The sequence below is a fragment of the Chitinophaga caseinilytica genome, assembly GCF_038396765.1.
GTDB classification, from domain to species: domain Bacteria; phylum Bacteroidota; class Bacteroidia; order Chitinophagales; family Chitinophagaceae; genus Chitinophaga; species Chitinophaga caseinilytica.
On record NZ_CP150096.1, the window covers coordinates 5,297,519 to 5,355,189 of the forward strand.

The 57,671-nt window shown below is 55.8% G+C and carries 49 protein-coding genes and 1 tRNA gene (2 of these 50 running past the window's edge); 31 read left to right on the forward strand and 19 right to left on the reverse strand.

Annotated elements, in window-relative coordinates:
- Positions 1-468 carry the 5' portion of a hypothetical protein gene (locus WJU22_RS21750; RefSeq protein WP_341840279.1) on the reverse strand. The gene continues 132 nt to the left of window position 1, outside the view, so the window shows 468 of its 600 coding nt (coding positions 1-468); the start codon lies at positions 466-468; its stop codon lies off the left edge, out of view.
- 103 nt (positions 469-571) lie between these two features.
- Between WJU22_RS21750 and WJU22_RS21755 the strand changes: the two genes are divergently transcribed.
- The 13 genes from WJU22_RS21755 (at position 572) to WJU22_RS21815 (ending at position 16,990) form a co-directional block, all read left to right on the forward strand.
- Positions 572-1,270, forward strand: coding sequence for a response regulator transcription factor (locus WJU22_RS21755; protein WP_341840280.1), 699 nt, complete (start codon positions 572-574; stop codon positions 1,268-1,270).
- Entirely contained in the window at positions 1,254-2,636 is a 1,383-nt protein-coding gene (locus WJU22_RS21760; RefSeq protein WP_341840281.1) for a HAMP domain-containing sensor histidine kinase, read from the forward strand. Before WJU22_RS21755 ends, WJU22_RS21760 begins: the two co-directional genes overlap by 17 nt.
- A gap of 39 nt (positions 2,637-2,675) precedes the next feature.
- Positions 2,676-3,956 carry a TolC family protein gene (locus WJU22_RS21765; RefSeq protein WP_341840282.1) on the forward strand — a complete coding sequence of 427 codons (1,281 nt, stop codon included), beginning with the start codon at positions 2,676-2,678 and terminating at the stop codon, positions 3,954-3,956.
- Positions 3,953-5,035 carry an efflux RND transporter periplasmic adaptor subunit gene (locus WJU22_RS21770; protein ID WP_341840283.1) on the forward strand — a complete coding sequence of 361 codons (1,083 nt, stop codon included), beginning with the start codon at positions 3,953-3,955 and terminating at the stop codon, positions 5,033-5,035. Before WJU22_RS21765 ends, WJU22_RS21770 begins: the two co-directional genes overlap by 4 nt.
- Before the next feature lie 2 nt (positions 5,036-5,037).
- Positions 5,038-8,133 (forward strand): CusA/CzcA family heavy metal efflux RND transporter, encoded by a 3,096-nt coding sequence (locus WJU22_RS21775; protein WP_341840284.1) that lies wholly within the window; start codon positions 5,038-5,040, stop codon positions 8,131-8,133.
- 190 nt (positions 8,134-8,323) lie between these two features.
- Complete coding sequence (locus tag WJU22_RS21780; RefSeq protein WP_341840285.1) at positions 8,324-8,875, forward strand: dihydrofolate reductase family protein; 552 nt, start codon at positions 8,324-8,326, stop codon at positions 8,873-8,875.
- A 170-nt stretch (positions 8,876-9,045) separates the two neighbouring features.
- Positions 9,046-9,714: a response regulator transcription factor gene (locus WJU22_RS21785; protein ID WP_341840286.1), complete on the forward strand. Its 669-nt coding sequence runs from the start codon at positions 9,046-9,048 to the stop codon at positions 9,712-9,714.
- Positions 9,711-11,009 carry a HAMP domain-containing sensor histidine kinase gene (locus WJU22_RS21790; protein WP_341840287.1) on the forward strand — a complete coding sequence of 433 codons (1,299 nt, stop codon included), beginning with the start codon at positions 9,711-9,713 and terminating at the stop codon, positions 11,007-11,009. Before WJU22_RS21785 ends, WJU22_RS21790 begins: the two co-directional genes overlap by 4 nt.
- Positions 11,010-11,021: 12 nt before the next feature.
- Positions 11,022-11,729, forward strand: coding sequence for a phosphatase PAP2 family protein (locus WJU22_RS21795; RefSeq protein ID WP_341840288.1), 708 nt, complete (start codon positions 11,022-11,024; stop codon positions 11,727-11,729).
- A gap of 40 nt (positions 11,730-11,769) precedes the next feature.
- Positions 11,770-14,169: a TonB-dependent receptor domain-containing protein gene (locus tag WJU22_RS21800; protein ID WP_341840289.1), complete on the forward strand. Its 2,400-nt coding sequence runs from the start codon at positions 11,770-11,772 to the stop codon at positions 14,167-14,169.
- Positions 14,170-14,181: 12 nt separating this feature from the next.
- Positions 14,182-16,140 carry an LTA synthase family protein gene (locus tag WJU22_RS21805; RefSeq protein WP_341840290.1) on the forward strand — a complete coding sequence of 653 codons (1,959 nt, stop codon included), beginning with the start codon at positions 14,182-14,184 and terminating at the stop codon, positions 16,138-16,140.
- 34 nt (positions 16,141-16,174) lie between these two features.
- A complete protein-coding gene (locus WJU22_RS21810) occupies positions 16,175-16,567 on the forward strand; it encodes a VOC family protein (RefSeq protein WP_341840291.1) in 393 nt (130 codons plus the stop codon).
- A gap of 9 nt (positions 16,568-16,576) precedes the next feature.
- Complete coding sequence (locus tag WJU22_RS21815; RefSeq protein WP_341840292.1) at positions 16,577-16,990, forward strand: EamA family transporter; 414 nt, start codon at positions 16,577-16,579, stop codon at positions 16,988-16,990.
- A gap of 56 nt (positions 16,991-17,046) precedes the next feature.
- Here the strand turns inward: WJU22_RS21815 and WJU22_RS21820 are convergent, their stop codons facing one another.
- From WJU22_RS21820 to WJU22_RS21830, 3 genes are all read right to left on the reverse strand, one after another.
- Positions 17,047-17,484 carry a hypothetical protein gene (locus WJU22_RS21820; protein ID WP_341840293.1) on the reverse strand — a complete coding sequence of 146 codons (438 nt, stop codon included), beginning with the start codon at positions 17,482-17,484 and terminating at the stop codon, positions 17,047-17,049.
- Between the two features lie 26 nt (positions 17,485-17,510).
- A complete protein-coding gene (locus tag WJU22_RS21825) occupies positions 17,511-18,020 on the reverse strand; it encodes a hypothetical protein (RefSeq protein ID WP_341840294.1) in 510 nt (169 codons plus the stop codon).
- Positions 18,021-18,083: 63 nt separating this feature from the next.
- Positions 18,084-18,722: a class I SAM-dependent methyltransferase gene (locus WJU22_RS21830; RefSeq protein ID WP_341840295.1), complete on the reverse strand. Its 639-nt coding sequence runs from the start codon at positions 18,720-18,722 to the stop codon at positions 18,084-18,086.
- 163 nt (positions 18,723-18,885) lie between these two features.
- Between WJU22_RS21830 and WJU22_RS21835 the strand changes: the two genes are divergently transcribed.
- Positions 18,886-21,222, forward strand: a complete 2,337-nt coding sequence (locus WJU22_RS21835; protein ID WP_341840296.1) for a S41 family peptidase — start codon at positions 18,886-18,888, stop codon at positions 21,220-21,222.
- A gap of 82 nt (positions 21,223-21,304) precedes the next feature.
- Positions 21,305-21,679 (forward strand): glyoxalase, encoded by a 375-nt coding sequence (locus WJU22_RS21840; protein ID WP_341840297.1) that lies wholly within the window; start codon positions 21,305-21,307, stop codon positions 21,677-21,679.
- On the opposite strand, the gene WJU22_RS21845 is transcribed toward WJU22_RS21840, so the two are convergent.
- Together WJU22_RS21845 and WJU22_RS21850 are read right to left on the reverse strand one after the other, a co-directional pair.
- Positions 21,680-23,608, reverse strand: a complete 1,929-nt coding sequence (locus WJU22_RS21845; protein WP_341840298.1) for a hypothetical protein — start codon at positions 23,606-23,608, stop codon at positions 21,680-21,682. It lies immediately after the preceding gene.
- Positions 23,609-23,688: 80 nt separating this feature from the next.
- Positions 23,689-25,116, reverse strand: coding sequence for an MFS transporter (locus tag WJU22_RS21850; protein ID WP_341840299.1), 1,428 nt, complete (start codon positions 25,114-25,116; stop codon positions 23,689-23,691).
- 147 nt (positions 25,117-25,263) lie between these two features.
- On the opposite strand from WJU22_RS21850, the gene WJU22_RS21855 reads away from it, so the two are divergent.
- Positions 25,264-26,586, forward strand: a complete 1,323-nt coding sequence (locus WJU22_RS21855; RefSeq protein WP_341840300.1) for a DEAD/DEAH box helicase — start codon at positions 25,264-25,266, stop codon at positions 26,584-26,586.
- Between the two features lie 4 nt (positions 26,587-26,590).
- Here the strand turns inward: WJU22_RS21855 and WJU22_RS21860 are convergent, their stop codons facing one another.
- From WJU22_RS21860 to WJU22_RS21875, 4 genes are read right to left on the reverse strand one after another with little or no spacing between them, the layout of a single operon-like run.
- The gene (locus WJU22_RS21860) at positions 26,591-27,238 is read right to left on the reverse strand and encodes a response regulator transcription factor (RefSeq protein WP_341840301.1); all 648 of its coding nucleotides are present in this window, start codon (positions 27,236-27,238) and stop codon (positions 26,591-26,593) included.
- Entirely contained in the window at positions 27,235-28,029 is a 795-nt protein-coding gene (locus WJU22_RS21865; RefSeq protein WP_341840302.1) for a sensor histidine kinase, read from the reverse strand. Before WJU22_RS21865 ends, WJU22_RS21860 begins: the two co-directional genes overlap by 4 nt.
- Positions 28,011-28,670, reverse strand: coding sequence for a hypothetical protein (locus tag WJU22_RS21870; protein ID WP_341840303.1), 660 nt, complete (start codon positions 28,668-28,670; stop codon positions 28,011-28,013). The genes WJU22_RS21865 and WJU22_RS21870 overlap by 19 nt, the downstream gene beginning before the upstream one ends.
- A gap of 12 nt (positions 28,671-28,682) precedes the next feature.
- The gene (locus WJU22_RS21875) at positions 28,683-29,366 is read right to left on the reverse strand and encodes a hypothetical protein (RefSeq protein WP_341840304.1); all 684 of its coding nucleotides are present in this window, start codon (positions 29,364-29,366) and stop codon (positions 28,683-28,685) included.
- Positions 29,367-29,646: 280 nt separating this feature from the next.
- On the opposite strand from WJU22_RS21875, the gene WJU22_RS21880 reads away from it, so the two are divergent.
- From WJU22_RS21880 to WJU22_RS21910, 7 genes are all read left to right on the forward strand, one after another.
- On the forward strand, positions 29,647-30,369 hold the full coding sequence (locus tag WJU22_RS21880) for a hypothetical protein (protein WP_341840305.1): 723 nt from the start codon (positions 29,647-29,649) through the stop codon (positions 30,367-30,369).
- Positions 30,370-30,406: 37 nt separating this feature from the next.
- Positions 30,407-31,030: a hypothetical protein gene (locus WJU22_RS21885; protein WP_341840306.1), complete on the forward strand. Its 624-nt coding sequence runs from the start codon at positions 30,407-30,409 to the stop codon at positions 31,028-31,030.
- A 19-nt stretch (positions 31,031-31,049) separates the two neighbouring features.
- Positions 31,050-32,336 (forward strand): hypothetical protein, encoded by a 1,287-nt coding sequence (locus WJU22_RS21890; protein WP_341840307.1) that lies wholly within the window; start codon positions 31,050-31,052, stop codon positions 32,334-32,336.
- An 18-nt stretch (positions 32,337-32,354) separates the two neighbouring features.
- Positions 32,355-33,179 (forward strand): hypothetical protein, encoded by an 825-nt coding sequence (locus tag WJU22_RS21895; RefSeq protein WP_341840308.1) that lies wholly within the window; start codon positions 32,355-32,357, stop codon positions 33,177-33,179.
- On the forward strand, positions 33,176-33,649 hold the full coding sequence (locus WJU22_RS21900) for a hypothetical protein (RefSeq protein WP_341840309.1): 474 nt from the start codon (positions 33,176-33,178) through the stop codon (positions 33,647-33,649). The genes WJU22_RS21895 and WJU22_RS21900 overlap by 4 nt, the downstream gene beginning before the upstream one ends.
- Before the next feature lie 162 nt (positions 33,650-33,811).
- Positions 33,812-35,146, forward strand: a complete 1,335-nt coding sequence (locus tag WJU22_RS21905; protein ID WP_341840310.1) for a glycoside hydrolase family 2 TIM barrel-domain containing protein — start codon at positions 33,812-33,814, stop codon at positions 35,144-35,146.
- Positions 35,143-38,877, forward strand: coding sequence for a glycosyltransferase family 2 protein (locus WJU22_RS21910; protein ID WP_341840311.1), 3,735 nt, complete (start codon positions 35,143-35,145; stop codon positions 38,875-38,877). Before WJU22_RS21905 ends, WJU22_RS21910 begins: the two co-directional genes overlap by 4 nt.
- A 316-nt stretch (positions 38,878-39,193) precedes the next feature.
- Here WJU22_RS21910 and WJU22_RS21915 read toward each other — a convergent pair whose 3' ends face one another.
- From WJU22_RS21915 to WJU22_RS21925, 3 genes are all read right to left on the reverse strand, one after another.
- The gene (locus WJU22_RS21915) at positions 39,194-40,249 is read right to left on the reverse strand and encodes a serine hydrolase domain-containing protein (RefSeq protein ID WP_341840312.1); all 1,056 of its coding nucleotides are present in this window, start codon (positions 40,247-40,249) and stop codon (positions 39,194-39,196) included.
- 138 nt (positions 40,250-40,387) lie between these two features.
- The gene (locus WJU22_RS21920) at positions 40,388-41,542 is read right to left on the reverse strand and encodes an AraC family transcriptional regulator (protein WP_341840313.1); all 1,155 of its coding nucleotides are present in this window, start codon (positions 41,540-41,542) and stop codon (positions 40,388-40,390) included.
- A gap of 114 nt (positions 41,543-41,656) precedes the next feature.
- Positions 41,657-42,547: an AraC family transcriptional regulator gene (locus WJU22_RS21925; RefSeq protein ID WP_341840314.1), complete on the reverse strand. Its 891-nt coding sequence runs from the start codon at positions 42,545-42,547 to the stop codon at positions 41,657-41,659.
- Positions 42,548-42,649: 102 nt separating this feature from the next.
- On the opposite strand from WJU22_RS21925, the gene WJU22_RS21930 reads away from it, so the two are divergent.
- On the forward strand, positions 42,650-45,016 hold the full coding sequence (locus tag WJU22_RS21930; protein WP_341840315.1) for a GH92 family glycosyl hydrolase: 2,367 nt from the start codon (positions 42,650-42,652) through the stop codon (positions 45,014-45,016).
- A 103-nt stretch (positions 45,017-45,119) separates the two neighbouring features.
- On the opposite strand, the gene WJU22_RS21935 is transcribed toward WJU22_RS21930, so the two are convergent.
- Positions 45,120-45,192 (reverse strand) — tRNA-Lys (locus tag WJU22_RS21935).
- A gap of 163 nt (positions 45,193-45,355) precedes the next feature.
- Between WJU22_RS21935 and WJU22_RS21940 the strand changes: the two genes are divergently transcribed.
- Positions 45,356-46,159 (forward strand): pseudouridylate synthase, encoded by an 804-nt coding sequence (locus WJU22_RS21940; protein WP_341840316.1) that lies wholly within the window; start codon positions 45,356-45,358, stop codon positions 46,157-46,159.
- 87 nt (positions 46,160-46,246) lie between these two features.
- Positions 46,247-46,672, forward strand: a complete 426-nt coding sequence (locus tag WJU22_RS21945; protein ID WP_341840317.1) for a VOC family protein — start codon at positions 46,247-46,249, stop codon at positions 46,670-46,672.
- Positions 46,673-46,729: 57 nt separating this feature from the next.
- On the opposite strand, the gene WJU22_RS21950 is transcribed toward WJU22_RS21945, so the two are convergent.
- Complete coding sequence (locus WJU22_RS21950) at positions 46,730-47,488, reverse strand: DUF3667 domain-containing protein (RefSeq protein WP_341840318.1); 759 nt, start codon at positions 47,486-47,488, stop codon at positions 46,730-46,732.
- Between the two features lie 167 nt (positions 47,489-47,655).
- Between WJU22_RS21950 and WJU22_RS21955 the strand changes: the two genes are divergently transcribed.
- Positions 47,656-47,988 carry a PadR family transcriptional regulator gene (locus WJU22_RS21955; protein ID WP_341840319.1) on the forward strand — a complete coding sequence of 111 codons (333 nt, stop codon included), beginning with the start codon at positions 47,656-47,658 and terminating at the stop codon, positions 47,986-47,988.
- A gap of 1 nt (position 47,989) precedes the next feature.
- The gene (locus WJU22_RS21960) at positions 47,990-50,629 is read left to right on the forward strand and encodes an ABC transporter permease (protein ID WP_341840320.1); all 2,640 of its coding nucleotides are present in this window, start codon (positions 47,990-47,992) and stop codon (positions 50,627-50,629) included.
- Positions 50,630-50,825: 196 nt separating this feature from the next.
- Here WJU22_RS21960 and WJU22_RS21965 read toward each other — a convergent pair whose 3' ends face one another.
- Positions 50,826-51,644 (reverse strand): HAD-IIA family hydrolase, encoded by an 819-nt coding sequence (locus tag WJU22_RS21965; RefSeq protein WP_341840321.1) that lies wholly within the window; start codon positions 51,642-51,644, stop codon positions 50,826-50,828.
- Positions 51,645-52,214: 570 nt separating this feature from the next.
- On the opposite strand from WJU22_RS21965, the gene WJU22_RS21970 reads away from it, so the two are divergent.
- Genes WJU22_RS21970 through WJU22_RS21980 form a run of 3 tightly spaced genes read left to right on the forward strand, consistent with a single transcriptional unit; the run spans position 52,215 to position 54,259 of the window.
- Entirely contained in the window at positions 52,215-52,910 is a 696-nt protein-coding gene (locus WJU22_RS21970) for a twin-arginine translocation signal domain-containing protein (RefSeq protein ID WP_341840322.1), read from the forward strand.
- A 3-nt stretch (positions 52,911-52,913) separates the two neighbouring features.
- The gene (locus WJU22_RS21975) at positions 52,914-53,837 is read left to right on the forward strand and encodes a c-type cytochrome (protein WP_341840323.1); all 924 of its coding nucleotides are present in this window, start codon (positions 52,914-52,916) and stop codon (positions 53,835-53,837) included.
- Between the two features lie 11 nt (positions 53,838-53,848).
- On the forward strand, positions 53,849-54,259 hold the full coding sequence (locus WJU22_RS21980) for a DsrE family protein (protein ID WP_341840324.1): 411 nt from the start codon (positions 53,849-53,851) through the stop codon (positions 54,257-54,259).
- Positions 54,260-54,324: 65 nt separating this feature from the next.
- Here the strand turns inward: WJU22_RS21980 and WJU22_RS21985 are convergent, their stop codons facing one another.
- The 3 genes in view from WJU22_RS21985 to WJU22_RS21995 are tightly spaced (at most 42 nt apart) and all read right to left on the reverse strand, a layout consistent with a single transcriptional unit that may run on beyond the window.
- Entirely contained in the window at positions 54,325-55,215 is an 891-nt protein-coding gene (locus WJU22_RS21985; protein ID WP_341840325.1) for a metallophosphoesterase, read from the reverse strand.
- Between the two features lie 19 nt (positions 55,216-55,234).
- Complete coding sequence (locus WJU22_RS21990; RefSeq protein ID WP_341840326.1) at positions 55,235-56,995, reverse strand: RagB/SusD family nutrient uptake outer membrane protein; 1,761 nt, start codon at positions 56,993-56,995, stop codon at positions 55,235-55,237.
- A 42-nt stretch (positions 56,996-57,037) separates the two neighbouring features.
- Positions 57,038-57,671, reverse strand: the 3' portion of a protein-coding gene (locus WJU22_RS21995; RefSeq protein ID WP_341840327.1) for a SusC/RagA family TonB-linked outer membrane protein. Its footprint extends 2,576 nt past the window's final position; 634 of the gene's 3,210 nt are visible here — the last part of the coding sequence; its start codon lies beyond the right edge, outside the window; its stop codon occupies positions 57,038-57,040.

Genomic DNA, 57,671 nt, shown 5'->3' on the forward strand with positions numbered 1-57,671 from the left:
AGCCGATGCGGCAACGGGCAATAACCAGTCGAGGAACGAAAAATCTTCTTTGGCTTCGGCCAGCGCGGAATTGAGCATTTTCAGACTATCGGGGACGAAATGCCCCAGTTCCGGTTGCCACGACGGCTCGGTTGCCCATTCGGCATCCTGCGGGTCGTATGCGTCCGCACCCAGCACATGATAAGCATAGATGGTCCTGCGCTGCTCCTCGTCATAAAACTGAACGATGCCTATCCATAACGCCTGTACGGAATCGGGCAGCGGATAGGTTTCTGCCAGCTCGTGCAGCCAATCGGCCATTTCCGCCCGTTCTTCCGTAAAATCGACATTCCGCAACGCGCTCCAATATGTAGCCGGTTTGATTTGTGCATGAAAATCTATCAATGCTTCCCATGATGCGGCGATCCCTTCCCTTTTCCCGAGAATTTCTTCCAGCGCCGTCCAGGATCCTTCGTATGAAAATTCCATAGTATTCATATATGCAGAAAAGTAATAAATATTCATCAGCAGTCCATCATATTTTAATGACATTTTAACTTGCCGCCCCATCTTACTTCCGGAACTTTGCGGCATGAACAGGATTCTGCTGACGGAAGACGATAGCCGGGTAGCCGCTTTCATAAAAAAGGGGCTGGAAGAAAACCTCTACCTCGCGCATGTTGCCGGGAACGGCGCCGACGCCTTACTGGAAGCGGCTTCCAGCGACTACGACGCCATCATCCTTGACGTCATGCTCCCCGATATGGACGGCTTCGACGTCTGCACACTGCTGCGCAGGCGCGGTATCACCACACCGGTGATCATGCTCAGCGCGCTCAATTCTCCCGAAGAAAAGATCCGCGGCCTGCAATGCGGGGCAGACGATTACCTGTCCAAACCCTTCCTATTCGAAGAACTGCTGGCCCGCATCCATGCGCAACTGCGGCGCATCGAGTTCAACCGCGGCGTCACCGATATGCAGCGGTACGCGGGCATAGAGATCAATATGGCCGAACAATGCGCGTACCGCAACGGTAACGATCTCCAGCTGTCGCCGCGGGAGTTCAAACTCCTCACTTTCCTCGTCCGCAACCGCGAAAAGGCGCTGTCGCGCGCGCAGATCGCGCAATCCGTGTGGGACATCCACTTCAGCTCCAACACCAATGTGGTGGACGTTTACATCAATTACCTCCGCCGCAAGCTCGACAAGGATTATGCGCATCCGCTGATCCATACCATCAAAGGCCGCGGGTACATGCTCAAACAGAAAGAACATGAGCCTGCGTCGTAAGCTTACGAACCGGTCGGCCCTCATATTCGCCGCCACGCTGGGTTTCGTATTGCTGGGCGCCTATCTCCTCTTCCGCCATTACACCCGCGACCTGTATTACCGCAAACTGGAAGAAAGGGCCCGGACGGCCGCGCTTTTCTATCTCGAAAAAGACGAGCTGACAGGCCACAAATACCGCGAGATCGAGGAAAAATACCGGCAGATCAGTGCAGCGCCCATCCGGCTCTATTATGCGGACGATTTCAGGATTTACGTGCCCGACGGACAGGATTACTCGCTCTCCCGCCCGCAACTGGAAGCCGTCATGCCGCACGGCGTGCGGATGTTCCAGGTCGGGGAAAGGCAGTGCACCGGGATTTTTTACAAAGACAACCAGGGCGATTTCATCGTGGTGGCCTCCGGGAGCAACAGTGCCGGCTCCGCCCAGCTCGCTGCCCTCCGCTGGATGCTGCTCTGCTTCTTCGGGATCGGGATGGTCATCAATTACTCCATGACCCGGTGGCTCTCCCACCGCACGTTCCGGCCATTTTCCCGCCTTATCCGCAAAGTGAACGCCATCACGGCAGACAATCTCCACACCCGGCTGGAGGTGCCCAGCCAGAAGCCCGATGAGCTGACGGCCCTCATCACCACCTTCAACTACCTCCTGGAGCGGCTGGAGGCGGGCGTCAGGAGCCAGCGGAACTTTCTCCGGAATGCCTCGCATGAATTGAAAACCCCGCTGGCAGCCATGATCGGTGAAATGGACGTCACCCTCCGGCAACCGCGCAGCAACGACGATTACCGCGGCCAATTGCAGCTATTACAGCAGGAAGCCCGGCATTTACAGGCCATCACCGAAGGACTGCTGGCGCTTTCGGGGCTGGAATTGTCGCCCCCGCCCATGCATCCCGTGCGCATAGACGAAGTGCTGTGGAACGTGCTGGAAAAAGCCGCGGCGGATTACCCCGGCGCGGAGGTGCACCCGGACCTCGACGGCGTTGCCGACCAGGAAAGCCTGCTCACCGTTCACGGCAACCGCGAGCTGTTGTTCGTAGCCCTGTCGAACCTCGTAGACAATGCCATCAAGTTTTCCCGCCCGGCGCCGGTGCAAGTGAAGGTGACCGCCGCGAACGGGCGCCTCGCCATCACCGTGAGCGACCGCGGGCCGGGCATCACCGCGGATGAACAGGCGCGGATATTCGATCTTTTTTACCGCTCTCCCGCTACGCGGCACCTGGCCGGGCATGGCATCGGGTTGCACCTGACCCTACAGATCCTCGACCGGCATGGCATTGAGATGGCAGTGTCGGCCGCAGAAGGCGGCGGCACCGTGTTCCGGCTCCTCTTTCCTGCGCCGTTCTCATCATTTTCTAATCTGGCGTAAAAGTGCCTCTAATGCGGGCGCGATAGTTTTGCGCCCGATATGGTACGACTCGCACTTCTTCCCATCCTCCTTTTCTCCGGCATTTGCCTGGCGCAGCAGCCGGCAGACACCTTGCGCTTTTCGCCCGGGGAAGCGGAAAAAACCTTCCTCGAAAATAATCTCGGTCTCCTCGCCGCGAAGCTGGACATCGGCCGGGCGGAAGCCCGCATTCTCCAAGCGAAAGCCTGGCCCAATCCCAATTTCACGCTCGATGAAGTGAACCTCTGGGCCACGGCCCGCCAGCGCGGCGGAGAAACCGTTTCGCCGGCGTTCCCGGGCGGATGGGGCACCAATCAGCAATTCGCGCTGCGGCTGGAGCAAATGGTGCAAACGGCCCGCAAGCGCGGGAAAGCCATCCGGCTGGAAACCGACGGCAAAGTTCTGGCGGAAAAGTCGTTTTCCGACCTCTTACAGGCCATGCGCGCGGAATTGCGCCAGGCCGCGGCGGAATTGTCGTACGCACAGGCGCTCCTGCACGATGCGCGCCGCCAACAATCCCTCGTAGACCGGCTCCTGCGCGTACAGGAAGCGCAATCGGCCCTGGGGGCCGTTCCGAAAGCCGAAGTTTACCGCCTGCGGGCATTGCAGCAATCCCTGAAAGCGGAAGCCAACGAATGGGCGGAACAGGCCGGCGAAAAGGAAATGGCCCTCAAACTGCTGCTGGGCACACCGCCCGCATCCGCGCTCGTCATCACCATACCCGCCGCCATTCCCGCCGTGCACATCCCACCGCTGGATTCCCTGCTGGATGTCGCGGAGCGGAACAACGCTTCCCTGCAGGTGGCAACGGCCAACGTGCAGCTGCAAAATTCCGCCTACGCGCTGGAACGCGCACGCCGCGTGCCCGATCTGCAGTTCAACGTCGGGTACGACCGCAATGGCAGTACCATGCTCGATTTCGTAGGGGCCGGCGTGTCTATGGACCTGCCCTTCTTCAACCGCAACAAAGGCAACATCCGCGATGCCCGGCTGCAATGGCAGCAAAGCGGGATACAGCGCAGCAGAACGGCGCATGCGCTGGCGGCAGACGTGGTACGGGCGCGGCAGGAACTGGTGCGCACCCTGGAAGCCGCGCAGGGCATGGGCGGCGACTATCTCCATGAGCTAGATCTCCTGCTGGACGGCATAACGCTCAACTTCCGCGACCGGCACCTCAGCCTGGTGGCCTTCCTGGACTACTTCACCTCTTTCCGCGACAACAGGCGCCTCTATTACGAGGCAATCCGAAATATTATCGTCCATCAATCCGAATTGGAATACTTAACCGGCAACACATTATGACATCAACAAAAATTTACGCGCTCGCCGTTTTGCTGGCCGCCGCCGGATGCAGCACCCCGCAACCGGAATCCCAGCCCGCCACCCGGCGCTGCATAGCGCCGGAGCTGAGGGAACGCATCCAGCTGGAAACCATCCGCCAGGCGCACTGGCAGCCCAACCTGCCGCTTACGGGCATGGTGGGCTACGACGAAGAAAGGGTCTACCGCTTCGTGCCGCTGCTCAGCGGCGTGGTGTCGCAGATGAACGTGAAACTGGGCGACCGCGTCCGGAAGGGGCAACTGCTCATGGAAATCCAGAGCCCCGAGCTGAGCACCATGGCCACCGAACTGGCCACCGCCCGCGCACAGCTGGCCCTGGCGCAACGCAAGCTCCAGGCAGAGCAACAGCTGCGGCAAAGCGGCGTATCGGCCGATAAAGACCTCCTCGAAGCTCAGGCCGAAGCCGCCGCCGCCCAATCCGCCATCGCGCGGATCACGAAGTCGGCGGCGATTTACGGCGGCAGCCTGGAAAGCGGGACTTTGCTCGTGCGCGCAGCGCTGGACGGCTATATCGTAGAAAAGAACGTGGTGGCGGGGGCGCAGGTGGAAGCCAGCCAAAATCCCCTGTTCGTGTTGTCGGATCTGGAAGAAGTATGGGTACAGGCCAATATTTACACCGGTCAACTCGGCGAAATATCCAAAGGCCAGGTGGCCCGGATCACTACTACTGCTTACCCGGGCAAGGTGTTCGAGGGGCGCATCGACCGGCTGTCGGGCGTGTTCGACCCGGAAGAGCGCGTCCTCAAGGCCATCATCACCCTTCACAACCGCGATCTGCGGCTCAAGCCCGGGATGATGGTGGAAGTGGCCGTGCAGAAAGCCGCAGAGGCGGTTGCGGCGGTACCCGTATCCGCGGCGGTGTTCGACAACAACCGCTTCCATGTGCTGAAATACCGCAATGAATGCGAAGTAGACATCATCCCCGTTGAAACGGCCTTCGAAACGAAAGATACCCTGTACATCCGCAAAGGCGTAGCGCCCGGTGATACGATCATCACCCGTAACCCGCTGCTGATCTATGCCTGGCTCAAAGACAACTGAACATGACGAAATTTGTAGAACGCATCGTAGGCTTTGCGCTTCGCAACCATATACTGGTCTTTTTCCTGACTTTCCTCCTGGCCGCCGGTGGCGTGATCAGTTACCTGCACACGTCCGTGGAAGCGTACCCGGACGTTACCAACACCCGCGCCCGCATCATCACGCAATGGCCGGGGCGCAGCGCGGAGGAAGTGGAAAAATTCGTGACACTGCCCATCACCAAAGAAATGAGCACCATCCCGGGAAAGACGGACGTGCGGTCGATTTCCCTGTTCGGATTATCTGTCGTGACGGTGAATTTCCGGGACGATATCGATGATTTTTACGCCCAGCAATACGCAGCCAACCGCATTCACAACGTAGACCTGCCGGAAGGCGCCGATGCCGAGGTAGAACCGCCGTATGGCGCCACGGGAGAGATTTTCAGATATGTGATAAAGAGTAAGGACAGGCCCATCCGCGAATTGTTCTCCCTCCAGAAATGGATGATCGAACGGGAGCTGGTGGCCGTGCCGGGCGTGGCAGACGTCGTGAGTTTCGGGGGCGAAGAAAAGATTTATGAAATCCGCGTGAACCCCGTACAGCTGGCCAATTACAACCTCACCGCGCTCGATGTGTACGACGCCGTGAGCAACAGCAACATCAACGTAGGTGGAGACGTGATCCAGCAGGGATCGCAAGCGTATGTGGTGCGCGGGATCGGGCTGCTGGACAAAATCCCCGACATCGAAAGCATCCTCATCCGCGATGTCAAAGGTACGCCCGTACTCGTCAGGCACGTAGCCGAAGTCGTGGAATCGGGCAAGCCCCGGCTCGGGCAGGCGGGGCTGGACCGGGCAGACGATCTCGTGGAAGGCATCGTGGTCATGCTCCGTGGCGAAAACCCCAGCGAAGTGGTGGAGCGCCTCAAAGCCCGGATCGCCGATCTCAACGACCGCCTCCTGCCGCCCGACGTAAAGATCGAAGCGTTCCACGACCGCACCGGGCTGGTGGACAAAACCGTCAAAACCGTGACCCACAACCTGCTGGAAGGCATTTTCCTCGTATCGGTGGTGGTGTTCATTTTCCTGTTCAACTGGCGGACTACCGTGATCGTGGCTTCCGTCATCCCCCTGGCCTTCCTTTTCGCGCTGATGATGCTGAGGATACAGGGCCTGTCTGCCAACCTGATATCCATCGGCGCGGTGGATTTCGGTTTGCTGCTGGAAGGCACGATGGTGATCGTGGAACATGTGTTCGTGGGGCTCGATAAACGGGCGAAGGAACTGGGGATGGCGCGCTTCAACCAGGTGTCCAAACTGGGCATCATCCGCAAAAATTCGCGGGCAGTGGCCAAGTCCATCCTCTTCGCACAAGTGATCCTTATCGTGGCGCTCATGCCCATTTTCACGTTCCAGAAAGTGGAAGGAAAGATGTTCGCGCCGCTGGCGTTCACGCTGGGATACGCGCTCCTCGGTGCGCTGCTGCTCAGTCTTACCTACGTTCCCGCCATGTGCAAGGTACTGCTAACCAAAAACGTGCGCGACCGCGAAAATCCGGTCACCAACTTCTTCCGCAACAATATTTTCCGGTTGTTCCGCTTCGCCACGCGCTACAAAAAAGGGACGGTCCTGGGCTTTGTGGCGTTATTGGCCGCCTGCGTGTTCGGGTTCACACGGCTGGGAACGGAATTCATCCCGCAACTGAACGAAGGCGCCCTGTACATCCGCGCCACGCTGCCCAACAGCGTCAACCTCGACGAATCCGTGCGGCTCACGAAGGAAATGAAAGAACGGCTGCTGCATTTCGATGAGGTGAAGTTCGTGCTCACGCAAACCGGCCGGCCCAACGACGGTACCGATCCCACCGGTTTCTTCAACATCGAATTCCACGTCCAGCTCAAAGACGCGGCGGAATGGCGAAGGAAGATCAAACGGGAGGACCTGCTCGGGGAAATCGAATCCGGCCTGTCCATTTACCCTGGCGTGGTGTTCAGCTTCAGCCAGCCGATCATGGACAACGTGGCCGAATACGTGGCCGGCGTCAAAAGCTCGCTGGTGGTGAAGGTGCTCGGAGACGACCTCTACGCCCTGGAAAACACGGCAGACAGCATCGCCGCCGTGCTGCGGACGGTAGACGGCATTACCGACCTTAACATCTACCGCAACATCGGCCTGCCCGAACTGCGCATCCGCCTGAGCGAAAGCCGGATGGCCCGCTACGGCGTGAGCATGCGCGACGCGCAGGCCGTCATCGAACTGGCCATCGGCGGGAAAGCGGCGTCCACATTTTACGAAAACGACCGGATGTTCGACATCCGTGTGCGGTACGACAAGCCTTACCGCGAATCCGCGCCCGATATCCGGAACATCCTCGTGCCCGCGGCAGGCGGGGCCAAGGTGCCGCTGTACGAGATCGCCGACATCGGGTCGTTTACCGGCCCGGCGTTCATTTACCGCCAGGGAAACAGCCGGTACATCGCCGTTGGGTTTTCCATCCGCGGGCGCGACCTCGGCGGCACCATCGCCGAGGCGCAGCAGAAAGTGAAATCCCATGTAAAACTGCCGGCATCATACGGCATCGAATGGGCGGGCGAGTTCGAGAACCAGCAGCGCGCCACGAAGCGTTTAGCCGTCATCGTTCCCATTTCCCTCCTGCTGATCTTTTTCCTCCTGTACCTGAACTTCGGCAATATCAAGGATACGCTGGTTTCACTGTCGACCCTCCCGTTCGCGTTTATCGGCGGATTTCTGTCGCTGTGGGCCACGCAAACGATCTTCGGTATCTCCGCCGGTATCGGTTTCATCATTCTTTTCGGCGTGGGAACGATCGACGGGATCATCCTCATTTCCGTGATGAAGCAGTACCTGCAACAGGGCATGCCGCTTCGCCAGGCCATCGCCGACGGGGTGTACGAGCGCATCCGGCCCGTGTTCATGATCGCGGTGATGGGCTCGCTGGGCCTGCTGCCGGCGGCATTGTCGACCGGCATGGGCTCGGAGATACAAAAACCCCTGGCGATCATGATCGTTGGCGGGCTGCTGATCTGTATGGTATTGAGTTTGATGGTGCTGCCGCAACTCTTCTACTTCGCATACCGCAAAAAGAAGGGTAAATAACGTCCGCTGTTTGGGTGATCATGACGGTTGACGGGGACCCGGCTTGCTCGCAGGCCGGGTTCTTATGTCTTTGCACAGCCTTGTCGCAATTGGCCCGTTAAATGTCGGATTTGGCGCCTGTATGGTGATGAATTTATCGTCACCTTTAATCCGTCAACAGTCATCAACAACAAATAATCAAATCACTCCCATGCGCAAACTCATATTACAATCCCACATCAGCCTCGACGGTTTCATCGCCGACCCCGCGGGCAAAACGGACTGGATCCTCCTCGGTGCGGCCCCGGAATACGTCATCAACCTGGCCGACCGGTGCGATACCATTTTGATGGGCCGCATCATGTCGAAAGGGTTCCTCGATTACTGGGAAGCTACGTTCGACAATCCCCCGAACGGCGTGCCGGTGCCCATGGCCGAGCGGATGGTGAAGATGCGGAAGATTATTTTCAGCCGAACGCTGAAGGAAATAAAAGGGCGGAACGTGGAAGTGGCCAATGGCGACCTGGTGGCTACGGTCAATGCCCTGAAAAACGAGCCCGGTAAGGAGCTCATCGTTTACGGCGGCGCCAATTTCTCCAGTCAGCTCATCGCGGCCGGCCTTGTAGACGAATACCACCTGCTCATCAACCCGGTGGCCCTGGGCAAGGGGCTTCCCATTTTTACGGATAGAAGAACGTTCCAGCTCACGGAATCCCTTACTTTCAAAAACGGGGTGATCGCCAATACTTACCTCCCGAAATAGCTGCACGATACCATTCCTGAAAGCCGCGCGGGTCGAAAGGCCCACGCGGCTTTCGTACGTTAACGCCCTGATAATGAAATAAAAATATCGTTACATTCGTTAACGGAGCGATAACGTTCCCCATCCCCCCAATTCTAAATTTATTCCAAATCACTGCCTAATTTTGACGCATGAAACTCCTGGTGATCGAAGATGAAGCGGAACTGGCGGCCAGCATTACCGGCTACCTCACGGATTATACCTGTGAAACCGCCGCTACTTTCACCCAGGCTTTGGAGAAAATCGACATGTATACCTACGATTGCATCCTGCTCGACCTTACGCTGCCCGGCGGCGACGGCCTCCGTTTACTGGATATGCTGAAAAAGGAAAAACGGAACGACGGGATCATCATCATTTCCGCGCGGAACGCCATGGAAGACAAGATTACCGGGCTTACGAACGGTGCCGACGATTACATCGCCAAGCCTTTCCATTTGCCGGAGCTCGCCGCCCGCGTTTATTCCGTCATCCGCCGGAAGCAGTTTTCCAGCGCCAATGTGGTGGAACAGCACGAAGTGAAGATCGATCTGTTGTCGAAAAAAGTGTTCGTGGAAGGGAATGAAGTGCCCCTCACCAAAAAGGAGCTCGATCTGCTGCTGTATTTCATCGGCAACAAGAACAAGGTGATCTCGAAAGGCGCCCTGGCAGAGCATCTTTCCGGCGACATGGCCGATATGCTCGACAGTCACGCTTTCGTGTACGCGCATATCAAAAACCTCAAGCGCAAGCTCACCGAAGCCGGCTATGGGAATTATCTTAAAAACGTGTACGGAACGGGATATAAATGGGAAGTATGAAAAAACTGCTGGACAGGAACCTGAAGGCTTTTCTCCTCTACGCCCTGGTGGTGTTCCTGGCGAGCGTGCCGGCTTATTTCCTTATCGTGGATTTCATCTGGCGCACCGAGCTGCACGAGCACAACGAGATCGTGGCGATGCGGGCCAAGGAGAATTTCCAACGGCTCTCGGGCGATACGGCCGCGCTCAACGCCAGCATCGACGCCTGGAACCGCATCCAGCCGGAAGCCGGCATCGTGCCGGTGAACGCCATGGACGAAGACAGCGTGTACACCGTGTACCGCTACACCAGCCTCTCCGGCCACGAGGAGCTCGACCGCTTCCATGGGCTTATCAGTTATTTCACGGCCGGTGGACAGGCGTACAAAATGACCGTCGAAACCAACATCGAGGAATCTTACGAAACGATCTCGGCGATCACGGCGGTGACGGCCTTGTTCTTCCTCTTGTTGCTGGCCGGTTTCCTGTTGCTCAATAAGAAGCTGTCGAAACAGTTGTGGGCGCCGTTTCATGAAACTGTGGGCAAACTGGAGGCATACGATCTGAAGAGCCAGTCGCAAATCCCCCTGCCGCAGACCGATATCATCGAGTTCGAATCTTTGCACGCGGGCATCCGCAAGCTGATCAGCGGCAACATCGCGGCGTACCGCGAGCAGAAGGAATTCACGGAAAACGCGTCGCACGAATTGCAGACGCCCCTGGCCATCGTTCAATCGAAACTCGACCTGTTTTTGCAGACGGAGGGGTTGACGGAAGAGCAGTCCGGCATCATCGAAGCAGCCAACCATTCGTTGTCGCGCGTGTCGCGCATCAACCGCAACCTCGTACTGCTGGCTAAAATCGAAAACGGGCAGTTCGCTTCGGAGGAAACGGTGGAGATCACGGGCATCGTGAAGGAATTGACGGGGGAAATGGAAGATTTTTTAACGGAAAAAAACATCCGCCTGGAGCTGGATGCGCCCGGCACCTGCACGGTTACCGGCAATGCGGCGCTCGTTGAGATACTGCTCACGAACCTGCTCATGAACGCCATCCGGCATACGCCCGACGGCGGTGAAATGCGGGCCGTCATCAGCAGCGGATCGGTCAGCATCGCCAATTCCGGCGCTTCGCCCCTTCCGGAAGACAAACTGTTCAAACGGTTCTCTTCCGCTGCGGCCCACACAACCGGCACGGGCCTCGGTCTGGCCATCGTGCGGCAAATCTGCCAGTTGTACGGATGGCAGGTCGGCTACGGGTTCCGGGACGGCATGCATCATTTTACCGTCGCGTTCACCGGCGGAAAGGAAGAATAATATCAACACCATATGTTCAACATCGTTTTCAGATGGCAGGTGGCTGCGATGCTCCTGCTGTCGGGCACCTGCTTTGCCCAGGAAATCAAACAGCCGCTCCCATACGACAGCCTGTACCGCATGCGGCCCATCAACTTCCGCCGGGAACTTTTCATACCCGGATCCCTTATCCTGGCTGGCATTGCGGCCAACGGGAACGGGCCGGAAGGTTTTAAGAAAGAACTGGTGGAAGAGCGGAACGAACATATGTCTGCCTTCCATACCCATATCGACAATTACCTGCAATACGCGCCCATCGCCATCGCGTACGGGCTGGATGCGGCGGGCATCCCTTCGCGGACGGACATCCGGAACCGAACCGCCATCCTCATCAAAGGCGAAGCGATGATGTTCGCCACCGTGAGCCTGCTGAAAAATACCACGCATCAGCTCCGGCCAGACGGCACTACCTATAATTCTTTCCCTTCCGGGCATACGGCGCAGGCCTTCGCCGCGGCCACCTTCCTCTCTGAAGAATACAAGCACCGCTTCCCCTGGATGCCTTATGCCGCTTACGGCGTGGCTTCGGCAGTGGGCGGGCTCCGCATCGCCAATAACCGCCACTACGTCAGCGATGTGCTGGTGGGCGCCGGCCTCGGGATCCTGTCCATGAAAGTGGCGTACTGGACGCACCGGTACAAATGGAATAAAAAGAATAAAACCGTAGCTGATCCGTTCTAATTTTCTTCCAATTCGGGTACGAGCTTTACAGGAAAAAGAAATGCAGCATATCCTGTTTTTCGTCCTGTTGATCATTTCCCTTCCAACTTTCGCCCAATCCGTAACGATCTCCGGGCAAGCGCGCGACGCATCCCGGAAAACGCCGCTGGCTTTCGTTACCGTTACGCTGCACCGGGCGGCAGACAGCAGCCTGGTAGCGGGAACGGTAAGCGGGGACGACGGGCGGTTTTCCATTCCGGCACCCCAAACCGGCAATTACCTCCTGAAGCTCACGGTGCTGGGATATGCCACCGCCTGGGAACAAATCCTCACCGGCCGCCTCAGCAACTTCCTCGACCTGGGGCATATCGACCTCGCCGAAACCGCCGGGCAGCTGAAAGAAGTGACCGTGACCGGTAAACAGGCCGACGGATTGAACGCCAAAATGGACAAGCAAACCTATTCCATGTCGGCCAACGTGGCCAGGGCCGGCGGTTCCGTGCTGGAAGCCATGGCCAACCTGCCCGGGGTAACCGTGACGCAGGAAGGGAAAGTGCAGCTCCGTGGGAATGATAAAGTGATGGTGCTGATCGACGGGCAACAAACGGCTTTGACGGGTTACGGCGGACAGGCGAGCCTGGGCAACATCAGCGCCTCCGCCATCGAAAAGATCGAGATCATCAACAACCCGTCCGCCCGGTACGATGCCAACGGGAATGCGGGGATCGTCAATATTATCTTCAAAAAGGAAAAGAAGGAAGGCTGGAACGGGAAACTGGGGATGAATGCAGGTTTGGGCGCGTTGTGGGAAAAAGAGCCCAACTTCCCGGGGATCCGGCCGCAATACCGCGCCACGCCGAAGATCAACCCTTCCGTGTCGCTGAACTACCGCAAAAACCGGGTGAACCTCTTCTTCCAGGGAGATAACCTTTACACCCACACGCTCAATAAAAACGAATTTACGGACAGGTTTTATGCGAACGGGGATACCATCCGCCAGCAGCTGAAACGCAACCGCAGAACGAACGTCACCACCGGGAAAGCGGGCGCAGACTGGTTTGTGGACGACCGCAATACACTCACGGTGTCTGGGTTGTACAGCCGCGAAAAGATCCTCGACGACGGCGATCAGCCTTTCTTCGACAACCAGCTGAAAAAACGGCACCGCCTCTGGCAGTTCCTGGAAGACGAGATCAAGATCACCGCTACCGCATCCCTCCAATGGCAGCGGCTGTTCCCCCAGGCGGGGCGCAAGCTGCAGGTGACCGCCAACTATACCTTCCACCGCGAAGACGAGCAATACTTCTTTACCAATATCAATCCCACCTTCACCGGCGTAGATTCGTTCAAGTTATTATCTGACGAACATGTGGCCGATATCAGCATCGACTACGTCCACCCGCTGAAGTTCGGGCGCGCCGAGGGCGGCTTCAAGTTCCGGCGGAGATACATCCCCACCAACATGCGCTTCATCCCCGGCCTCAACTCCCCGCTGGACACTACCGCCGGCGGATGGGCGGATTATTCCGAGACCATCCCCGCCATTTACGGCAACTACATCCTGGAGCGCGAAAAATGGGAACTGGAAGCCGGCCTGCGGGTGGAAGCCGTGCAGATCGAGTACGACGTAAACCCCAGCCACCGTACCTACAAAAGCGATGGCTACAGCTACACACAACCGTTCCCCACGGTGCGGATCGCTTATAAACCGGCTGCGGATGCGCGGTTTTCGTTCTTCTACAACCGCCGGGTAGACCGGCCCAACGAAGTCGACATCCGGATTTTCCCGAAATACGACGATGCCGAGATCATCAAGGTCGGCAATCCCGGTTTGCGGCCGCAGTTCACCGATAATTTCGAACTGGGCTATACGAAGAACTGGGCCGCCACATCGCTCTATGCCGCCGCTTTCCACAAATCCATCAACGCTACCATCACGCGCATCGCCAGTACCGTGCCGGGCAGTACGCTGATCTACAATATTTTCCAGAACGCCGGCCGCAGCTTCAATACGGGGCTGGAAGCCAATGTTTCCCGCCAGTTCGGCAAGGCGCAAATGAGCTTGTATGCTACGGGGTACAAGAACGTTATCCGGCCGTTTTCGGTCGTGAACCAATATCCCGAACCACATACCTTCTCGGCGGAAAGGGAGGAACTGATTTCCGGGAACGTGAAGCTGAACGGGAATTTCCGGCTGCCGGGCAAAACAGATGTACAGGTAACGGCCGTTTGGATGGCGCCCGACATCATCCCGCAGGGCCGGATATACGGCCGGTTTTATGTAGACGCCGGTATGAAGAAGACGTTCAATGGCGGGAGAAGCGAGCTTACGCTCAACGCCACCGACCTGGCCGGAACGCTCCGCATCAAACGGAAAGTGGATGGGGACGGCTTCCATTATACCAGTACCGATTATTACGAAACGCAGGTGATCCGCGCCGGGTACGCCTGGAAATTCTAAAACATCATGGACATGTACTTATCTCGCCATAAAAACTATCGACTGATGACCGGGTTCGCGGTCATGTTCCTGGGCCTTTCCACGCTGCTGCGGCTCATTTTGCTGATTATTTCCCTGAAGAGCGCCGACCTGACGTTCCTCGCGTTCCTGCGCATTTTCGGGTTCGGGTTGATGTTCGACATCGGGGTGGCCGCCTTCTTCCTGCTGCCATACGCCGCGTACCTGCTGCTGCTGCCGGCCCGCTGGAGCAACAGTTGGTTCAACCGCATCGTGACGCCGGTGTTTTTCTTCATCGGCACGCTGATCTTAATGTTCTCCTTCTTCGCCGAGCTCACGTTCTGGCTGGAGTTCGAAAGCCGGTTCAATTTTATTGCGGTGGATTACCTGGTGTACACCTACGAAGTTGTCCAGAACATCAATGAATCCTATCCCCTGCCGATCCTTATCGGTTGCATGCTGGCCGTGACGGGCATCATCACCTGGGCTTTCGCCTACGCGGGGATTTTCCGGTCGGCTTACCGGGGCGAAACGCCCTTCCTGCAGCGGGCGGGCGTTTTCGCCGGACTGTTAGCGGTGGCCGGGATATACGGATTTTTCATCGGGAACGGCCTCCCCGAGCGCGGGCACAACCGCTATCAGGACGAGCTGGCGAAAGCAGGGATTTACTCCTTCTTTTCCGCGTTCAAAAACAACGAGCTGAATTACGACCATTTCTACAAACTCATCGAAGAAAAGGATGCCTTCTCCACCGTGCGCGCCTGCCTGCAGGAGCCGAACAGCCAATATCTGCATGATGGCCCCTCGATCTGGCGGCACATCCGGCACGATGGCACCGAATTGCATCCCAACGTGATCCTGGTCACGATCGAAAGCCTGAGCGCCGACTTCCTCGGGCGCTTCGGCAACAAACAGGGCCTTACGCCCGTGCTGGATTCCCTCGCCGGAGAAAACCTCGTGTTCGACCAGATGTACGCCACGGGCACGCGGACCGTTCGCGGGATGGAAGCACTGTCTCTCGCCGTTCCCCCCACACCCGGCAGCAGCATCGTCCGCCGGCCGGGAAACGGGGATCTTTCGACCGTGGGGGCTATCTTCCGCACAAAAGGCTACGCCACCAGTTTCATCTACGGGGGCGACGGCTTCTTCGATAACATGAACGCTTTCTTCGGCAGCAACGGCTACAACATCGTGGACAAGGGCCGGAACCTGCTCCTGGGCGACCGGTTCGCCGCCAGCAGGACCCAAATCCCCGACAGCCTCATCCATTTCCGCAATGCCTGGGGCATCTGCGACGAAGACCTCTACGCCGCCGTTATCCGCGAAGCCGGAAAGCAATTCCGCAGCGGCAAACCATTCTTCGACTTCGTAATGACCACTTCCAACCACCGCCCGTTCACCTATCCCGACGGGAAAGTCGGCTACCCCTCCGGCTCCGGCCGCGAAGGCGCCGTGCAATATACCGACTACGCCATCGGGCAGTTCCTGAAAGCCGCGCAAAAAGAGCCCTGGTTTGCCAATACCGTTATCATCTTCGTGGCAGACCATTGCGCCAGCAGCGCCGGGAAGAACGAAATCGACGTCGCCAAATACCACATCCCCGCCATTATCTGCCACCTGCCGGATGCGCGGCCCGATTCCATTCCGCAACGTTGCTCCCAGATCGACCTGTTCCCCACGCTGTTCGGCCTCCTGCACTGGAATTACGACAGCAACCTTTATGGCCTAGACGTAAGGCAGCCCGGTTACCGCCCGCGGGCATTCCTTGGCACCTACCAGAAGCTGGCGTATTTGCAAAGCGACGGCATGGTGATCCTTTCCCCGCAACAACGCGTGAAAACGATGCAATACTCCCTCGCCAGCGACAGCCAGGTCCCCGTAAAAGCCGACGACCGTACCGTCAGGGAAGCGATCGCGTATTACCAGACGGCATACTATTTGTTCAAACATGGCGGGCTGCAGGCGAAAAAGTGACAGCGGCCCATCATCTCCAACAAAACATATCCGCATGAAAACAAAGAAAATCTGGGCGAATTTCAGCGTAAAAGACGTGGAGCGCACTTCCAGGTTCTACCATCAACTCGGGTTTACGGAAAACAAATCCGCGCATCCCGGGCTTGCCAGTTTCTTTTTTGGTGACAATCGGTTCGTGATCCATTTCTTCCAGCAAGGCTCACAGATCGACGCGTATCTGCCGCCCGGCGCGACTTCCCCTGAGGTCATTTTTACCCTTGCGGCTTCGTCGAGGGAGGAAGCGGACCAATGGAAAGAAAAGGTGCAGGCTGCGGGCGGAACGATTTACGGCAATGACGGACAGGATACTTCCGGCTATTACGGGTTTATGTTTGCCGATCCTGACGGGCACCGGTTCAATGTGCTGGTGATGGAAGAAGGGATGTAACTCATCGTTATGTGGAAATATTACGCTTTGCTTTCGGCGCTTTTCGCCGGCATGACGGCCGTGCTGGCCAAAATCGGCATCAAAGGCGTTCCATCTAATGTGGCTACGGCCGTGCGGACGCTGGTGATCCTGTTCGTCGCGTTCGGCATCATCATCGCTACCGGCGAGATCAGGGACATCAGATCCATCGGGCGCAGAAGCCTCCTGTTCCTGGTGCTGAGCGGCATTGCCACGGGGCTGTCGTGGATCATGTATTTCAAGGCGCTGGAACTGGGGCCCGTTTCCAAAGTGGCGCCGATAGACAAGCTCAGCGTTGCCGTGGCCATCGGACTGTCGGTCATCTTCCTGAACGAAACGGTGGATTGGAAAACCCTTGCCGGCGCGGGGCTCATCATCGCCGGAACGATCGTCCTCATCCGTTGACAGGGCTTTTACATTTACTGTACGGATTAAGTTTTTCCAATAAACGATCGGTTGAGTTATGAAAAGCTTAGATTGCGTAGCGATGGCAGTGCATCAATGTTCGGACAGGTACCGTAAAAAAGCCAGAAAATCCGCGCCCATTTCAATGGATTCTTCGGGAGACATGCCGATGTACGGCACTTCGAGGAAAACGCCATCCGCCTTCCGTATGGCGAACCCAGCATCGCCCCCGTTCGATGCGAAAAAAACAGGCTGCTGGAATACCCGTCATCGTTTTCCGGCGCGTAGTACGGATTCAATGCACAGATTTCATCGATCGTCCAGAAAGCTACATAATACGTCCCGATTTCCCCGTAAGCGCCATTATGCCGCAACGCGAAACTGAGCCAATCCCCATCTACTTGAAAATCGATCTTTTGCAGCAGCTGTTCGGCCTCCGGCCCGGAAGGCGCTTCCTGGAATTCGAAATTGGCCAAAAGCGTTTCTATTGTCATAATTGGAGATTGCCGGTTAATTCTTTTTACTTCCCTTTCGCCGAAATCCGCAACAGCTCGTTTCGCATCCCCGGCACGCGGTGGATCACGATCTTCATCCCTTCCCGCATATCCCCGAACCCCAAATCCGGGAATATCACCACATCCACCCCGGTATCGATCACCCCATGTTCGGTTTTCAGCGTAAACAGCACAACGCCGGCCCTGAACGATCGCCGCGAAATGCTTTCCACCGTGGCTTCAACGATCTCCTTGCGCTCCGCCCCCGCATACCCGGCAAGATTCCTGTAATACGGATAAATGTACCGCGCCGCACCGAAGCAAAGCCCCGCAAACGCCAGCGGCACTGCGTAACTGAAGAAATCAGGCCGGCCGTCCACAAAACTCATAACCGCCTGGTACACGATGAATCCCAAACCGCCGGCGAGCGGCAGAATGAGCAGTAGGAAAACGAGTATCCTCGCGCGGAAAACCCCGCGCATCCTGCGTTTTTCCTCGCTTGTAAGTTCGGTGGTAATAATGCTGTGCGTTTTCAATGGCCGTAAAGTTGCCGATTATTTCGTTCCCGCACAATCCCTGCAATCCGGGAGTTTTGGCCTTTATTTTTTCTCCGCCCAGACATATGCCCGCCGGGTAGGGTATTCCATATTTTCATTCGGTCGCCGCTCGATGGCATCGATAACGCGGAACCCCGTTTTCTGGAGCAACTGAACGATATCGTCCGTTTTGAAGAAGTACAGATCGATGTCGATCTCCTTGTCGTGCGCTTTGTCGAAATGCCGGACTTCCTCCCCCACATGATAAGAAAACAAGAAATCACCACCCGCTTTCAATACCCGGTTGATTTCCCCGAAACACTGCCTCACCTCTTCGAGCGAAAAATGAACGATCGCGTAGAACGCCAGCGCACTGCCCAGGTGCCCGGGCGGGAACCCGATATGCAGCAAATCGCCGGTCTCGAAACGGATTTGCGGGGAAAGCTTACGGGCCACTTCGACCATCGCCGGCGCCAGATCGATGCCCACAATGTTTTCCAGTCCATTGTCATGCAGGAACCGCGTGGTTTGCCCCGGCCCGCAGCCGAAATCCGCGCATAATCCTTCTTCTTTGTTCGCCCTGGCAAATTCTTTCAGCAGCAGGCGGTCGACGTGCTTTCCCGAAAGCTCGTCCCACCGTTCCACCGCATAATCTCCGGCAACGAGGTTATAACATTCCAGTATTTTTTCGGGTGAATTCATGATCTGGTGTTTTATTTCGGTAATGAACGGAAGGGTTAACGATCGCAATACCCTGAAATTAAGCTGTATTTATGATGTTGCGGGATAAAATTTACCTTTGCTGTTGAATGCATTATATTTACGCTAACTAAGATTTACCCTGACCCAAAAAGCTCGTCCCTGTATGCTCCGCACATCGCTATTCCTTACATTATTCCTCTTTTCCTGCGTTACCGCAATGGCACAAACTGCCCGCCAGGCCATCAATCAATACACATTCGCCCGGCTGTATGGTTACGTCCGTTTCTTTCACCCGTCGGATGCCGGCGTGGTCACGGATTGGGACGCGCTGGCCATTTACGGGGCGCAGGCCGTGGATGGCGCTAAAAATGCGGCCGAACTGAAAAGTGCGCTGGAAGGCATTTTCCACCCCATCGCCCCCACGCTGCGGATATACGAGACCGGTAAGCCTGCCCTTGGCCCGCTGGAAGCGCCCCGGGACGCGGGCCGCATGAAGGTAGTGATGTGGCAGCATAGCGGGTACGGGCCTGGCGGTGGGATTTACAAATCCATCCGGACCAACAGTTACAACTTCCTGCCCAAGGCTACAGGGCTCCAGGGCGGAGGGTTCACTAATATTACCACCCAGCTGGACGCCAAGCCCTACCGCGGCCGGAAGTTCCGTTTCACCGCGGCCTCGCTGGCCACCAACCTTCGCGATGCCTACGGGCAGTTCTGGGTGCGGGTAGACCGGGTGGGCGATGGGATCGGGTTCTTCGATAATATGGACAACCGCCGGATCATGGGCGTTTCCCAAAAATGGCGCCGGGATACCATCGCCGGAACGGTAGATCCCGATGCGGAATCCATCAACTTCGGCGCCTTCGTCATCCGTGAGGGCGATTTCCTCATAGACGATCTCCGCCTGGAGGTAGAAATGCCCGAAGGCTGGAAAACACTCGATTTCAACGGTAATTTCGAAAACGACAAACCGGGGAAAGACCCTTCGGGATGGTCGTACGACGAAAACGACAAGTCCATCATCCTGGCCGTGGAATCCGGTTCCCCGCCGGAAGGCAAACAGGCATTGCGGATCGGGCGCGCGGGCGAGCCGATAAAAGCCGAATACGCCAGTCAGCTCTTCCCCATCGACCTCGCCGCCGGTACCTTCCTGCACAAAGACCTCGGCAACGGCCTGACGATCGATATGCCCATGGCGCTGTGGGGCGATGGTAAAACGACCTTCCCGGCTACGGACACCATTGCCGCCAGGGCCCTCAGCCAGCAGCGCGCCGCCGGCCTCTCCGCTCCCCTCACCGGCGAGAATCTTTATCTGCGCCTGGCCAACGTCTGCATCACCTGGAACATCTACCAGCACTTCCATCCCTATTTCAAAGAATGGACGACCAACTGGGACCAGGACCTCCAAACCGCCATCGCCGACTGCTACCGCGATAAAACCCCTGCCGGCTTCGAGCGCACGCTCGCACGCCTCAACGCGCGCCTGCATGATGGGCACACCTACGTAGCTGGCCCACAGACGTTCGTAGACCGCCGCTTCCTCCCGCTCCAGCTGGCCTGGGCGGATAACAGCCTCGTGGTGACGGCCGTGTTTTCCCCCGACACCAAAGCCAAACGCGGCAACGTCATCACCGCTATCAACGGCATACCGACACAGGAATACCTCAAGCAACGGTCTGCCTTCGTATCGGCCGGCAGCGCCAACGCCATGATGCGGCAGACGATCGGCTCGCTGTGCGTGTCTAAACCCGATTCCAGCCTTCAGCTTACTTTCCGATCCGGAAACGGGCAAACCTGGCGGGAAAAAGTCCCTTTCAGCATTCCTGCGAACGAATATTACGGAAAGCTGCCCAACACCCGGCCCGCGGCATTCGATTCGCTGGGCAGCGGGATCGTTTACATCGATCTTTCCCGCCTGGGCTGGAACGAAATGAAAGAGAAATTGGATGAGATCGCCGCCGCAAAAGGCGTGGTGGTCGACCTGCGGGGCTATCCCAAAGATGAGAACGGCTCACAGATCATCGGTCACCTGATCACAAAAAAAGACAAGGACAAATGGATGCATACCCAGCGCATCACCCGGCCCGACCATGAAAATACCGGATGGGACAGCTTCGGCTGGAACCTGACCCCAAAGAAACCGCACATCGCCGGCAAAACCGTTTTCCTGACAGACGGCAGCGCCATCAGCTACGCGGAATCCGTGATGGGATACATTAAAGACCAGCAACTGGCCACCATCATCGGCGAGCCAACGGCGGGCGCCAACGGCAACGTTACCGGCGTAAACCTTCCCGGCGGGTATACATTCCGCTATACGGGCATGAAAGTTACCCAGCACAATGGCGCGCAGCATTTCACCAAAGGCATTGAGCCCGATATACTGGTGAAGCCCACCATCAAAGGGATCATCGACAATAAAGATGAGCTCCTGGAAAAGGCCGTGGATGTTATCAAAAACGGACAGGCCACCGTAAAAAACGGGCGGGAAGCGAAATAAACGGCAGATAAAAAGCAAAAAGCCCCGCGGAACGACATGTTTCGCGGGGCTTTTTCGTTAAATTCCGGGCAAAAACAATACCATGGAAGGGAAAGCCATATCTATCCGGCCGTTCATCGGCGCAACGGATTTCGAAGTATCGAGCCGTTTCTACAAAGACCTGGGCTTCCGGGAAGTGGCGCTATCGCCCGCCATGTCGCTTTTCACGACCGGGAAACTGGGTTTCTACCTGCAACGCGCCAACGTCAAAGACTGGATCGACAATACGATGATCTTCATGGAGGTCGACGACGTCAACGGTTTCTGGGAATACCTTACCGCGCTCGATCTGCCCGGAAAATACCCTTCCGCAAGGCTGGGCGCCATCCGGACAGCCGACTGGGGCCGCGAATGCTTCCTGCACGACCCTTCCGGCATCCTGTGGCATTTCGGGGAATTCTCCGCCAAAACGAATTAGTTACAAATCCACCAATGCGCTCCGTTTGTTACAACGGTTCATCACCTGCACCTGCCAGCGATAATTGGGATAATATGTTTCCAGGCTGCCGCGGGCGTCTTTCCCGGGCACGCAGTTTTTGATGGTAATCGCCACCACGCCTTCGTTTACCGTACCGGATATCAGCGCCACATCGTAGCCGTTGGCCGCAATTTCGAACCGGGGCGCGCCGGGGTTCATGAAATACAGGCGCACGGGGTAGCAGGTTTGCGTCATATCGCAGGCGCCGCTGCCGCCGTAGGGTATAATCCCCGGTCCGTCGGCCTTGAACGCGACTTTAATCCGGATGCCATTGCCTTTGGGGTCGCAATCCATCGTAACGCCAGTGATCACGGGGTCGGTTCCGCAAGGCGGGATCACGATCGCGGAAATAGTCCGGAGTTTTTGCTGCTTGTAATACACGTCGATGTTGGTGAGCTGATCGGCGGCCTCCTCGTGCGATAACGTCAAATCGAAATCCTGCGTCCCTTTCAGCATCGTGTAGGCCACTTTTGCGTTGGAGTTTTGCAGGGTTACGTCGTTGTAGTTGACGGGGATGGCCCTTCCGTCTTCATTCACCAACTTGAACGTCTTTTTCACGCCGGAGTTGAACGTTGCCTGGTAGGGAACGTCGCTTCCGTCGGCCATGACAATCTTCGGTTTGATGTATTTGAGGGTGATGTCGCGCGTGGCGCTGGGGTCCCAGTTATCCCCCGAAAAGGCGTACCGGGCGGTCAGTTTGGTATACTTTTCATATTCGGGGATCGTTTTCGGGTTGAGGCGGAAGGTGACCATACCGTTGGCGGTGGAAGTCATTTTCGTTTCCATGAACACCGCCTCGCTGGTGCCGGGGATCACAAAGGCCATGTCTACCCCTACCGGTTGTTTGGTATAAGGCAGGTTCGTTTCGTTATCGATGAGGGTGAACGTGAGCTTGATCTCATCGTCGGTCACCTCGTCGTAATCCAGCAGGGAGCCTTCTGCGAAGGGTTTGAGCGACACGTCCGGCATGAGGGCCGCTTTCAGTTCGGCGATCGTGGCGGCGAGGTTCCGCAGCAGGCCTGCCAGGATGGTTTTCTCGAATTTATACCCCGCAACTTTTCCCTGGATGCTTTTAAACAGATTGTTCAGCTCGCCGTACCGGGCCTCCAGGCTCTTCAGTTCTTCTTTTTTGTCCTGCATATTGCCGGCATTCTTCACCGATTCGATGCCCTTTACGATCGCGGCTTTGATAGCGGCCAGCGTGGGGTGCGTATCGTAAGCCAGGCCGCCGCACTGGAAATAATCGAGGGTATTGTCGACCGATTTGCTGACATCGTCCGAAGGTTGCGGCTCGATGCAGTTGTACACGCGGTCGCCGCCTTCCCCTTCCTTCAATGTGCTGAAACCGGCGGTTTGCTTGCCGTTCTCGAAGTAGGATTTCACCAGCACCTCCCCCGTTCCCGTTCCCCAGTTGTAATTCAATATCGACATCACCGAGCGGGTATGGGAAATATGGTTCATTTCCACCACGATGCTGCCCTTTTTACCGTTCAGCAGGGTGTACATCCGGCTTTTGGACACTTCGGGGAACATTTCGGTCACCAGCAGTTCCGTATTCCCTTTTTTGGCCAGCACGGTGGATGTGAGGTATCGCATCTTGCCGTTGGCGTCGATCTTCCCGTAACCAGCCAGCGTATCTTCGTTATATGCGATCTTGAATACGAGTTGATTGGCCGCGTTCGGCGTCAGCTTTTCTTCGATCAGCACATTGCCCACGCCGGGCGTGATGCCGTTGTTGTGCGCCGCATCGGCTTTACGTTTCTCCGCCAGCGTTACTTCCGGTGTGGAGGGCGTGCTTTTCTTGCTGCAGGAAGCCATGATGCAAATGAGCAGTACGGCGAAAGGGAATGATAAACGAGGTAGGTGCATAAGGACAGGTATCGGTAAATAGCCGCAAATGTAGCCACAGCAATTTCTCCGTCACATACCCAGAATTAAGTATTTCCCGGTTATTCGAAGGAAACCACGTTCGCGCGCGCTTCCTTTCTCACACCGGCCGGCAGCGCCATGAGCATGCCCGCCACGATCGCCATGCACACGATGCCGGCCGCGAGCCCATTGTCCAATGCCAGTTTGTAACCGGCGGCGGACCCACTGCCCACGGAGTTGTAGAAGATGCCCCCGATGATGCTGATCCCCAGCGCAGAAGCGATCTGCTGAAAAGTAGAGAAGATCCCGGCCGACAGGCCCGCATGCCGCGGCGGGATGCTGTCCAGCACGATGTTCAGCAGAAAAGGCAGCACCATGCCGTTGCCCAGGCCGTACAAACCGATGAGCGCAATGTTCAAAACGGGCATGCTGTGGGTGGAGAACATTTGCATCTGCAAAACGAAACTGGCGAAAATGATGAACAGTCCGCCGAGCAACACTTTCTTCCCGTACGTCACGAGCCATTTCGACGCCAGCACGGAGCTTCCCATGAACAGGACCGCGTGCGGAATGAAGTAAAGCCCGCATTCCAGCGCGGTAATGCCCAGTCCGTTTTGCAGGTACACCGCCACCATGAGCAGGTAGGCCGTGTGGAACATGAAATGGAAAAGCACGGCCAGCAATCCGATATTGAAATGCCGGTCCCGGAACAGCTGCGTATCCATGAGCGGATGGCTGCCGGCGGCGGACTTTCTTTTCTGCCGGACGAAGAACACCGTCATGACCGCGCTGCCGGCAACGAGCGCAACCAGGCTCCAAAGCGGCCATCCCTGCTCCCTGCCTTCGGTGATGGAATAGATGCAGCAGCCCAGGCCGCCTGTCAGCAGCAAAGCGCCCGGATAATCGAAACGGACGCCGGTTTGGCGCTCGGTTTCCGGCAGGAATTTGCGGATGGCCCAAAGCGCCAGGCAGCCTACCGGCACGTTGATGAAAAAGATGAGCCGCCAGCCTTCAATAACGGTGCGGGTTTCAGCGAGATAGCCCCCGAGGATCTGACCGATGATGGCCGCGATGCTCAGCGTGATGCCATACCAGCCGATGGCTCTGGCGCGCTCCCGCGGCTCCGGGAAAAGGTCTTGAATGAGGGCGATGGACTGCGTGACCATGAACGCCGAGCTCACGCCTTGCAGGAACCGGGCGATGTTCAGTTGCAGCATCGTTTGCACCGCTCCGCATAAACACGACGCCACCGTGAAGCAAAGCATCCCCCAGAAAAAGACTTTCTTCCGCCCCAGGTAATCGCCCGCCCTGCCGCCGATGATGAGAAAACAGGCGCTCCCCAGCAAATAGCCCGCTATTACCAGTTGTATTTCTCCCTGCGTGGCGCCGAGGCCCGATTTGATGGTGGGGATGGCGATATTGATGATGAAAATATCGATCACATACAGCAGCGGCGCCGTAAGGATCACCAGCAATACCCACCATCTTGCATCTTTTTTGCCCGTCATATTGTTTCATTTTTTTTGACGAAGCAAAATTACCGGCACGCTTTCCCGCCGGCAACCGGTAAATGGACAAGTATTTTTTGGAAGGGGAAGCGCCCTTCCCATCCCCCTTTCCGCAATACACAACAATATTTGACGTACTTTTGCCCGATGGAGCATTCTTCTTTTTCTATCGCCGATATCCTTTCCAACTTGCAGATCGGGGCTTTGAACGACATGCAGCAGGCATCCCTGGAAACGAACAGTACCAGCGATGCGGTGGTGTTGCTGGCCGATACCGGTTCCGGTAAAACTCTCGCTTTCCTGCTGCCCCTGGTGCGATCGCTGAAAAAGAACAACAATGTAAGCCAGGCCATGATCATCGTTCCCGCCCGGGAACTGGCCCTGCAGATAGAACGGGTGTTCAAAAGCATGAAAACCGGTTTCAAGGTCACCTGCTGCTATGGCGGCCACCTGCGCGAAACGGAAGAAAACAACCTGAAAGAAGCGCCGGAGCTGATTATCGGTACGCCCGGCCGGTTGGGCGACCACATCCGCAGAGGCAATATCAACACCGCACACATCGAAACGCTGGTGCTGGATGAATTCGATAAATCGCTGGAAGAAGGGTTCGAAAAGGAAATGGCCTTCATCATCGGCTCCCTGCCCGCTTTGAAGAAAAGAATCCTTACCTCGGCCACCGAAGCCCTCGATATCCCCGAATTCGTAGGCCTGGAAAACCCCACGGAGATCAACTTCCTCAAAGGAGAAAAATCGCCCGCGCTGGCGGTCAAAATGGTCAACAGCGACGATCCCGATAAATCGGAAACCCTCTTCCGCCTCATCTGCGCCCTCGGCAACCGTTCCACCATCATTTTCTGCAACCAGCGGGAATTCGTGGGGGAAGTGAGCGGCATGCTGAAAGACAAAGGCATCCTGAACGTGTTTTATCACGGCGCCATGGAACAGCAGGAGCGCGACGCCGCCCTCTGCAAATTCCGGAACGGCAGCTCCAATATCCTCGTCACCACCGACCTCGCCGCCCGCGGGCTCGACATCCCCAATATCCGCTACATCATCCATTACCAGCTTCCGCACACGAAAGAAACGTTCGTGCACCGCAACGGCCGCACCGCCCGCATGGAAGCCAGCGGCACCGCCATCCTCATGCTGGCGCCCGGCGAAAGGGTCCCGGACTATATTTCCCCGGCCCCCGAAGTCATCACCCTGCCCGATACCACCGTATTGCCGCAAAAACCGGATTGGACGACCCTGTTCATCGCAGCCGGCAAAAAGGATAAAGTGAACAAAGTGGATATCGTTGGCTTCCTGTCGCACAAGGGGATGCTGAAAAAAGAAGATATCGGGATCATCGAAGTGAAGGATTTCTTTTCCTTCGTGGCCGTGCGGAAGTCCAAAGCCGGAGCCACGCTGCATTTGATCCAATCCGAGCGACTGAAGAACAAAAAAGTGAAGATCAGCGTAGCGAAATAATTCCCTACAATTTTACCAGCCCGCTTTTTACCGCGTACATCACGAGGCCAACCCTCGTTTTCAGCCCGAGCTTCTCGAAGAGGCTGTCGCGGTAGCTTTCCACCGTACGCGGACTGCAAAACATTTTCTCCCCGATTTCCCGGTACGTAAGCTCCGTGGCGGCGAACTGCAGGAATTCGATCTCGCGATCGCTGAGCCTCGGCGTGGCGGGTGCTTCTGCCCGCTCTTCGGCCAGGGTTCGAAACACTTTACTGGTGGCCCATTCAGGGAAATACATGCCTTTATTGACGAGGGTGTACAAGGCTTTCTCCAGTTCCGTGGGATGTACGTTTTTATGGAGGTAGCCCCTTGCGCCGTGTTTGATCATGCGGATGAGGGCGTCTTCATCGTCCTGCACGGAAAGTGCCATGACGAGCACGCCGGGATGATGTTCCTTCAGCCAGGCGGCCGTTTCGAAGCCATCCATGACCGGCATGGTAATGTCGAGCAGCACGATGTCGGGCACATGGCGCGGTTGCTTGAAGCGTTCGGTGAGCACCTGGCCGTTTTCGGCTTCGTACAATACTTCGAAGTCCCGGAAACCCTCCACGATGGCAGCGACCGCTTTTGCGATCAGGAGGTGGTCATCTACGATAACGATGCTGTAAGTCATTTCAGGCCGGGTTCCATTTTAGTGGCGGGTAATTGCAGGGTGAGGCGCGTGCCGGCGCCCGGGCTGCTGTGCAGCTCCAGCGTGGCGCCGATTTGCAGGGCCCTGCGTTTCATATTGCCGAGGCCGATGCCGCGGGGCGGCTGGCTGGTGTCGAAACCGACGCCGTCGTCTGCCGCTTCGATGCGCAGGCCGTTTTCCTGTTGCACCTGGATGTGGAGGCGCTGGCATTGGGCATGCTTGAGGCTGTTCTGCATGAATTCCTGCACGATGCGGAAAACGATATGCTTGACCGACGCGGCCATGGGGATGGAAGGCGCGCTCACTTCCAGCGAAGCCTGGCAGATGCCGGCGGCGTTCACCTGCCTGCATTCGTGCTGCAACAGCGCCAGGAGGTCGTTTTGCGATAGTGCCGGGTTGTTGAGCGTGCGGGAAAGCTGGCGCAGTTCTTCCAGGGATTCGTTCACGATATTGCCGATCCTTTCCACCTTTTCCTCGAGCTCCGGAAACTGGCGGCCCTGCACGAGCTGACGGGCGTACAGTACCGCGAGCGTGAGCTTCTGGCCTACGCTGTCGTGTATCTCGCTGCCGATGTGCTGCATCGTATCGTGCTGCACGGCCAGTTGCGTGTTGACCAGTTCGAGGAGGTGCCGCTCGCGGAGACCTGTTTTTTCCATCTCGTGTTTCATTCTTTTCTGCCGGAACTGGTAGATGAATACGATGGTGCCCGCCACGAAAATGAGGACCACCAGGTTGGCGAGAATAATGAATATGGTCATTTCTGCCTGCTCCATATGAAACCAAGTGTGAAGGATGAGTACATCAGGGCGCTCAGCGTGATCTGAATATACCAATAAACCATGAAAATCGCCGGATATTTCATGCGCAGCGTGTTGTGCAGCCCGTAGAACGGCATGGTGCCGAGGTAGAACAGCAACAGGCCGAAGCAAACCCAGAACATAAGGCTGGTCTTGAATTGCAGCGCCTCTTCGTCGCGCACCAGCCGGATGAAGTAGGTGAAGATGAGTACCAGCAGCACCAGGTTGCCCACGGTATAGGAAAAAGAAAAGAACCAGAACCTGCCGGGCTGCACGAGCGCCACGTCTGCCCCGAAACTGAGGACATACACCGCCGCCGCCAGCAGTGGCAGGCCCCGCACCGGCGTTCCTTTAAAATACTGCCTGAAGAGCCAGCAGTAAAAAAGGAATTGCAACGGTATGCACACGTACCGGAAAAGGATGAAGTTCCAATCCACATGGCCCAGCACGTCGCGGAGATATTTGCCGCCCAGCTCCATGGCAAGGATGAGCGCGAGGTACACGGGAAACCATTGCCAGTAGGTACCACGGAGTTTCCGCCAGTACACGAAACCGGTAACGCAGGCCATCAACTCGAAGGCGTTGTGCGCCCATCTGATATATACAGTATGGTCCATCTTGCAAGGTTGCTATTTACCGAAAGTTCCACCACCGGAAGGCGGGGGCGACATATCGCCATGGTTCTGCGCATCGCCGGCGCGGGTGGAAGCAGCCAGCAGAATGTAGGAAACCGGCGCCTGGAATTTCCAGTCGGTAGCCAGCTGTTCGGTAAGGGATTTGGGAGTGCAGCTATTGCCGCTCCAATGGAATGGATCGAAATCCAGGTTCTTGCCGCCGGTGGCGTAGGTAGGCACCAGGAACACGGTATGGTGCTGTGCGTATTCGGGCCTTACATCGGTGAGGCCGCTGGTTTGCTGCATGGTGGCCAGATCGGGATATTTGGCGTAGTAGATGCGGATACCCAGCCGCATATGGCCGGTGCAATTCTTTTTGCAGGCCGCGTTCTCGATCTGCCAGATGAACTTCTTCAATGTTTCGAGCGGGAACCAGGCGTTGCGGGCGTCTTCCACATTGGTGACGGAGCGGCCGTTGCCGATGAATTTCTTGCCGTCGTCTTTCGCGTAATTATCGGCCAGCATCTTGGCCAGGCGGGCGTCGATGCCGCGGAAGTTGCCGTCGAGCGAGTAATCCGCGCAAATGGTGTTGCAATTGCGGACGGGGCGGGCATCCTGTGCGGCGGAGCGGTGGAAGAAGCCCAGGTACAACACGGCCGCCAGTAACACGAAATTGAGGATAATGGATGTCGTTTTCATCGTTTGGGGGTTTTCGGGTGAAGAAAGAATTTCCGTAGCTGAAGTTACCGAAATTCAACGCGCAGATCACCGCGCAGGCCCGGCCCAAACAGCCAGGGATATCGCAATGGATTGAAAATCCGGCGGATGCGATCCGCCGGGCGGGCTAATTCCGCTAAGGGCACATCCTCTTTCCGTCTTTTAACGGTATCGCCCATCCGCCTTTCGGGCGGACAATTCCAGTGCATCGCACATTGACGGGGCTTCGCATCCCATCTAGCTTTGCAGAAAACACCAAACCATGAAAAAGTTCGCCCCGCTCCTCTTGTTATTCCTGCTTGCGTTTACAGCCTGCCGGAAAAACGATGATGCGCCTCCGGCCGCCGAATGCCGCACCGCTACCATGATCGTCAACACCGCTGCCGCAACATCCGTTTACAGCTTTAGTTATAACAGCGATGGAAAGATGGGCCGCGTCGTCAATGACAACAACGTGATCACGTTTGATTACGGTGCAGACGGTTATGTCGCTACCTTTTCTTCCTCCGGAAAAATGTACAAACAAACCACCGTAAAAATTGATGCGCAGCAGCGCCCCGCATCGGCCGCCGTCAAGCATTACGCGGCAGACGGCACGTTCGATCCGGAAGCGATTACATGCACGTACAATTCCAGGGGAGAACTGGTGCAGCAGGTGTCGCAGAAAAAAGGGCTGCCTGCCGAAACCACCTCAACGGTTTGGGTGAACGGCAACTGCACCGTTATCTCCAACAACGCCCAAAGCCAGACGATGGAATATTATGCAGACAAGCCCGTTCAACAGGCGGATATCTTCCGCATCAACCAGTTGCTGTTGCATGGATTTGTGAACGTATTCAATAAAAACCTGGCAAAATCGATGAAGTCCGGCGCCTCCGTCATCCAGTTCACATACGAGTTTGACGCAGCCGGACGGATTACGACCGCTACCCTCACCACCGGCGGACAATCCGAAGCCAGATCGTTCCAATACGACTGCGACTGAGCCACCCCGATTTGTAACCCTTTAAAAAATACCGATCATGAAAGATCAAACCCTGCCTGCCCGCGAGCAGGCCCTGAAGCTCGTTTCCCAGGCGCTACAGGCGGCTTTCCGGCCCAACCCCGACGATCCCGAGCCACCCATCGGCCCCTGGGCCTCCCTCATCCGCAGCGCATGGAAGCAATCCGTGTTCCATTCCGCCAACGGCGCGGTGTTGCGTGCCATTGCGCAGCGCCATCCGCAGGTCTGGGACCTTTGGGGCAACCCGCTCGGCCCCGTGGCACTGAACCCGCAGCCCCTTCCTCCCGGCGACATCGCGTTTTCTTTCGCGCTGGCGCAGGAAGTGATCGACCGGGCGCTGCTCCTCCGCGATATGGCGGGCGCCCTTCAGCCGAACGCGCCCGGGCATGCCGATGCCATCGCCGTGGGGCTGGTCAGGGATTTCACGAATGATTATTGCCCCGTTCCCACGAAAATCGTCATCCGCAGAAAACGCCCATTCCCCGTTCCGCCCGATGTGGAAGCTGGCTGGAGCGCGCTGGAGATGCTGGCAGTGGGGATTTCCTTCACGCAGGCCGCCGAAAGCATCGCCGTACCAGCTTTACAGGAAGCCCTCCAGGCCGCGGGCAACCAGATCATGGACGCCGGCCTTTCCAGATTGTAAACCTCAAAAACATCACATCATGGCAAATGTAATCGGCACCACCAACGCCCCCGATACCGCGGGCGTGCTGGGCAAAAGTGCAAAATCTGCCGGCGTCAAAGGCATCGCAGAAGCGCCCGGACAGCCGGGAACGGCCGGCGTAAACCCGGCAGGACCGGGCGTTTACGGAGAATCCGATATGGCTAACGGCGTAATGGGCAAAAGCCGGGAAGGCTGCGGCGTGTTCGCGGAATCGGTAAAATCTACCGGCGCTTACGCCCGCAGTTACGAAGGCTTCGGCCTTCACGGGGAATCCACCAAAAACTCGGGCGTGGTGGGCGTCAGCCGGGCATGGTTTGGCGTGTACGGCGAATCGAAAGACGAAGAGCCCATCGAGTTCTGGAAACCTTTCGCCGAGCTGGACAAGGAACTTCACCGCGTCGGCCATCTGCTGGAAGACGTGGCCGCCACCGGCGCGGAAGCATTCGATCCCAACACCACTGCGGCTTACCGGCTGTTCCCCCTTCCTTCCCACCCCACACCGCAACAGGAAATGACCCTGCATCCACCCAAACGCAAACGCGGCATCGGGATCGGCGTAGTCGGCAAAAGCGGTACCGGCCGCGGCGTGCTCGGCCAGAGCGACAGCAACACCGCCGTGGAAGGCAACAGCAAATCCGGCATCGGCGTGTACGGCAGCAGCGACAGCTTCGAAGGCATGCACGCCGTGACCAACTCCCTGAGAACGGCCGCCATCACAGCTTACAACGATAACCCCTTCGGCACCGGCGCCGCCATCTACGCTAAAAAAGCCGGTAACATGGGCGTAGCAGGCTTCTTCGAAGGCGGCGTGTTCGTTACCGGCGATGTGCATGTGCGCGGCAACATCACCGCCGACCGCGACATCTGCTGCATGGGCGCCGATTTCGCGGAAGACTTCAACATCGCCGACCCCGCCCAGGCAGAGCCCGGCACCGTCATGGTCCTCGGCGAAGGCGATCACCTCGAAACCAGCCACGCTGCCTACGATACCCGCGTGGCCGGCGTGATTTCCGGCGCGGGGAATTACCGGCCCGGCATCATCCTCGACAAACAGTCTTCCGATCAATCCCGCAAACCCGTTGCGCTGGTCGGCAAAGTATACTGTAAAGCCGACGCACGTTATGGCCCCATCACCAAAGGCGACCTGCTCACCACTTCCGACACGCCCGGCCACGCCATGAAAGCCGCAGACCCGATGCGTGCGTTCGGTGCCGTGATCGGCAAGGCGTTGCAGGGGCTGGGAAACGGCCAGGGACTGATACCGGTACTGGTGTCTTTACGCTAACCCCTAAACGCTCACATCATGTTGACGGTTAAACAAGCCGTATTAAGACGGCAAAGACTCGCGGGCGACGTTATCCTCCCGCCCTTTTCCCTGCATGCGCTGAACCAGCGTTTCCAGCCGGGGAGGCATTGCCTGCACGGGTTGCTGGACACGATGTACCGCGGCGCCGGCGGCTGGGAAATGCCGGACCGGGATACGGTCAAACTGACAAAAATGATCTACTCCGCCGGCTTACATTCCTTTGGCGCCACCGTGGAAGTGTTCCTGCACCGCAGCGGCACCGTGCGGCTGAATTGCCGTACCACCAACAGCAGCTACATCACGTCGTACAACTACAACATCAAAATGCTGATCACCACGGCTTCCGGGAAAGTGCTCTTCATGAAAAAGGCGGGGGAAATCGATACCCGCCACACCGATAATTACCATGAAGCGATGCACAGTCCCATCGTGGCGGCGTTCTTCGAAGAGTTCATCAACAGCTGGCTGGAAACCAGCACAGAATATTCTGATGCGATCACGGCAACGGTGGAAGACTGTCTTGCCTTCATCGGCAACTGGGTGATAGGGTTGGCGCTGATCCCCAGCGCCACGGTAGGGCTCGTCGTATTCCTGGGAGCGGGCGCCATTTCCCTGATCGCCACGGGCACCGTGGATGCCGGCGCGCGGCTGGTGGCCGGGGTTTTGTGGATGAAGGGGCCTTTCGGGACTTATTTCGCATTGCTCGCGATGGGCATCGCCCGCATCGGCTCCGAGCGCCGCCGGCTGCACCAGGAGGAATACGACTGGGCCAATACCGTGGTGTTCGACGGCTCCCTTCCCCCATCGGCAACATCTGGTTGACGGATACCGTCGGCGAAAACGGCCGCGCCTTCGTGTGGCCGGAGCCGGATGGCAGCATTACCATCAATATGGGGCCTGACGCGATGAACGATCCCCGCACGTATAACGTCGGCAAACCGAACACCATCGGGTTGAGAAAGAAATACGGGGAAGTGTTCATCCATGAGCTGGTGCACGCCTGGCAGATACATCATTCCTCCCGCGACAGCGCCTTCGTGGCTGCCGCACTGACGGAAACCATTTGTTCCGGCGGCGGCAATGATGCCTACCGATACGAAATCCCGCCACAGAAGCCGTTTTCCGAATACGGCATCGAGCAGCAGGCGAGCATCGTGAGCGATTGGTATAGCCGGTACTTCCTGGGCAGCGCCACGAACAAGTTCCTGTTTAGTAGTCCACCGGGTAGCGCAGACCCGAAGCTCGACCCGAACTGGCGGTATATCGCATATGATATCCAACCGGCGCGGTAAGCGTTTTTTAAGTGATACCCGGGTCTTGGATCCGGGTATTGTTTTTTCGGGGGATGACCGATGAGGATACTCGCGTGATGTTTGGCTGCTCCTATCCTTCCGCCCCCTCCCATCTCCATAATAAAACTTTCCCCTATATTTATGTTGTTTGAGGCGCCCCGCATGATAATACACCTACTTACACGCCGCACACCTGAATACCTGGCCGTCATCGCCATGGCCCTGCTTTGCTGCGCCATGAGCGCCTGCCGGCGTTCCCCCGGTCCCGCCTCCCGCAAGGTCTATATTGCGCAATCCGGCGGCCGGTACACTATTTTCAGGAACGGCCAACCTTTTACCGTAAAGGGCGCGGCCGGGACAGGGCAGCTTGCCGCGCTCCGGGGCGCGGGTGGCAACACCATCCGTACCTGGGATACCCTGCACCTCGGCGTCCTGCTCGATGAAGCCGAAGCCAACGGCATCGCCGTCATCGCCGGCCTGTCGATCCCCGTCAGCAGCACTTTTGGATTTTACCGGGATACCGCCGCCGTATCCGCTCTTTACCAGGCTTATGAACGGGTCGTGGAACGCTATAAAAACCATCCGGCCCTGCTGATGTGGTGCCTCGGCAATGAAGTCGATTTCCCCTACAGGCCCCGCTTCCGCCCGTTTTACAAAGCCTATAACCGGTTGCTCGGCATGATCCATGAGCGGGACCCCGATCACCCCGTCACCACCGCGCTCATCAATTTCGACCGGCGCAATATTTATAACCTCCGCTGGAAAGTGCCCCAGCTCGACCTCATCTCCCTGAACATATTCGGCGAACTGCCCCAACTGCGGAACGATCTGCAGCAATTCGCCTGGTTCTGGGACGGGCCATTCCTCATCACCGAATGGGGCATCAACGGGCCCTGGGAATCCGAAACCACCGCCTGGGGCGCCCCCATCGAAAACACTTCCAACAAAAAAGCGGAACAGTATTATCAGCGGTACACCGAGCACATGCCCGTGAACGATCCCCGCTTCCTCGGCGCCTGCGTGTTCTTCTGGGGGCAGAAACAGGAAGTGACGCATACCTGGTTCAGCCTCTTCTCCCGGAACGGCGAAACTTCCGCCACCGCACAGATCATGCAATATATCTGGACGGGGCACGAACCTCCGCACAAGGCGCCCAACCTGCGGTTTATGCTGGTAGACGATAAAGGGGCGAGAGATAATATCCTGGTGGGGCCAGGCACGGCCCATTCCGCCACATTGACCCTGGAAAGCCCCGGCCACGATTCGCTCCGGCTAACGTGGGAAGTGCTGCCGGAAGACTGGTTCATCCGTTTCCGCGGCGACGTAAATCCCCGCAAACCGCCGTCGCTGGACAGCCTACTGATTGCCCGCGAAGGCATGAAGGCTACCTTCCGCGCACCGTTGACGGAAGGGCCATACCGTATATTCGTTACCGTACACGACGCGTACGGCAATTGCGCATCCGCCAATACACCATTTTATGTTATAGCGCCATGAAGGGAAAACTGGAACCGGTAACCCCGCCATCGAAGCGGGAAATGTTTACGCTAAGGCTCATGTTACTGCTCGGCACCGCCAGCATTGGCGTGCTGCTGATCGTACTGTTCCGGCGTACGCAGATCGGTTATGCCCCGCTTTATTGGGTGTTGATGGCCGGTATCACTTTCAATTGCCTCGCCGTTCTCCATGAATGGTACCATTATGCCGCTATCCGCGTGCCGGCGGTCCCCGAACCGAAACATCCCTTCACGGTAGATGTGCTCACCACCTACTTCCCCGGCGAACCGTATGAAATGATCGTGGAAACCCTCACCGCCATCAGGGCCATGACGTACCCGCATACCGCCTGGTTGTGCGACGAAGCCAATGATCCCTATCTCCGTGAAGTCTGCGACCGCCTGGGCGTGCGGCATGTGACGCGCACCGTCCGCAAAGACGCCAAGGCCGGGAATATCAACAACGCCCTGCAATACGCCACGGGAGAGCTTTGCGTGGTGCTCGACCCCGACCATGTGCCGTCTCCCGATTTCCTGGACGCCGTGGTGCATCATTTCAACGATCCCGCGATCGGGTTCGTGCAGATCGTTCAGGCGTACAGTAACCTGGGCGATAGTATCATCGCCAAAGGCGCCGCCCAGCAAACGTTCCAGTTCTACGGCCCCATCATGTCTACCATGAACAGTTACGGCACCGTGCTGGCCATCGGCGCCAACTGCACCTTCCGCAGGGCCGCGCTGGATTCCATCGGCGGGCATGCCGCGGGGCTGGCGGAAGATATGCATACCGCCATGCACCTGCACGCCAAAGGCTGGAAATCCGTTTATGTGCCCATCGTGCTGACACGCGGGCTCGTTCCCAATACCTTGTCTGCCTACTATTCGCAACAGCTGAAGTGGGCGCGGGGCACCTTCGAACTGCTGGTCACCTCCTACCCGAAACTGTTCCGGCAGTTCACCTGGCTGCAAAGAATCCATTACGGCACCATTCCGCTGCATTACCTGGCCGGGGTCGTATTTCTCATTAATTTCCTCGTGCCGGTAATTGCGCTGGTGACGGGGCATATCCCTTTCCGGGCAGACCTGGTGGAGTTTTCGTTGTTCGCTTTCCCGGCGATCGCTTCCATCCTCCTCATCCGCCATTACGTGCAGCGATGGGTGATGGAAGAGAAGGAACGGGGATTCCATATCGTGGGCGGATTGCTCTTTATCGGCACCTGGTGGATCTATCTGCTGGGGCTCGTCTATACCATCGCGCGGAAAAAAGTGCCTTACCTTCCCACCCCGAAAGACGATTCCGGGCCAGACGACTGGCGGCTGAACATCCCCAATATCGCCATCCTCGTCATATCGCTCGCGGCCATCGTTTACGGGCTGAATTATGACTGGAACCCCTATTCCCTGTTTATGGCGGGCATTGCAGGCGTCAATTGCCTGATCATGATATTCAACATCATCGCCAGCCTCCCCCTGCGGAAAATCCCCGCAAAGTACGGCTGGGTAAAAACGATGCTGATCGTGCCGCTGCTGCTGAAAAGGCAATTCTGGGTATTCCGGCACCTGCACCTGTATTCCGGCATCCGCAAGCTCGGGTTGCCGTTATTGCTGGCCGCGATCGGCCTGAGCTGGTATTTTACGTCCGGATATAGGCATGCGCCGGAAGTGCGCCTCCTTCCCCGGCACGATGTTTTTTATACCGGCGTGTACAATCCAGCGGGCCAGGGCATGCCGCGCATGCAGATTACATCGCTTTACATTGCGTGGGGCAACGGGCCGGAACATCTCCTGCCCGATTCACTGGCGGCCGTTTACAATGGCGGCTCCATACCCATGATCACCTGGGAGCCCTGGCGGTCGAAGTTCGGGTTGAGCATCGATGGCTTGAAGGACGAACAGAAAATCATGTCCCTCATCCCCACCGGTATTTTCGACAGTTACCTGGAACGGTTCGCCGACCAGGTAAAAGCGCTGGACCGCCCGCTGTTCCTCCGGTTTGCGCATGAGCCAGACAATCCCGACTATCCATGGTCGCCCTCGGGCGGCAATACGCCGGAAGAATTCCGTACGGCATGGCGCTATGTACATACCCTGTTCCTGCGCCGCGGGGCGGTGAACGCCATTTGGGTGTGGAACCCCTGGAAAGCGGCCCATGCGGCCTCTTATTTCCCGGGAAGGGCCTATGTAGACTGGTTAGGCGTTACCGTGCTGAATTATGGGCCGGAGCATGGCGGAAAGGGATGGAATACTTTCGAATCGTTGTACCAGCCGTTCGACAGCCTGCCGCTTTTCCGTTCCGGCCTGCCCGTGATGATCGCTGAAATGGGCTCCATACCCGACGCCGGCAACCAGGAAGGCTGGTTCCGCGATGCGTTCCAGGCCATCAGTACGCGTTTCCCCAACATCCACGCACAGGTGTTTTTCAATACGGCCCACGACACGAATGTGCCCCATGGCGATACGGCGAAGTTCCTGGACTGGACCATCCGCCAGCCCGGCCAGCTGATGGCGGCGCTGCATGGATCGCCCCGGCTGTCGGCGCCCCTGGCGCAGATCCCGCCGATCGTTACGCCCGCATCGGAGGCCGATCTTCCGGCACGCTACAAATTGCCGGAAGATATCCGGGGGCTTATTTACCAGAAAGGAGACAGTTGGTTCAGGAACCGGTACGCCCTCACGCGCCGCGAAGCCGCGCGGGATATGCAGCAGATGCAGCAACTGGGTGTAAATACCATCCGCCGGTACGGACCGGGCGTGTACGACAGGAATGTGCTCGCGGAAGCCGCCAGCCATGGCATCCGCATCCATTACGGGTTCTGGCTGCCCAACGTCAACGATATGGACAAGGATAGCGCGGCGCTCGCGCGGATGAGGGAAAGCATCCTTAAAGCGATCGTCCGCCGCCGCAACGATACTGCCATCACCGCATGGCACCTGGGCAACAACGCCTGGCAGCGCCTGGCCACGCAGCATTACAAACCGGCATTGCTCTACCAGCAGCAACGGTACCTCCGCTGGATGGAGCAACTGGCCGCGGCCATCAAAGCTGCCGATCCGTCGCGGCCGGTTACGACAGACGTACTTTTTAACCCGGGCACTGCGCCCGAACTGGCCTGGCTCCGGCAGCAGCTACCCGCCATAGATGCGTTTGGCCTGGAAGCCACCGGCGACACCATGGGCCTCAGCGCCCAGTTGGCCGGAAACGTTCCCTGCTTCATCAGCAAAATCCCAGTTGCCGCCTACGCCAAGCTCCCGCCGGCACCGGCGTTCCTCACTACGCTGCAAGACCAGGAAACGCGCGACTTCGTATCTTTCGACGGCCTCACCGATCATAACGGACGCAAAAAACCCGACTGGCACCTGGTGGCAAAGCTTTGGAAACAGGCCCCCGCTCCACCACCATTGCCGGGCGTAAAAATACTCCGGCCTTCGCGTACCGTATTGCCCGGCACCCAGCTCACTTACAACGTGCTGTTAAGCGCCGGCGCCGGCTGGCGGCTGCCCGAACCCGGAAAAGACAAGTTGCGGTACGAGTGGTACCTCGTGCAAACAGACCATTACGGCTATCCGTTCCAACTGCAACGCGTCGGAGAAGGCCCGTTCCTCAAGCTTACGATCCCCAGTGAGCCCATGCAGTACCGGCTTTACCTGGTAGCTACGCGGAACGGCAGTGTGACAACGGATTACAGTCCGCTGCATACCCCGCTTTTCCTGCAAAATATGCACCCGCGATAACGGGCGTTACGTGATACAGATTACTTTTTGAACTTTTCGGAAACCCGGAGGTTTTTCTACCAGTCTAAATAATTGCATGATGAAAAAGGTTATTCCAGCGCCACAACTATTGCTGCGCCCCGCATCAGGGACCGGGCTCATTTTGCCGGTTTAGACCGGTTAGGTGTTTTAGGCGCACCGGGCAATGCGAACGTGGCATGGGGGAATTGGGACAACTTTTCCGCTTATACCCATTCGCTGATGCCGTACGTTTCTCCAAAGGTGGCGTCCTTTTTCGGTTGAATACGCTGCCTTTCCTACATACTACCATTACCTGTTATTGCAGGACTTCCGCGATCTGATTCAGTAAATCATTCCTCATTTTGGAGTTCCGATAGTCGAGCAGGATAATAACTCCCCAGTTCCTGGCCCTGTTATAACAAATAATGGAAGATTGTCCCATGGAGTCACCGGATTTCATGTAAAGGGTGTTGTTATCGTCCGATACGATGTTCGTGCCTAATCCCATTTCCCTTTTTTCGTCTTTATAGAAGATTTTTTCAGTGATCAGGGCAGCTTTGCCAATGGTGCTTCCGGTGTCCAGCACCGCTTTTAAGTACTTTACGAGGTCTGCGGCGTTGGATTTCACGAGCCCTGCAGGCGCCGTAACGTTCCATTGGAAGAATTCCTGTATCACGCCGTTCGGGCCGTGGCCCGTAGTCCTGTTGGGTACGATAAACGCCTTCGTCAGCGAGGCGCTCATATGCAATGGGCGGAATATTCTTTCCCGGATAATGGCATCGTAGCTTTTACCGTAGGCTTTTTCCAAAATCTGGCCGAGCAAGGTATATCCAACGGTGGAATAGCGGTATTTGCCATAATCGGCCAATTCCGTGCAAGTATTGATCAGGCCCGTCAGGTTTTCCTGCGTGAAGTTTCTTAAAGGCTGCTGGGCGTCGGCTGCTATCAGTTTCCCAAAATCCACATCAGGCAACCCGGATTGGTGGGACGCGAGATCCGATATTTTGATCCGGTTCGCTATGTTTTTATGCAACACATATTCCCGGGGCAGGTAGGCGTCGATATAATCATCCAATTTGATCTTTTTATCCATTTCGGCCTGCGCAATCAGATTGGAAGTCAAAATCTTGGTGATGGAAGCGATTTCAAATATGGAATTGCTATCGATAAGCTGCCGGCTTTCCTGGCTGATTTTGCCGTAAGCGGTAAAATACGGTACATTATTGTAAATGAAGCCAACGCTGATCCCAATTTCAGGATTTGCAAGATGGCTCGCCTTTATGATGGAATCAATCCTTTTATGATAGTCCTGGCCGAAAGAAAAATTAGCCGCAAGTAAGAATCCAATTACAAATTTCAAGGATGCGTTCATTGTATCGTGTTTTAGGTGTAAAAACTAATCCGATACAAATGTGGGGAGGAAATTCCGGGCGGGCGACCGGGTAAACGAACCCGTACGCATTTGTTGCCGGAAATGGGTACGGGTAATTACAACTACGCGTACGAATAATTACAAATCACTATTTTTCAACCCCTTACGATACTCCGTAGGGGTAGTGCCAGTGTGTTTTCTGAAGGCGGTATTGAAGGAAGATTTTGAATTAAAGCCGACTTCATAGAGGATTTCAAGCACGGTTACTTTACTTTTTGACCCGTCTTTCAGGATTTCCATGGCATGTTCGATACGATAGGTATTGATGAAATCATAAAAATGTTGCCCGAGTTGATGGTTGATCAGGAGCGACAAATCCCTGACAGGAATCCCCAGGTCGTCGGCAATATCCTTGATGGTCAGGGATGGATTGAGATAGGATTTCTTGTCGCTCATGTAATCTTTCAGCTTCAAATACTCCACATTGTAAGCATTTTCATTGACAGGGGCCAGTTCGCTTTTGCCCTCTTCCAAAACGATATCCTTAACAAGTTTCAGTTTCGAATCGACCGTTCTGAACAGGTTGGGGTGATTCAATGCTTTGAACAGGTACCAACTAATGACGATCAATTCAAATATGATCAATCCTGATTTCAGCCATTCCGAAATTTCCGGATACGCCGTAAACTTAAAGATGTTCTTCGCGAGCGCAATAATATAGAAGATGGACAGGGCCACGGTGAACTGGAACAACCAGTTCAGCGAAGCAATACTGGCGCCGGCGTAATTTTCGAGGTAGATGCGCCTGGATTTCCGCAATATCATAAAAGCGGCCACGATATAGCATATCACCTGAACATGCAGGAGGATGTGGTTGAACTGTATTTCGGGCCGGGAGCTGATCTTTTGGAGAAAATCCAGTTTGGCGTCGAGGTTAACCCCGTAAAAGCGGGGTATGAGGACCAGGTTGGCCAATAGAAAAGGGATCGTATGGGCCCAATGCCTGGGCTTCAGCCTAAAATCGGTAAAGCAGACGGATAAAACGTATAAATAGAAAGTGGGGAGCTGCAGGAAAATCATAAGGTTCCTGAACATCCCGAAATTGGACGGGCCTTCGTTGAGAAAGTCGAAAATGTTGCCGCTGGTATCAATGGCGGTTAATACTAAAAAGGACGCGAAAAGGCGATTGCTTAGTTTATGTTCCGTTTTGACCGTCAGTAAAAAGCAGGATAGGAATAACGAAAAGAACACGACTATCAGTTCGATCGCAACCAGTATATTGAGTTTATCCATTCATTTTATTTTACGTATTGCATGCTACATGCAATCGTCACATCAACAAAATAACCATATTTATGGCAAACATAGCGGGCTGAGGCACTGTGGTAAAAAAACAAAACTTATCTGTTATGCCTTTGCCTCGTTCTTCCGGTAAACCGAAGGTGAAAATCCCATTACCTTGGTGAAAACACGGGAAAAGTAGGCAGGTTCATCGAAACCAAGGCGGGTAGCGATCTCGTTCAATTTAAGATTTGTAATATCGATGTATTCACAGGCTTTCTGGACCTTCAGATTAATGAAGAAGTTTATGGGAGAAATACCCGTTTCTTTCTGGAACAGCATAGAGAAATGAGAGGGTGAGTATTTGAAGTACCGGGCCATCTGATCCAGGTCCAGCTTGCGTTCTATGTTCTCCTGCATGTAGTAAATGACCTTGGCGGAAAAAGGATATTCTTTCCGGGACTTGACCGTGAAATGCTGATAGGCGTTGAGGCAGGTTAATGATGCCAGGAATGTATACAGGCACATGGAAGCATATACCATATACTCCTTTATGTACCCCATGGAAAACCTGCTGTAAATCTCTTCAAACAAACGTATCCGGTCTTGCAGCCGCGAATGCTCATCCGGTAAAATAGTGACAGGATCGGCATTAAGCGGTACGAAGCTTTTACTCATGTGGCCACGAAACTGTAACCAGTAAATAGTCCACGGATCATCTGCATCAGCACCGAAGGCATAATCGGTTGCTGCAGGTATAATGATAAACTGGCTGGCAGTTATCGTATACTTCTGGCCATGTATGGAATACCATCCTTTTCCTTCCGTGCAATAGATCAGCATGGCATAATCGCACTTATTGGTTTTCTGAACATAATGAAACTTTACCTTTGGGAAGTAGCCGATTTTACGAACGTACAGGTTGCTGATGAGCGGATCTTCACAATAGGTTTGTAAAAGCTCTTCAGGCAATGAAATGCTACGCTCCCCCTTAAAGCCTTCTTGCATCTTCTTCATTATATAAATCGTAAGATAGTATAAGTAAATAGTGATAAATGTACTTTTATCTCCAACAGCAACAAAATACTTTTACAATCATATTCAAATAATTACACCCGTATGAAGGTAAAAATCCGCATTAGTTTGGTTGTGCTATGTTCCTTCCTGTTATTTTCCTGCTCCCGTAAGATTTCAACAGGTAGACAAAAGCATCCGAATGCAAACCGGGAAATACTATCTCAGTATGTAGATCCCAGGATAGGCACCGCACATGCCCGCTGGTTTCACTTCACACCGGGAGCCATGCCTTTTGGGATGGCGAAGCCAGCCCCTTCCACCAACGGGCACCTCGGCAATAAAAGCGGATGGGAAGCTACGGGATACGATTACAGAGACAAAACAATTGAAGGCTTCCCCTGCCTGCATGAGTTCCAGATTGGGGGGATTGTCCTGATGCCCAGCACCGGTAAACTCAAAACCATTCCCGGCCCCGTTAATGATACTACAGGCATCGGTTACCGCTCGCGGTTCGACCGTTCGGATGAAATAGCCACAGCAGGCTATTATTCCGTACTCCTGAAAGATTACCATATAAAAGCAGAGCTCACCGCAACACCCCGTGTGGCTTTTCAGCGTTACAGCTACCCTGCTGGTGCAACAAATCACATGCTATTCGACATCGGCCATCAGCAGGGAGAAAGCGGACGTGTGAAAGACGCCTATGTAACGAAGACGAGCGATGGCCGGATAGAGGGATGGGTGATCACCGAGCCGGAATATGTAAAAAAATACCAGCCAGGCGCTACCGTTACGCTCTATTTCTCTGCCGTATCAGATCACACTCCTGCTTCATGGGGTACCTTTACCGGTAACGATGTACATGCAGGCAAAACCGAGGTATCGGGTGTGGGGGCGGGTATGTACCTGACTTTTGCATCCAACGCCCCTGAAACCATTACCGTTAAAGTGGGCCTCTCCTACACTTCAGTAGCCAATGCCCGCCTGAACCTGCAGGAGGAAGCAGCCAATCTTACTTTTGATCAGGCGAAAGCAAATGCCGGTAAAGTATGGGAAGATTATTTGGACAGGATTCGTGTGGAAACTTCAAATAAAGCAGATAAGATAAAATTCTATACTGGCCTATACCATGCTTTGCTGGGAAGAGGGCTCGCCAACGACATTAATGGTGCATACCCGCGCAATGATGGCACAATTGGCCAAATTCCCCTGCACAACAACAAACCCGTTCATAACATCTACAATACGGACGCGGCATGGGGTGTTCAATGGAACCTTTCACAGCTATGGATGCTGGTGTATCCGGAATACCAATCAGACTACCTGAGCAGCCATTTACAAACATATAAAGATGCCGGATGGCTGGCCGATGGACTTGCCAATGGCCGCTATGTTTCCGGAGTTGGCACTAACCTGCTCACCACATTATTTGCAGGCGCGTACCAATGCGGCATCCGGGATTTTGATACAAAAACGGCATATGAAGCATCCCTTAAAAATGAGCTGGATGGACAAAACCGCCCTTTAGGTGCTGGCAAAATGAATACCGCAGCCTTCACGAAATACGGATATGTTCCCGCTGACGCAGATACAGATGGCTTCTCTGCTTCGCATACGCTGGAATACTCCTATAGCGCCTGGGCAGTAGCACAATGGGCAAAGCAGCTCAACAAAACCAACGATTACAACCGGCTCATGTACCTTTCCAAAGGCTGGGAAAGGCTCTACGATTCCTCAACAAACTTTATCCGTCCGCGGAAAGTAAATGGTGAATTCATTGAAAACTTCAATCCGCTGCAGGTATGGCGCGGGTTCCAGGAAGGGAATGCCTGGCAGTATACTTTCTATGTACCGCACGATGTAAAAGGCCTGGCGGAAAAATTAAGTCCACCGGTTTTTAGCCGCCGGCTCGACAGTATCTTTGCCATAGCGCAGAAGCTGATATTCGGTGGTGGCAAACAGATAGATGCCTTTGCCGGGCTTGAAACGCTCTATAATCATGGCAACCAGCCCTGCCTGCATATTTCCTGGTTATTTAATGAAATAGGATATGCTTCCTTAACCCAGAAATGGGTGCGCGCCATCCTCAATGATTTTTATGGTACAGAAGGCATTCATGGATATGGCTATGGGCAAGACGAAGATCAGGGTCAACTGGGCGCCTGGTATGTTATCAGCTCCATTGGCCTTTTTGATGTGAAAGGCCTGACCGATACTGCGCCTGCTTTTGGAATAGGGAGCCCGCTGTTCGACAAGGTTACCATTAAACTGAATAACCGCTACTACAAGGGCCGGGAATTTGTTATTGAAACGAAGGACAATAGCAATACAAATGCATACATACAGCAATTAAGACTGAATGGCAAGCCATTGCATGATACGCATATTCCGTTCAAGACTGTTGTGAATGGAGGCAGGCTAACGCTTGACATGGGCAGTGAGGCAAGAGACAATTATCTAAACCGGTAATGGGGTACCCGAACGACTTGGACACTCTTCAACATTCTTGTACACGAAAGCTGTGCTGCTACACGTCCTTAAACGAAAAAAGGAGCGATTGTTCGCTCCTCTGTGATTCCGCTGGGACTCGAACCCAGGGCCCATACATTAAAAGTGTATTGCTCTACCAACTGAGCTACGAAATCATCCCTTAGATTTTCATCGTTCAGGGCGGCGAAATTACATAAATTTATTTCCCTACCAAATTTTCTTTAAAAAAATCTTGATCGCTGATCCAGTACTGCAGCGGCCCACACCCCGAAAATCCGTACCTTTGCGCTTTCAAAAGCCTTTACAGGACGCAGTATTATGATCATCACCACTGGTGACTGCCAACAAACCGCTCCGGCAATACACCAGCCAACAAACAGCGTATTCACCCGGTTTTCCGACCAGGATGCCGCCAACTCCCTGGCGGAAGGGCTCCGCTTCCACCCCAACGCTCCCATCCACCCGCTATGCATCGCCGCTACGGAAGGGCTTCAACGGCACCTCGCTGAACAAACTGAATGGCAACACAATTTCGGATTGGGAAACGGAGGAAACGGCGCTGTTATCGGCAAGATGTTTGGCGTGCTGGCCGTTCGGGCGCGCGACGGCTCGCTGGGCTACCTGGCCGCGTTTTCCGGTAAACTGGCCAACGGGAACCACCACAGCGGGTTTGTGGAGCCGGTGTTCGATGCGCTCACTGCCGGCAGCTTCCTCAATACCGGCATGGCCCGCCTGTCGGAAATCAATGCGGAAATTGCCAAGCTGGAATTGGCAGGCGATCTGGCCGCGGCCGATAAACGCAAGGAAGCCCGCAAATCCCACTCCATCGCCCTGCAACGGAAACTCCACGAGCATTACAACTTCCGCAACAAAACCGGCCGCACGCGGAACCTGATCGATATCTTCGAGGCACATGGCTACAAACAGCCGCCCGCAGGCGCCGGGGAATGCGCCGGGCCCAAACTCCTCCAATACGCCTTCCGCCACCATATGGAGCCCCTGGCCCTCGCGGAATTCTGGTGGGGCCTCTCTCCCAAGTCCGCCACCTGGAAACATGGGGAATTCTATCCACCCTGCAAGGAAAAATGCGCCCCCATCCTGGACTTCATGTTGAGCGAATAATTTTTTTATACTGCTGAACACCCTACTGACATAAGGCTGTCAAAACCCGCCGTTACTTTTGTCAAACAAACAAAAAAACTATCCAAAATGGCACAATCATCAGTATTCCGCGGCATGGCAACCATCACGTTCTTCGCGGCAGATCACGCAGCAGCAAAGCAATGGTACACAGACTTCTTCGGCATAGCACCCTATTTCGATATGCCGGGCTATTTCGAGTTCCGCCTGGGCGATTACCAGCATGAATTCGGCGTCATCGACGCGCGGTACGCCCCTCCGGCCAGGTCATCCGCCACCGGCGGCGCCGTCACCTATTGGCATGTGGATGATATCAAAGCTACGTTCGACCGGCTGCTGGCAATGGGCGCCACGGAATTCGAGCCCATCACGCCCCGCGGTCAGGAAGGCAGCGGCTTCTTCACCGCCTCCGTCACAGACCCCTTCGGCAATATCATCGGCATCATGTCTAACCCCCACTACCTCGAAATCCTCCAGCAAAAAGCAGCCGTATAAAAACAGTAAAGCCGCGCCAATCGTACGATCCGCGCGGCTTTCGTTTCAAATCCGGCTTTACCAGGGCCGCATGGTGCCCGTCAGCTGGAACCCGGAAAAGTACAGAAAAAAGAGAAAACAGTTCATCAGCGTCAAACGCAATACCAGCCAACCTTTCCTGTAATCATCCTTCATCAGGAACCCGAAAACCGACCCGTACATAAACAGGAAAGCCGTCATGAAAAACGGGATGTACAGCCCGATATCTATCTTGCCAAACTGGTGCGTCACCAGCATCATCACCCAACCCACGAGGTACACCAGCACCTGCATGATGTTCAGTTGCGCGGCGATGTAGGTATTGATGAGAAAATGCTCCCAGAAATTGTACTTCCCGCGGCGCATGAACAAAAACGTGATCACGCTCGCGATAGGGATCATGAGGAAAATGAACACGCTGAAATAATGATTGAAAAATCCACCTTTATCCTCCGCCACATAACCGGGATGATATTTTGCGTACGTGCCTGCAATGCCCGCCGAAATGAGCTTCACGAGCAAGGTGCAGATGGTGGACATGATGATCACATACGCAAACGGCCGGAAATATTTCACCCGCTTCCCTTCCAGGTAATCCCTGATCATCCCGCCCGGCCGGGTGAACAGCGATAGTAAGGTGTAGAAAAATCCCTTGTCGACATGAAACACCGAATGCGGAATATCGTGCAGGAAATAATGCGCGTCTATCTTGCCTTCATGGTACGACTGCCCGCAATTCGGGCAAAAATTACCGGCCGCGGCCTTTCCGCAATTTTTACATACGTGGGTTTTGTGCATAGTCTGCCGAAGATAATTAAATCCGACTGATTACAACTCTTCACAATATGAAAGATCGCTCCCCATCCAGCCATCGCAGGCGATCTGGATGCGTTGGGGCGTAATAATTCAGTATTTGTATGTATTATAAGATGTAATTACATACATTTACGTAATTAATATCGGATATGAAAGGCACAAACCTCGGAGAATTCGAAGAACTGGTGCTCCTCACTGTTGCCGCGCTACTCAAGGAAGCGTACAGCGTAGCGATTTGCGACGAGCTGGCCAGCCACACCGGCCGCTCGGTAAAACTGGGCGTGGTACACGCGGTACTGAACCGGCTCGAAGAAAAAGGACTGGTCACCAGCGAACTGGGCGAAGCCACGAAGGCCCGCGGCGGAAAGCGCAAACGGTATTACGAGCTCACCATGCCCGGAAAAGCGGCGCTCATCAACGCCAGGGCAATGCGCGATCAGCTATGGGCAAAGATTCCGTCACTCGCATGGAAAAACGGCTGACATGAAACAACACCAACCGCCCGCCTGGGCGCAACGATTCGTGGAGTGGTATTGCAAACCGGGGCTCGTGGAAGACCTGACGGGCGACCTCCACGAATGTTTCGAACGGAATGTGGCCACCATCGGGCCGCGCCGGGCAAAACTTGTCTACATTATCGATGCGTTCAAGTTCTTCAGAAGTTATACCGTAAGGAAATCCTTATTCGCTCACCTTTTTATGAACAGGACCATGATCGGCAGTTACGTTAAAACTTCGGGGCGCAACATCCTGCGCAATAAACTATTTTCATTCATCAATATTCTCGGACTGGCCATCAGTATGTCTGTCGGGCTGCTGCTGATCGCTTTCCTCCTCGATCTGCGCACCTACGACCGGTTCCATGAAAATGGCGGCCGCATCCAACGGGTCACGAGCATTTTTTCCTCCAACAACGAGCAGGGCGGAAAATTCGCCACCGCATCCATCAAAACCGCCCGGCTCATCCGTGAAAAAGTGGCCGGTATCGAGGCAGTGACCACGATAAAAAACGACTTTTCCGGCGACGCGAAAGTCGGCGGCAACGAGCTTCCCATCAAAGGATACTGGGCGGAACCTTCGCTGTTCCGGGTTTTCACCTTTCCCATGCTGCAGGGCGATCCTGCAACGGCACTAAAAGCCCCCTACTCCATCGTGCTCACGGAATCCGCCGCCACCAAGCTTTTCGGCGACCAGACCGCCCTCGGCAAAGCGATCGAGGTAGATTCGATGGTCTACCAGGTAACGGGGGTCATGAAAGACGTTCCCTTTTTCTCGCACCTCCGGTTCGAAGCACTGGTGTCCCTATCCACCGCCGAACAAATGCAAAACAGCGATCCCGGCTTCGGCGCATGGACGAACATCTGGCCGTATTCCGTTTACCTCCTCCCTTCGAAAAACGCGGACATGGCCGCCATCCGCACGCAGCTCGATGCGCTGGCGAAGGAAGAAAACCTCGCCGACAAAAACACCCGCATCCAGCTGGAACTGCTTCCCTTGTTCGATATCGTGGTCGGCGAAAGCCTCCGCCAATCCGAAGGCGGACCAGGCTTTACGGGGCCGCACCTTTCCCCCACGGTGCTGTGGATACTCGGCGCATTGGCGCTGATCGTGATCCTGTCGGCCTGCTTCAACTACACCAATCTTTCCATCGCTCGGGCCATGCGCCGGGTGAAAGAGATCGGGCTGCGCAAGGCCATCGGCGCGGGGAAGAACGAGGTGCGGCTACAGTTCCTCGCGGAAGCGGTCATGATCTCCATGGCGGCCCTTCTCCTATCCTTCCTCCTGTTCCTGGCGTTAAGACCGTTGCTGATCAACATGGCACCGGAGATGCAGCGCATGGTCAAACTAGACCTTTCACCGGCCATGGTATTGGCTTTCATCGTGTTTTCCGTGATCGTTGGCGTTGTTGCGGGCTTCCTTCCCGCCGTATTCTTCTCGAAAGTGAGCGCCATCAACGCATTCGGCAATGTTTCCCCCGTAAAAACCTTCCGCCACCTCACGCTCCGGCGCGCATTGGTGGTGATCCAATACACGGTAACGCTGATTTTCATTACCACAACCGCCATCGGTTACGTGCAGTATAAAAACATCCTGGCGTTCGATCTGGGGTTCAATACGACGAACATCCTCAACATCAATATGCTGGACAACAAGCCAGATGCCATGCTACAGGCGCTCGGCGAGATGCCTGAAGTGACGGGCGTGTCGCGCTCGCTGATCACCACCGGCGTGGGCAACGCCTGGGGCGGCAATATGAAATACAGGGATTCGCGGGATTCGCAGCTGGTGCTGACCAACCACGTCGACGAAAATTATCTGCCGCTCCACGACTACAAACTCGTAGCCGGCGGCAATTTCGTGGCCCGGCCCGCCAGCGCCGAAGCGGTGAGCGAAGTGATCGTGAACCAGCAAGTCGTGAAGCGGTTCCACATCGCCGGCAACGATCCGCAAAAGGCCATCGGCGAACAGATCACCCTGAACGGCCGGAAAATGACGATCGTAGGCGTGATGCAGGATTTCCACTACGGAAAGGTCGACAACCTCATCGGCCCCGTGGCATTCACACCCTGGACGCCGGAAGACAGGACCATCCTCAGCGCCAAAATCCATGGCGCCGATATGCCGGCCGCGGTCGCCAAAATAGAGGCAGCCTGGCGGCAGACCGACCGCATCCACCCCTTTACCGCCGAATTCTACGACGAAGAGATCGAGCAGGCGTACAGCGAGTTTTCGACCATGATCAAGATCATCGGTTTCCTGTCGTTCCTGGCGATTTCCATCGCATCGATGGGCCTTTTCGGCATGGTGGTGTTTACCACGGAAACGCGGCTCCGGGAGATCGGCATCCGGAAAGTGATGGGCGCCGGCGCGGGGAACCTTATTTTCCTGCTGAGCCGCGGGTTCCTGTCGCTATTGTCTATCTCTGCGTTCATCGCCCTGCCGGCCACGTACCTCTTCTTTAATTTGTTCGTGCTGCCCAATTTCCCCTATCATACGCCCGTGCAGTTCACGGAATTGTTTTCCGGTTTGCTGGTGGTACTGTTTATCGCTTTCGTGATGATCGGATCGCAGACGCTGAAGGCTGCGAGAAGCAACCCGGTAGCGGTTTTGAAGCGTGAATGACACATATCGGTATCAAATAAAAATCCCGTACGGTGTGCGGTTTTTTTGGGCTTATTGAATGACGAGTTTCTGGTGGGTTAATCGGGTTTCCTCTTTTTACCCGGCTACGGGTTTTCACAATAAAAGCCGCCTGGCCCCTTCGGCCCCGGCGGCTTTTTCATATTCGTGTGTTATTTATGTGCCTGTAGGGATGGTGCTACACGATTTCCTCCAGTTTCTTTTTACTACCCAGCACCTGTTCGAACAGTTCGCTGTCCAGCAAATCCTTGATGGATGAAATAACAAAATCCGGCCGGTAGCTGAACTGGCTGATGTCTTCCGCTTTCGTTACCCCTGTGAGGGTAAGCACGGTGGTGAAGCCCATGGTACCTGCGCCGAGGATGTCTGTCCCCATCGTATCGCCGATCATCACGGTCTGGTCGGTGGAAAGGCCCAGTTTCTTGCGGGCCATGCGCATCATGACCGGACTGGGCTTCCCTACGCTGAAAGCCTGTTTTCCGGTGGCAAACTCTACCATCGCCACGAAAGCGCCGCAGCCTGCGCGGTACTTCCCGTTACCGATCGGACAATTGGGATCGAGGTTGGTGGCAATGAGCTTGGCGCCGTTCATGATCATGTTGATCGCTTTGTCGACCGATTCGAGCATGATCGTCCGGCCTTCGCCGATGATGACGTAATCGGGATGATCGTCTACGATCGAAAACCCGGCGGCATGCAGTTCGGCCAGCAATCCGCCTTCGCCGATCACATACGCCGTAGCCTCCGGCGTGCGCGACGCCAGGTAGCGCGCGGTGGCCATACCACAGGTGAATACATCATCGTCTTCCACGTTAAAACCCAGTTTCCGCAGCTTGTAGGATACGTCGCGGTTGGTGCGCTGGCTGTTGTTGGTGAGGAAAAGGAAGGGGAACCCCTGTTCCCTTAATTGGTTGATAAACTCTACTGCACCGGGAATAGGTTCCGAGCCCCGGTAAATGACGCCGTCCATGTCGATTAGAAATCCTTTCTGATCCATAATTTTGGTTTTATGAAAGCAGACGTACCACTTGGCTTGCAGGCATGAAATCATCCCCCGCCGAAGCGTACCGTCCAGCAAAATGAAATGCGAAATCAGAATTGGTCCGTGGAGATTAAAAAGGCGAGCATGGCCCTGTAATTGGCTCCTGGATGGAGATCGGGCCTGATGATCTCAAATATACAACAATAGTTGAAACGTAATAATTAAATTTTTTATCAGCTAAAATGATTTGCCTGCATTAGCAATCGCGACGAATGCATAACTTCGTATATCCGTTACATATAGTATCATCTATTTACATGACGGTTACCCACCGTTCCCCCATCCTTTTCCGGCATTACAATATTGCAACCGATTGTGATCGCCAATCCGCCAGACAAAGCCCCCTGGGTTCGGTAATACAATGTTAATGCAGGCCATTCCGGCGCGGCCTGTCAGGAAATATCCTGAAATTTGTATTCGTCATACCCCTCCGCCCTCCCGGCAGGCGCAGCCGTTTTCCGACCTATCCAAAGCGCCGAATGAAAAACCCGGACATGATCATCGTTCACGTAAAACTGGTATCATATGTCTAGGTCACTATCAAACACCTCTCCTTCCCGCCGCGATTTTCTCGGACAGGCTGCCATAGGTGCAGCCGCATTGGGCCTTGGCTGGCTCGCATCCCCCCTGCCCGCGGTTGCCGCAGAAACCGCCATGCTGGCCGATGCGGCCGACGATTGGTTCAAAAAGATCAACGGCAAGCACCGCCTGCTGATCGATTCCCCGCGGCCGCACAGTATTTTCCCGTTCGCCTGGCCGAAGGTTTTCCTCATCACCAATTCCATGACCGGCACGCCGGAAAAAGAATGTTCGGTAGTGGTGGTGTTGCGGCATGATGCGATCCCTTACGCCATGAAGACCGATTTATGGAGCAAGTACAAGTTCGGGGAAATGTTCAAGGCCGACGATCCCGCCACACAAGCCCCCTCTCTCCGCAATCCCTTCTGGCAGCCGGGCCCCAATGATTTCAGCGTGCCGGGCGTAGGCCCCGTGGAAATCGGCATCGATCAGCTCCAGAAAAGCGGCGTCATGTTCTGCGTCTGCAACATGGCCATCACGGTGTATAGCGCCGTAGCGGCCACGTCTATGGGCATGGACGCCGAACAGGTACGCTCCGAATGGCTGGCGGGCGTGCTCCCGGGCATCCAGGTGGTGCCCTCGGGCGTATGGGCCATCGGGCGCGCGCAGGAAAAAGGCTGCGCCTACTGCTTCGCAGGCTGAGCCATGCATCGCAGTTGGATCGTTTCGGCGCTGATGTTGGCGCTCATGGCCTGCCGCCGGCAACACCACGGCCCGCCGGCAGTCTGGTTACCGCCCGATACCGCCACCATCGCCCGATCGCCCGAGGGCGATGAAATCCGCTATGGCCGGGCGCTCGTCATGCATACGGCAAAGTTCTTCGGGCCGGAGGGCTCCCTGACGACATCCGCCAACGGCATGAACTGCCAGAATTGCCACCTCGCGGCCGGCACCGCGCCCTGGGGCAACAATTTCTCGGCGGCATGGGCCACCTATCCCAAATACCGCGACCGCAGCGGCAGCGTGGAATCTTTGGAGAAGAAGATCAACGACTGCTTCGAAAGGAGCCTCAACGGCCGGCCCATCGACAGCACCGGCCCCGAAATGAAGGCCATGGTGGCTTATATGCGATGGCTGGCGGGCAAAGTACCGCGCGGTGAGCGCCCCGCAGGCAGCGGCATCACGCAACTGCCCTGGCAACCGCAGGCCGCCGATCCCGCACGCGGAAAACTCGTCTACATCCGCCTTTGCAGCACCTGCCACGGGGCAGACGGCCAGGGCAAAAAGGCCGGCGCGGAATTCCTATACCCACCGCTGTGGGGCCAGCAAAGCTTCAATACCGGCGCAGGCATTTTCCGCATCAGCAAAATGGCCGGGTACATTTATAACAACATGCCGCAGGGCACCACCTGGCAAGCGCCGGTACTCACCATCAACGAAGCGTGGGACGTAGCCGCATGGATCGTTTCACAGCCGCGGCCCTACAAAGCCTACCCGGCCGATTGGCCCAACATCGCCACCAAACCGCCCGATCACCCGTTCGGCCCCTACGCAGATTCTTTTTCCGAAACCCGGCACAAGTATGGCCCGTTCGGGTCCATGCTGCCGGCATCATCCGTCAAACCATAAACGCAAACATCATGAAAACGCTGCTTTCCATACTCCTGCTGCTTTCCGGCACCTGTGCCATCGCGCAGGACGCACCGTACAAAGTAGTTTTCGATCTCACCAGTAAAGACCCCGCCACCCACCAGGCCGTGGTAAGGCAGGCCAAAAGCATCCTCGACATGCGGCCCGACGCGCAACTGGAAGTGGCCATCTACAGCGAGGCCATCCCCTTCGTCTGCAAAGAAAAATCGACCCTCAAACCCGAGCTGGAAGCCCTCCTGAAAACCGGCCGGATCTCCTTCAAAGTCTGTGGCGAAACCATGAAACGCAAACAGGTAAAGCCTTCCGACCTCATCGATGGCGTGAGCGTTGTGCCGGATGCTATCTACGAGATCATTTCCCGGCAGAAGGAAGGCTGGGGATACATCAAAGTAGCGCAATAAAGCCATAAAAAAAGGCTGACCGAAAATGCGGCCAGCCGATTACATCGTTATACTAGTTTATCAATCTACTTGTTGAACTCGATCGTCCGCGACGTCATCCGGCCGGAGCCGGTGAGCACGAGCTTGTCGGGATGCAGCTCCACCACGCCATACGCATTCTCACTGTTCGTTTCCACCATTCCTTCCGCGATGATGCAGGGCAATGTTCCCAGCATGCAGAAACCACCTTTATGATGATGGCCCGCCAGCAACGCTTTTACGCAGCTGTACCGGGCCAGCAGGGCCACGATTTCGCTGTCGTTGAGCGCGGTCAGGCCTTCGGCGTAGCCCAGCGGGTGGTGCGACAAAATCAGCACGTTCTCCCCTTTCCGTTGCGCCTCATCGAGCAAAGCCTTCAACCATTCCATCTGCCGGCTGCTGATGCCGCCGTTGTACTCTTCGCCATTGCGGCCGTTCGTGGCTTTGATCCTGTCCATCATCCCCTCCAGTTCCTTTTCCCGGAAAGTGCCTTCCACATTGGAATACGCCGCCACTTCATTGGTGTTCAGCATCACGAAGCGCCAGTTCCCTTTTTTGAAGGAATAATATTCGGCGGGCATGCCGAGCACCTTGTACAGGGAATCGTTTTTCCGGATGCCTTTGTAATCGTGGTTGCCCGTGGTATTGTAGACGTGTTTGCGGAATTTGCGCAGCTCCTTCAAAACGGGTGACAGGTCTGCCGCGTTCCGGTCGGTTATATCTCCCAGGTTGACGAGGAAGGGCATTTGCTGCCGGTTCAGGTCGGCAACGGCATTTTCGAGTTTCTGGAGGGAATTGCGGTACGCCCTCGTGCCGCGGGTTTCCACATCGGCATACTGGATATCGGCGATCAGCCCGAACTTTATCACCTGCCCCCGGCTTTGCCAGGAGGTCAGCAGCAACACCATGATCGCGAAATATTTCAACATTGGTTTCATATACAGTTTGATTTAGCGTTTACCAGCCTGGATTGGGCGTCAGTTTCGGGTTGAGGGTGATTTCGTTGAGGGGGATGCACTCCAGGTAATCCCGGTTTTCCTTGAAGCCGTAGCCGTTGGGAATGGCGGTGGCGTAGGGATCGAGGAAGCCGTCGGCGTCCGTTTTATAGTTGATCGTTCTGCCCGTCCATTCGTTTTTGTCGAACGGATACCCCTGCGGCCGTTTCCCTTTCAGCAGCTTATGCGCCGCCCAGCGGCGGATATCGTCGTACCGGAAGCCCTCGGCCCCCAGCTCCACCGTGCGCTCGCGGCGGATCTCATGCAGCTCGTCAGACAGTGCGTACCCGTAATCCGCGTACCTGGCGCGGTTGGCATCGCCCTGCACCTTGAACGCCGGCATTCCCGCCCTTGCCCGCAACAAATTAATGGATTTATCGTAGTCTACGGACTCGTTCAGTTCCGCCTTCGCTTCCGCATAGTTCAGCAAAGCTTCCGCATACCGGAACACGATGGCGCCGGTTTCGCAGCTGGTATTCCAGGAAACGCCGCTGCCGGCCTGCGGATCTTTCGGATCGTTCCCTTTCCTGATCTGGAAACCGGTGTTGTTCAGCGTTTCGCCGGATTTATCGAGGAAGGGCGCGGTGAATACACCTTTGCCGAACCCGTTGTCCCACATCACGCCGCCAGGCACCCACACTGTTTGCGACAGGCGCGGATCGCACTCCTGCCCTATTTTCGTGAGGAAAGCATTCCCTTTCACCGTTTTGCCGGTATTGAAATAATCATACGCGTTGCCGCTCCGGTCGAGGTAATTGTACACCTGCTGCATCGTCATGGAAATGCCTGCCGTCCGGTCGGAGACGTAAATCTGGAACGAATGTGAAAGTTGCAGGTTGACGGAATACGCCTTCCAGAGGATCACTTCCCGGCTGGCCGCCTGGTTCACGAGCGAAAACAGCATGCGGTAGTCGTTATCTGTATCGCCGGTGGAATACAGCGCGCGGTTGTAAACGGGTTTCATCAGTTCTTCCGCGGCGGCCACGGCTGCGCGGAGGTATTTGTCCGGATCCGCGCCGGCGGTACCAAACGGCGTGCCTTTATGGTATTTCTGCCAGGTACCCTCGTACAAGGCCACCCTGGATTTGAACAGGAGCGCCGCTTCCTTGGACAGCCGGTTGTTGCCGCCATCCACTTCCTTGAGCGGTTTGAGGAATTCCGCGGCTTTGTCCAGGTGCCACAAAATGGAATCCACCACCTGGGTCCGCGGATCGCGGGGCTTGAAGAGGCCGGGGTCGTCCATTTCCAGCGGACCGGTATACCAGGGTACGTCCCCATAGGCTTTCACCTTATCGAAATACAACCAGGCTTTGAAGAAATGCGCTTCGCCGACGAACTGCTGGTATTTCGGGAAAGGGTCTTTGCATTTGCCGTAATTCTTGAAGAAAACGTTCACGCTCCTGATTTTGGCCCAGCTCCAGTTGCCGGTGGCGGTTACGGGTTGATTGGTGCCATTCCACAACGTGGAGGGCGATGCAGCGATCTGCACGTCGGAACCGCGGGTGCCGTCCCAGCCGATGAGCCCGAGGTAACTGCCAACGGTGCCGAAGGATGGGAATTCCGGGTAAAACTGGAGGGTATATTTTTCCAGGTCGCTCGCCGTCTGCCAATATGCTTCGTTATCGATCTGGGTGAGCGGCGGCCTGTCCAGGAAGTTTTTATTGCAGGAAAATGCGGTGAGCAGGATGCTGAAAGCGGTTATATGGATCAGGTATTTTTTCATTGTCGATGTTTGAATGGTCTGTAATTGCTTTCGGTGTACCGGTTAAAACGAAACGTTCAGCCCGAACGCCCATATCGCCTGCGTGAACATGCTTTTACCCGCGCCGAACTCGCCGAGCGAAGCGGTTTCGGGATCAAACCCTACCGGCAGGCCGGTGATCGTCCAGATATTTTCGCCGGAGAAAAACGCCCTTACCCTTTTCAGGTGGAGGGTTTTGAGCACCGATGCCGGCAGCGTATATCCCAGCTGGGCGTTTTTCAGCCTGGCATAGGCGCCGTTCTGGAGGTAACGCGTTTGCACCTGCTGGTTCTTCGCGTATTGGGTGGCATTGCTGTACGGCCGCGGGAACCAGGATTCCGTGTTCACGCCCAGGCCGGAATAGGCGGAGGCTTCAGCGTCACGGTAGTAATCCATGTGATGGGGGAACAGGCTCGATTGGTTCCATTGGTTGAAGCCCCAGAAAATATTCCCGCTCAGCCAAAGGTCGCGCTTACCGGTACCCTGGAAAAACACCCCCACATCGAAGTTCCTGTAGTTCGCCGTCAGGTTCAGGCCAAACTGGTACCTGCTGGTGGTATTGCCGATCACGCGGAGATCGCCATGGTCGTTCACGGTGTTTTTCCCGTTGTTGATGACATGGTCGCCGTTCAGGTCGCGGTACTCCACATCGCCCGTG

What these genes read in the sequence shown, in the direction of transcription:
- WJU22_RS21755 (WP_341840280.1), top strand. Translation starts at nt 572, where the DNA reads ATGAACAGGATTCTGCTGACGGAAGACGATAGCCGGGTAGCCGCTTTC.
- WJU22_RS21760 (WP_341840281.1), top strand. Translation starts at nt 1,254, where the DNA reads ATGAGCCTGCGTCGTAAGCTTACGAACCGGTCGGCCCTCATATTCGCC.
- WJU22_RS21765 (WP_341840282.1), top strand. Translation starts at nt 2,676, where the DNA reads ATGGTACGACTCGCACTTCTTCCCATCCTCCTTTTCTCCGGCATTTGC.
- WJU22_RS21770 (WP_341840283.1), top strand. Translation starts at nt 3,953, where the DNA reads ATGACATCAACAAAAATTTACGCGCTCGCCGTTTTGCTGGCCGCCGCC.
- WJU22_RS21775 (WP_341840284.1), top strand. Translation starts at nt 5,038, where the DNA reads ATGACGAAATTTGTAGAACGCATCGTAGGCTTTGCGCTTCGCAACCAT.
- WJU22_RS21780 (WP_341840285.1), top strand. Translation starts at nt 8,324, where the DNA reads ATGCGCAAACTCATATTACAATCCCACATCAGCCTCGACGGTTTCATC.
- WJU22_RS21785 (WP_341840286.1), top strand. Translation starts at nt 9,046, where the DNA reads ATGAAACTCCTGGTGATCGAAGATGAAGCGGAACTGGCGGCCAGCATT.
- WJU22_RS21790 (WP_341840287.1), top strand. Translation starts at nt 9,711, where the DNA reads ATGAAAAAACTGCTGGACAGGAACCTGAAGGCTTTTCTCCTCTACGCC.
- WJU22_RS21795 (WP_341840288.1), top strand. Translation starts at nt 11,022, where the DNA reads ATGTTCAACATCGTTTTCAGATGGCAGGTGGCTGCGATGCTCCTGCTG.
- WJU22_RS21800 (WP_341840289.1), top strand. Translation starts at nt 11,770, where the DNA reads ATGCAGCATATCCTGTTTTTCGTCCTGTTGATCATTTCCCTTCCAACT.
- WJU22_RS21805 (WP_341840290.1), top strand. Translation starts at nt 14,182, where the DNA reads ATGTACTTATCTCGCCATAAAAACTATCGACTGATGACCGGGTTCGCG.
- WJU22_RS21810 (WP_341840291.1), top strand. Translation starts at nt 16,175, where the DNA reads ATGAAAACAAAGAAAATCTGGGCGAATTTCAGCGTAAAAGACGTGGAG.
- WJU22_RS21815 (WP_341840292.1), top strand. Translation starts at nt 16,577, where the DNA reads ATGTGGAAATATTACGCTTTGCTTTCGGCGCTTTTCGCCGGCATGACG.
- WJU22_RS21820 (WP_341840293.1), bottom strand. Translation starts at nt 17,484, where the DNA reads ATGACAATAGAAACGCTTTTGGCCAATTTCGAATTCCAGGAAGCGCCT.
- WJU22_RS21830 (WP_341840295.1), bottom strand. Translation starts at nt 18,722, where the DNA reads ATGAATTCACCCGAAAAAATACTGGAATGTTATAACCTCGTTGCCGGA.
- WJU22_RS21835 (WP_341840296.1), top strand. Translation starts at nt 18,886, where the DNA reads ATGCTCCGCACATCGCTATTCCTTACATTATTCCTCTTTTCCTGCGTT.
- WJU22_RS21840 (WP_341840297.1), top strand. Translation starts at nt 21,305, where the DNA reads ATGGAAGGGAAAGCCATATCTATCCGGCCGTTCATCGGCGCAACGGAT.
- WJU22_RS21845 (WP_341840298.1), bottom strand. Translation starts at nt 23,608, where the DNA reads ATGCACCTACCTCGTTTATCATTCCCTTTCGCCGTACTGCTCATTTGC.
- WJU22_RS21850 (WP_341840299.1), bottom strand. Translation starts at nt 25,116, where the DNA reads ATGACGGGCAAAAAAGATGCAAGATGGTGGGTATTGCTGGTGATCCTT.
- WJU22_RS21855 (WP_341840300.1), top strand. Translation starts at nt 25,264, where the DNA reads ATGGAGCATTCTTCTTTTTCTATCGCCGATATCCTTTCCAACTTGCAG.
- WJU22_RS21860 (WP_341840301.1), bottom strand. Translation starts at nt 27,238, where the DNA reads ATGACTTACAGCATCGTTATCGTAGATGACCACCTCCTGATCGCAAAA.
- WJU22_RS21865 (WP_341840302.1), bottom strand. Translation starts at nt 28,029, where the DNA reads ATGGAGCAGGCAGAAATGACCATATTCATTATTCTCGCCAACCTGGTG.
- WJU22_RS21870 (WP_341840303.1), bottom strand. Translation starts at nt 28,670, where the DNA reads ATGGACCATACTGTATATATCAGATGGGCGCACAACGCCTTCGAGTTG.
- WJU22_RS21875 (WP_341840304.1), bottom strand. Translation starts at nt 29,366, where the DNA reads ATGAAAACGACATCCATTATCCTCAATTTCGTGTTACTGGCGGCCGTG.
- WJU22_RS21880 (WP_341840305.1), top strand. Translation starts at nt 29,647, where the DNA reads ATGAAAAAGTTCGCCCCGCTCCTCTTGTTATTCCTGCTTGCGTTTACA.
- WJU22_RS21885 (WP_341840306.1), top strand. Translation starts at nt 30,407, where the DNA reads ATGAAAGATCAAACCCTGCCTGCCCGCGAGCAGGCCCTGAAGCTCGTT.
- WJU22_RS21890 (WP_341840307.1), top strand. Translation starts at nt 31,050, where the DNA reads ATGGCAAATGTAATCGGCACCACCAACGCCCCCGATACCGCGGGCGTG.
- WJU22_RS21895 (WP_341840308.1), top strand. Translation starts at nt 32,355, where the DNA reads ATGTTGACGGTTAAACAAGCCGTATTAAGACGGCAAAGACTCGCGGGC.
- WJU22_RS21905 (WP_341840310.1), top strand. Translation starts at nt 33,812, where the DNA reads ATGATAATACACCTACTTACACGCCGCACACCTGAATACCTGGCCGTC.
- WJU22_RS21910 (WP_341840311.1), top strand. Translation starts at nt 35,143, where the DNA reads ATGAAGGGAAAACTGGAACCGGTAACCCCGCCATCGAAGCGGGAAATG.
- WJU22_RS21915 (WP_341840312.1), bottom strand. Translation starts at nt 40,249, where the DNA reads ATGAACGCATCCTTGAAATTTGTAATTGGATTCTTACTTGCGGCTAAT.
- WJU22_RS21920 (WP_341840313.1), bottom strand. Translation starts at nt 41,542, where the DNA reads ATGGATAAACTCAATATACTGGTTGCGATCGAACTGATAGTCGTGTTC.
- WJU22_RS21925 (WP_341840314.1), bottom strand. Translation starts at nt 42,547, where the DNA reads ATGAAGAAGATGCAAGAAGGCTTTAAGGGGGAGCGTAGCATTTCATTG.
- WJU22_RS21930 (WP_341840315.1), top strand. Translation starts at nt 42,650, where the DNA reads ATGAAGGTAAAAATCCGCATTAGTTTGGTTGTGCTATGTTCCTTCCTG.
- WJU22_RS21940 (WP_341840316.1), top strand. Translation starts at nt 45,356, where the DNA reads ATGATCATCACCACTGGTGACTGCCAACAAACCGCTCCGGCAATACAC.
- WJU22_RS21945 (WP_341840317.1), top strand. Translation starts at nt 46,247, where the DNA reads ATGGCACAATCATCAGTATTCCGCGGCATGGCAACCATCACGTTCTTC.
- WJU22_RS21950 (WP_341840318.1), bottom strand. Translation starts at nt 47,488, where the DNA reads ATGCACAAAACCCACGTATGTAAAAATTGCGGAAAGGCCGCGGCCGGT.
- WJU22_RS21955 (WP_341840319.1), top strand. Translation starts at nt 47,656, where the DNA reads ATGAAAGGCACAAACCTCGGAGAATTCGAAGAACTGGTGCTCCTCACT.
- WJU22_RS21960 (WP_341840320.1), top strand. Translation starts at nt 47,990, where the DNA reads ATGAAACAACACCAACCGCCCGCCTGGGCGCAACGATTCGTGGAGTGG.
- WJU22_RS21965 (WP_341840321.1), bottom strand. Translation starts at nt 51,644, where the DNA reads ATGGATCAGAAAGGATTTCTAATCGACATGGACGGCGTCATTTACCGG.
- WJU22_RS21970 (WP_341840322.1), top strand. Translation starts at nt 52,215, where the DNA reads ATGTCTAGGTCACTATCAAACACCTCTCCTTCCCGCCGCGATTTTCTC.
- WJU22_RS21975 (WP_341840323.1), top strand. Translation starts at nt 52,914, where the DNA reads ATGCATCGCAGTTGGATCGTTTCGGCGCTGATGTTGGCGCTCATGGCC.
- WJU22_RS21980 (WP_341840324.1), top strand. Translation starts at nt 53,849, where the DNA reads ATGAAAACGCTGCTTTCCATACTCCTGCTGCTTTCCGGCACCTGTGCC.
- WJU22_RS21985 (WP_341840325.1), bottom strand. Translation starts at nt 55,215, where the DNA reads ATGAAACCAATGTTGAAATATTTCGCGATCATGGTGTTGCTGCTGACC.
- WJU22_RS21990 (WP_341840326.1), bottom strand. Translation starts at nt 56,995, where the DNA reads ATGAAAAAATACCTGATCCATATAACCGCTTTCAGCATCCTGCTCACC.